This is a genomic window from Pseudomonas sp. Seg1, assembly GCF_018326005.1.
Lineage (GTDB): Bacteria > Pseudomonadota > Gammaproteobacteria > Pseudomonadales > Pseudomonadaceae > Aquipseudomonas.
Genome location: NZ_AP021903.1, coordinates 1,043,015 through 1,098,914, shown reverse-complemented (window position 1 = coordinate 1,098,914; position 55,900 = coordinate 1,043,015). Strand labels below are relative to the sequence as shown.

Here is a 55,900-nt window from a genome sequence, read left to right as displayed (position 1 = left end):
AGCCACGGTACCAATAGCGAGGAACCTGCTCATCAAGTGCAAACCGCAGGGTACGCCGGGGGATGTCTGCACTTACGGATTTTGTCAGCGAGCGTCTGCTGAAAAGGCGTTTTAGATACGACATAAAGTTTTCTGCGGTTCCTCATCGCTCCGCCGCGTCAGCATTTGATCGTTAGCAAAGCGGTCAGGACGGTATACTTTTTCGACTCGAGCATTCTCAAGGACCCCATATGCGCAGTTCCAGTGACATTTCGCAAATGCGTCGTTTCGACGTGGGCAATCTGTGTGTTCTGGCACTGCAGACGCTGGTTTGGGGTATGACCCTGACGTGGCTGTCCCACACCGATGCGGGCGGGCTCAAATGGCTGGTGCTCATTCCGTTTTGTCTGGTCATGCAAGGCGTCTTCTCGATGATGCACGAGTCCTTTCATGGACTGGCGCACAGTCGCAAAAAACTCAACTACTTTGTCATGTGGTGGGCTTCTACCCTGTTTGGTGCTTCGGCCACGCTGATCCATATCAATCACCTGGGTCATCACGTCCGCAATCGCACACGCGCAGAGCTGGCCGACTTTGCAGTTGCGGGTGAGTCGCTGTGGCGCAAACGAATCGAGTACTACTTCGCGGTGCTGGGCGGTATCTGGTTGGCGGCGTTTATCGGCAGTCTTTTATTGCCGGTGCTGCCGGCGCGCATCACGGACAAGTGGTCGCAAACCGCAGAGGTCAACACCTATGCCGCAGCCTTCAAGGACTTCTCCAGCGCCGACTTCAAACGAATCCGCTACGAAGTCATTGCCGGTGTCGCCGCGTGGTTATTGATCGGGCTGTTGCTGGGGTGGACGTGGCACGTTGTGCTCATCACCTATAGCGCTTTTGCATTTTCCTGGTCGTCGCTGCAGTGGGTGTACCACATGCGTACGCCGCTGGATGTCGTCGAGGGCGCCTATAACATGCGCGCCCCGCGACTGGTTCGCTGGGCGTTTCTGAACTTCAACTACAACCTCACTCATCATCGGCACTCGGCCATGCATTGGCAGCAAATGCATGAGGCCTCCAACCTGAAGGAAACCCGGCCACTCTGGTATGGCTGGCTGCTGGTTTTCCTGCCGCCCCAGCGGTTACCCGATGACTTGACGCAACTGGACAAGACCTACTTCTGATGAGCGCCAACATGGATGTCAAACGCGCGCTGTGGCAGACCTTCCTCGAGCACGCCAAGCCGACACTCGATCAATGGCACGCGCAACTCGAGCAACCGCAAGCAACGCAAGAACGCTTATTGCAGCGCCTGCTCGAAACCAATCGTGATTGCGCATTCGGCCGCGCCCACCACTTTGCCCGACTGCAGGACTCGTCGCAGTTTCGCGATAACGTACCGGTCCACACCTACGCACAACTGCAGCCGTGGATCGAGCGCGCTCAACATGAATCCGCAGCGATTCTGACCACCGCCACACCGCTGTTTTTCGAGCGTACGAGCGGCAACAGCGCGCTGCAAAAAGCGATTCCCTATACGCGCGCCTTCCTCGCAGAAATGCACAGCGCGCTGACCGTGTGGCTCGCCGACATGCATCGCCAGGTGCCGGGCATCAGTCATGGCTCGAGTTATTGGTCGATGTCGCCGCCCCTGCAAATGCCCGTCGCCGGGCCCAATGGCATTTGTCTCGGCTCGGCCAGTGATCTGGAGTATTTGAGCGGCAGTCATCTGGCCGGTCTGGCAGGGACGTTGCTGATTCCAGAGTTTAACGGTGCACTGTCGCAATGGCGCCGCCAGACCCTGCTGGCCTTGCTGGCCGATGCTGATTTGAGCTTTATCAGCGTATGGAGCCCGACCTTTCTGACCAGCCTGTTACAGCCACTGTTCGACGCCGAAACACCCGAACAGTTGCAGACGTTTGCATGGCTGGAGGCCGCGCTCCCCGCGCCGCGCCGCTCGGCGTTACGCCGCGCGCGCGCCCAGGGTGACTGCAGCGAGTTATGGCCACGCCTGGCCGCCGTCAGTTGCTGGATGGAAGGTCCGAGTCGCCATTACTTCACGCAACTGGCCGCGCGTTTTCCGCAGGCGCAGTGGCTGCCAAAAAGTCTGTTTGCCACCGAAGGCGTCGTGAGTGTTCCCTTCGGCGACGGACCGGGTTGCCCGTTGGCGATCGGCAGCCATTATCTGGAATTTCTTTGCGAAGACGGCAGCCTGCGCCACGCTCATTCGTTACGTCTGGGCGAAACGGCGCAGGTGCTGCTGAGCACCGGTGGCGGCTTGTACCGCTACGCTTTGGGCGATCGGGTCCGCGTCGTCGGCATGTCGGGCGCCACGCCACGGGTCGAGTTTGTGGGACGTGCCACGGGGACCAGTGATCTGGTCGGAGAAAAACTCGATGAACACGTCGTGCAGAACCTGTTCGAGCGTTGCCCGACCACCCAGGCTGGCGCATGTCTGATCCCCAATGCCTATGCTTCGCCACCGCATTACACGGCGCTGGTGGCGATGTCCCGAGACCTCGATGCCAGTGCTTTGGCGCTGACGATCGAGGCGGCACTGTCCGACGCCTTTCATTACGGCCAGGCACGCCAGCTCGGGCAACTGGGACCGGTGCAGGTGCGCCTGCTCGACGGCGGCGCTGATCAGCTCGCGCAGGTGCTGCAACAGGCGGCGGAGTCGAGCGGCATTCGTGCGGGCGACTTCAAGCCGCGTTCGCTTATCAATCGACTGGAAACAGCCGAAGCCCTTCTCGCTCTGACGGAAAGCTCATGTCGGCACCTTTGAACAACCTCCTCGAGACGCCCGACGATGGCACCCTCGAACAGTGGTATGTGGCGTGCGCACAGAAAGAACTGCGCAAAAACAAACCTTACCGGGCGAAGATTCTAGGCTTGAACCTGGTGCTTTTCCGCCAGCGTGACGGCCAGGTAGCCGCATTGCTCGACCAGTGCGTGCATCGCGGCACGCGCCTGTCGGCGGGCAAGATTGCCGACGATTGCCTGGTGTGCCCTTATCATGGCTGGCGCTACAACGCTCAGGGGCAAGTGGTGCATATCCCCAGCGTCGGCGAGACGTCGTGCTCGTCGACATCCCCCGCGTATCGCTACCGCCAGCGTCACTTTGCGGTGCAGGAACAGGACGGACTGGTCTGGGTCTACACCGGCACGGGTGACCCGCAAAGCAAAACCGTGTTCAAGCTCCCGGTCTACGGCGAAAAACCCTGGCAGTCCTATTTCATGATCAACACCTTCGAGGCCGACGTCGGCAGCCTCGTGCAGAACTTCATGGATGTGCCACACACTGTTTTTGTCCACGAGGGTATCTTCCGTTCCAGCAGCGGGCGAACGATGGAAGCCACGCTGGCGTGTAAAGCGCAGAGCATTGAAGTGACGTATCACGACGACGGCGACAAGATCGGTTTGATGGACTGGCTGAGCAACCCAGACGGCGAGCCGCTGGTGCACACCGATCGTTTTTTTGCGCCCAACGTCACCCGCTGCGACTATCGGTGGGGCGAGCGTTCGGCATTCTTCATCATCAGTCAGATCACGCCCATCGATTCGCGCCAGTCGCGCGTCTACACCTACATCGCCTACCGCTTCCGCTTACCTCGCTGGGTACTGGGCCTGTTGCGCCCTTTCATTCATCTGTACACCCACATCGTGATTCGCCAGGACGTGAAAATCATTCAGGCGCACCGCCAAGGCCTCGACAATGTCGCGGATTTCAAACCGTGCAACGTGCAGGCCGATGCCGTTCATATAGGGGTCGAGCAGCTACTGGCCGCCGTAAAACGCGGAGAAGCGTTACCACCAGCACAACGCCGTGAATCGCGGATTCGCTTCGAGCTTTGAGAGCGGACGGTAAACGATTCACTGACGAATAGCGTTCCTCTGATCTTTGTTACAGTGAATGTCGATCGCTCTGCCGTGCTTTCGCAGCTGTTGCAAAGTCGGTAAGGTCGGCGCGTTTTCCCTATGCTCGGAGCACCTTATGCCCGCCCCTGTTCTGTCCGGCCCGCAATACCTTCGCGAAGGCCTCAAACTGGTCCTCAGCCCCGGCCTGCGACTGTTCGTGTTGTTGCCGCTGGCCATCAATCTGGTGCTGTTCGTCGGATTGATCTATCTGGCCGGCCACCAGTTCAGCCTGTGGGTCGATACGTTGATGCCCTCGCTGCCCGACTGGCTGAGTTTCCTCAGCTACATCCTCTGGCCCTTGTTCGTGGTGCTGGTGGCGTTGATGGTGTTTTTCAGCTTCACCATGCTGGCCAATATCATCGCCGCGCCGTTCAACGGTTTCCTCGCGGAAAAAGTCGAAGTGGTGGTGCGCGGCACCGATGATTTCCCGGCGTTCAGCTGGGGTGAACTGATCGAAATGATCCCGCGCACCCTCGCCCGGGAAATGCGCAAACTCGGCTACTTTCTGCCACGGGCCATCGGCCTGTTCATCCTCTCGTTCATCCCGGTGGTGAACATCATCGCCGCACCGCTGTGGCTATTGTTCGGCGTCTGGATGATGGCGATCCAGTACATCGACTACCCGGCGGACAACCACAAACTGGGCTGGAACGAAATGCTCGCCTGGCTGCGCCAGAAGCGCTGGCAGAGTATGAGTTTCGGCGGGATTGTTTATCTGGTGCTGCTGATTCCGCTGGTCAACATCCTGATGATGCCGGCTGCTGTAGCCGGGGCAACGCTGTTCTGGGTGCGTGAGCGTGGTGCCGAGGCACTGGCTCAGGAAAAAGCCTGAGCCTCCAGTCTTTAATCCTGATAACTCAGGGGTAAACGCCAGCTAACAACAGCCCTACCAACACCCACACCGCAACGCCTGGCAGGATGATCAGCAAGTTCCAGGCGTTGAGGCGATTGTTACTCAGGCCTTGCGGGTCGTTCGCAGCCAAATTGATCAGTTGTTGACCTTCGCTCGCGACATAAACTCTTATCGGCAACATGATCAAGGCGACAAGACCAAGAAAACTCAGCTCAGGAATCTGCTTGGGAAGCTTTTCGAATATGTGCGCGACTACGGTCAATACGACAAAGACTGTCGCCCACTGCTCAAGATCCCAATTGGATTTACCGCCCCTGTCGAGAATTCGTTTTTTGGCGAGCCGGTAAAGCTGATGCACAAAAAACAAATAGAAAAAAGCTCGCGCCCACGGCCATAGCTCTTGTTGAGTACTGCGCTTGTGCAGGCTCCAGTTCTTGTAAATCCAGAAATAGAAATACAGGCCAAAACTGAGGATCGACAGCAGAATGAACTTCCACCGTGCGACAACATAAAACTCTGGAGTTTGTTCACCCGCAACCAACAGTTGCGCCTCAGCCGGCGCATAAGCATTCTCGGACACAGCCGTTTTCCTGGAAAAAGAGTTTAAGCCAAAGCTAACGACCGCATAGGCCAAAGGTTTAGGCAGACAGATAAGCATCTGTCATTAATCCATCATCAACTTGACACAATGGCGACATCGCCTCAGCCGACACTGAGGTCATGACGACAGCTCTGCATATCACTCTGATCAGCGAAACCTTCCCACCGGAAATCAACGGGGTGGCCAATACCCTCGGCCGCTTGTGCGATGGCTTGCGCGCGCGCGGGCATCGCGTCGAACTGGTGCGTCCGCGTCAGGCCGATGATCCGCAGCGCAGTGAAGATGATGCGCTGCTGTTGTGTCGCGGCTGGCCGTTACCCGGTTATCCGGGCTTGCAATGGGGTCAGTCGTCGATGCACAAACTGCTGCGGCGCTGGAAGCGTCAGCGCCCGGATGTGCTGTATATCGCCACTGAAGGCCCGCTCGGTTTATCGGCGTTGCGCGCGGCGCGGCGACTGGGGATTTCGGTTGTCAGCGGCTTTCACACCAATTTCCAGCAATACACCAGTCAATACGGCCTCGGTCTGCTGACCCGGATGCTGACCCATTACCTGCGCTGGTTTCACAACCGTTCGGCGCTGACACTGGTGCCGAGCGTCAGTCAGCGCCTGGAACTGGAGCGCCGGCATTTCGAGCGTCTGGCGTTGTTGTCGCGAGGTGTGGACAGCCAGCTATTTCATCCGGCGAAACGGCTGAACGCTTTACGTGAGCAATGGGGACTGGGCGAGCGTGACATTGCGGTGATTCATGTAGGACGGCTCGCACCAGAGAAAAACCTTGGTTTACTCAAACGCAGCTTTGAAAAACTGCGCAGCACTTATCCACAGCGCAATATGAAGCTCATCGTGGTCGGTGACGGGCCGCAACGCATGGCACTGGAAAAGGATCTGCCCGAGGCGATTTTCTGTGGTTCACAGCGCGGGGAAGCGTTGGCTACGCACTATGCGTCGGGGGATGTTTTTCTGTTCCCGAGCCTGACCGAAACCTTCGGCAATGTGGTGCTGGAAGCGCTGGCTTCAGGGCTGGGTGTCGTGGCTTACGATCAGGCAGCGGCGGCGCAACATATTCGCCATGGCTACAACGGCGTGCTGGCAATGCCAGGCGATGAAGACGCGTTTTGCGATGCAGCGGCGTGGTTGCTGGAGGAGGACGAAACGTTGCGTTGCGTGCGGCTCAATGCGCGGCAGCATGCAAGTCGCCAAGGCTGGCCAGCGGTGATTGAGCAGTTTGAAAGTCATTTGCGTGGGGCGTGCGTGGGGGAGCAGGTTGTGCCGAATGCACAGACACTGCCTTAGGTCTTCGCTGATTTTGAAGCCGCCATCGCTGGCAAGTCGAAAACGTCGCACCGCAGCTCCCACAAGGGGCTGTGATGAACACAATTTTTGTGAACACCCGCAAAACCTGTGGGAGCTGCGGTGCGACGTTTCGACTTGCCAGCGATAGCGTCAGTGAGAGCGACGCTTAAACCAGCGTCATCAACGCCTCACGGCTGAACGGCAGAATGTCCTGCTCACGCCCTTCACGCACTTTCAGCGCCCAGTCCGGATCGACCAGCAGCGCACGCCCCACCGCTACCAGATCGAATTCCTCTTTATTCAGGCGCTCCAGCAGTTTCTCCAGACTGGCCGGCTGCGCAACCTTGTCGGTGTTGACCATGAACTGCAGGAACTCGCCATCCAGGCCAACACTGCCAACGGTGATGGTCGGCTTGCCAGTCAGTTTGCGTGTCCAGCCGGCCAGATTCAGATCGGAGCCATCGAATTCCGGCTCCCAGAAGCGCCGCGTCGAGCAGTGGAAAATATCCACGCCAGCGTCGGACAGCGGCTTGAGGAACTCGCCCAGCGCTTCCGGGGTTTGCACCAGACGCGCGGTGTAATCCTGCTGCTTCCACTGCGAGAAGCGGAAGATGATCGGAAAGCTTTCACCGACCGCCGCACGCACGGCTTGAATCAGTTCGATGGCAAAACGCGAACGGTTGGCCAGGCTGCCGCCGTATTCGTCAGTGCGCTGGTTGCTGCCTTCCCAGAAGAACTGGTCGATCAGGTAGCCGTGAGCGCCGTGGATTTCCACGCCGTCCATGCCAATGTTTTGTGCATCTTTAGCCGCTTGAGCGAACGCGGCGATCACGTCCTGAATGTCTTGTTTGCTCATGCCGTGCACGACGACCTGACCGTCCTTGAGTTTTTCCGACGGGCCGTAACCCGGCACGCTGGCGTCCGGCTCGGTGCCGATGCGCCGCACGCTGCCCACGTGCCACAGTTGCGGAACGATCTTGCCGCCCTCGGCGTGAACCGCATCGACAACTTTCTTCCAGCCGGCCAATGGCGCGTCACCAAAAAATTGCGGCACGTTCGGATAACCATTGGAGGCAATGTGGCCGACGGTCGTGCCTTCGGTGATGATCAGGCCGACACCGGCTGCTGCGCGACGGCGGTAGTACTCGATGACTTTCGAATTAGGCACGCCGCCTGGAGAAAACGAACGGGTCATAGGCGCCATGACCACGCGGGTCGGCAGTTCGAGGGCACCGAGATGAAACGGTTTGAACAAGGCTTGAACCGGCATTGGAAGGCTCCACAGGGAATGACTTTATGACGGCGATAATATGGAGCGTTGCAAGCTTTGAACAGCACTATTGATTTGAATGATTAAGGGATAGAAACGAAAAGATCGCAGCATCGGCAATCCCTGTGGGAGCTGCCGAAAGCTGCGATCTTTTGATCTTTGGCGATTTAACCCAGCGCTTTCTCGATCGCGGCAATCACCGTCGGATCATCCGGCGCCGTGCGCGGCGAGAACCGAGCCAGCACCCGGCCGTCCTTGCCGAGCAGGAACTTCTCGAAATTCCAGGTGATGTCACCGGGGAACTCCGCACCCTCGCCCGCCAGCAAACGGTACAACTGATGACGATCGTGACCGTTGACTTCAAGCTTGCTCGACAACGGAAACGTCACGCCATAGTTGAGGCTGCAAAATTCCTGAATTTCCTGCTCGGTGCCCGGTTCCTGACCGGCAAATTGGTTGCACGGCAGGCCCAGCACACTGAAGCCTCGGCCTTTGAATTGCTGATAGAGGTTTTCCAGCGCCGCATACTGTGGGGTCAAGCCGCACTTGGAGGCGACGTTGACCACCAGCACGACTTGGCCCTTGAACGGTGCCAGCGGTAGCTCCTGACCATCCAGGGCTGTCAACTTAAGGTCGTGAAAAGCACTCATGACGGACTCCAGGATTCCCGTGTTCTACTCGAAACAGCCACTTGGCGAGGCCACCAAGGACAGCCGCGGACTAAAAAGGCGCCCGCAGGCGCCTCTCCAGTTCTCGAAAGCTTAGCGCAGAAATCAGTGGTGATGGCCACCTTCGCCATGGACGTGACCATGAGCGACTTCTTCCTGGCTGGCATCACGGATGTCAACGATCTTCACTTTGAAGTTCAGGCGCTGACCGGCCAGTGGGTGGTTGCCGTCGACAGTCACGTCGTCGCCGTCCAGGTCACGAATGGTGACGATCTGCATCTGGCCGTCCGGCGCCGAAGCGTGGAACTGCATGCCGACTTCCAGCTCGTCAACGCCTTCGAACATGCTGCGGCTCAGGGTGCTGACCAGTTCAGCGGCGTATTCGCCGTAAGCGTCTTCCGGTTCAACGGAAACTTCCAGCTCATCACCAACAGCTTTACCTTCCAGAGCTTTTTCCAGGCCCGGGATGATGTTGCCTGCGCCTTGCAGGTAAACCAGCGGAGCGCCGCCGGCGGAGCTGTCGATGACCTCACCAGCGTCGTTGGTGAGGGTATAGTCGATGGAGACAGCCTTATTGGCGGCGATCAGCATGGGGCGAGACCTTTTGCATAAGAATATAGAAAGGCCAAGTTTAGCGAAGCAATCGCGCGAAAGCGAACACAACCCGGACAAACGGGATTCGACCATTACCGGCTTTCATCAGGACGAGGAAGGTCACTGGGTGGCCGAGCTTTCCTGCGGCCACACCCAACACCTGCGTCATCAGCCGCCGTGGCAATCGCGAGCCTGGGTCCTTGACCCGGCGCAACGTATTGAAAAAATAGGCCAACCCTTTGCCTGTGGTTGGTGCGCGCAAGGCTCGGTTAGCGATAACCTTGGCGACTGAATTTCGGTAGTCAGCCAGACATAAGCTGACACCATTGCCATGCAACTTTAGAGAATTCGCATGCAAACTTTTTTTATCGCCCCCACCGATTTTGGCGTGGGTCTGACCTCCATCAGCCTCGGGCTGGTGCGTACATTGGAGCGAGCGGGCTTGAAAGTCGGCTTCTTCAAACCGATTGCCCAGCCGCATCCGGGTGACACCGGCCCCGAGCGCTCGACTGAACTGATGGCGCGCACTCACGGCCTGAAGCCGCCGCAACCGCTGGGCCTGGCCCACGTCGAGCGGATGCTCGGTGACGGTCAGCTCGATGAGTTACTCGAAGAAATCATCGCCCTGTATCAACAGGCCGCCATCGGCAAGGACGTGCTGGTGGTGGAAGGCATGGTGCCGACCCGCAGCGCCAGTTACGCCGCACGGGTCAATCTGCACCTGGCCAAAAGCCTCGATGCCGAGGTGATTCTGGTCTCGGCGCCGGAAAACGAAGTGCTGGCCGAACTCTCTGGCCGTGTCGAATTGCAGGCGCAGTTGTTCGGTGGCCCGAAAGACCCGAAAGTCCTCGGTGTGATCCTCAACAAGGTCAAGACCGAAGAAAGCATGGACGCCTTCGCCGCGCGTCTGAAAGAACATTCGCCATTGCTGCGCAGCGGTGATTTCCGCCTGCTCGGCTGCATCCCCTATCAACCGGAACTCAACGCGCCGCGCACCCGCGACGTCGCCGACCTGATGGGCGCGCAGGTGCTCAACGCCGGCGACTACGAAACCCGGCGGATGACCAAAATCATCATTTGCGCACGCACCATGCGCAACACCGTCGAGCTGCTCAAGCCCGGCGTGCTGGTGGTGACACCGGGCGATCGCGACGACATCATCCTCGCCGTCAGCCTCGCGGCGATCAACGGCGTGCCGCTGGCCGGTCTGCTGCTGACCAGCGACACCCTGCCCGATCCGCGCATCATGGATCTGTGCCGTGGCGCGTTGCAGGCCGGTTTGCCGGTGTTGTCGGTGAGCACTGGCTCCTACGACACCGCCAACTTGCTCAATGGCCTGAACAAGGAAATCCCGATCGACGACCGCGAGCGTGCGGAGATCATCACCGATTTCGTCGCCAGCCATCTCGACGCCAACTGGCTGCACCAGCGCTGCGGCACGCCACGGGAAATGCGCCTGTCACCTGCCGTATTCCGCTATCAACTGATCCAGCGCGCCCAGGCCGCCAACAAGCGCATCGTTCTGCCCGAAGGCAGCGAGCCGTTCACCGTGCAAGCGGCGGCGATCTGCCAGGAACGCGGGATTGCCCGTTGCGTCTTGCTGGCCAAACCCGAAGACGTCGAAGCGGTGGCCCGCGCCCAAGGCATCGTGCTGCCGCCGGGGCTGGAGATTCTCGATCCGGACCTGATCCGCGAGCGCTACGTCGAACCGATGGTGGCCCTGCGCAAAACCAAGAGCCTCAATGCGCCGATGGCCGAGCAACAACTGGAAGACACCGTGGTGATCGGCACCATGATGCTGGCGCTGGATGAGGTCGACGGGCTGGTGTCCGGCGTGATCAACACCACCGCCAACACCATCCGCCCGGCCCTGCAACTGATTAAAACCGCACCGGGCTGCACGCTGGTGTCGTCGGTGTTCTTCATGCTGTTTCCGGAAGAAGTGCTGGTGTATGGCGACTGCGTGATGAATCCGCATCCAAGCGCCGTGGAACTGGCCGAGATTGCCCTGCAAAGCGCCGACTCGGCTGCGGCGTTCGGCATTACCCCGCGCGTGGCAATGATCAGTTACTCCAGCGGCGAATCGGCCACCGGCGAAGAAGTCGAGAAAGTCCGCGAAGCCACCCTGCTCGCCCACGAACAACAGCACTCGCTGCTGATCGACGGCCCGCTGCAATACGACGCTGCCGCCAACGCGGAGGTTGCCCGGCAACTGGCGCCGAACAGCCAGGTGGCCGGTCGCGCCACGGTGTTCGTCTTCCCTGATCTGAACACCGGCAACACCACGCACAAAGCCGTGCAACGCAGCGCCGATTGCGTCAGCCTCGGGCCGATGCTGCAAGGCCTGCGCAAACCGGTGAATGATTTGCCGCGCGGCGCGCAAGTTGATGACATCGTCTACACCATCGCCCTCACCGCGATTCAAGCCGCCAACCGACCTATGGATGTGTAAATGCTGGATTTTCTACCTGCACCGTTGCGCGGCGTGATCGCCTCGCTGCTGTTGGCACTCAATACGATTCTGCTGTGCTCGTTTCTGTTCTGTGTGGCGCTGATCAAAGTGCTGCCATTCGACCTCGCCCGGCGTGCCTCACTCTGGTTGATGAGCCACACGCATGAAGCGTGGATCAGCAACAACAAAGGCTGGATGAATCTGGTGCGGCGCACCCGTTGGCACATCAGCGGGCTGCAAGGCCTGGACTACAAGCACTCGTACCTGATCACCAGCAACCATCAGAGCTGGGTCGATATTCTGGTGCTGCAATACGTGCTCAACCGGAAAATTCAGCCGCTGAAGTTCTTCCTTAAGCAGGAGCTGATCTGGGTGCCGGTGATCGGCCTGGCTTGGTGGGCGCTGGGCTTTCCGTTCATGAAGCGCTATTCCAAGGCGTATCTGGAAAAGCACCCGGAAAAGAAAGGCAAAGACCTGGAAACCACGCGCAAGACCTGCGCGAAGTTTCGTAATAATCCGGTGGGGATCTTCAACTTCGTTGAAGGCACGCGCTTCACCGAAGGCAAGCATGCGCAGCAGCAGTCGCCGTTCAAATACCTGCTCAAGCCCAAGGCTGGCGGCATCGCGTTTGTGCTGGATGCGATGGGCGAACAGCTGGAGTCGATCGTCAACGTGACCATTCACTATCCGGGCGGCCGTCCGGGCTTCTGGGATTTGCTGTGTGGCAATGTGCGCGATGTGGTGGTGCACTTTGAAGAGCTGAAGATCCCGCAGCAGTTCATTGGCAAGAACTACGACCAGGACGGCGAATATCGCCTGCAATTCCAGGGCTGGATCAATCAGCTGTGGCTGGACAAGGATGCGTTGCTGGAACAGATGCACCGCGAATACCCAGCGAAGTCCTCAGGCGCCTGATCCGCCCTCATCGCTGGCAAGCCAGCTCCCACAGGTTTCTCTGCGTTACACAATCTTTGTGTGCGCTGAAAATCCCTGTGGGAGCTGGCTTGCCAGCGATAGCAATCTCAAGACAACAAAAAAGCCCGCCGAAGACTACTCATCGGCGGGCTTTTTCTTGCAGCTTGAAACTAGAAGCTTGTCGCTGCTTTATTGCTTAGATCGCGCCACGCTTGCGCAGCAGATCCAGCACTTGCTTGACGCTTTCTTCCAGCGACAGCGACTGGGTGTCGATCACCAGATCGGCATTCAGCGGCACGTCGTACGGGAAGGACTCGCCCGGGATGTTGTCGCCGCCAGCCGCGTACAGGCCTTGCGGATCACGCTCGGCGCACACGGCTGGCGAGGCCTGCACGTAAACCGTCAACAGACGATCCTTGCCAATCAGATCCTTGGCCTGCTCGCGCCCTTCGGCACTTGGCGCGACGAAGGCCGCTAACGTCAGCAGACCGGCCTCGTTGAACTGACGCGCCACGTGCGCGGCACGACGCCAGTTCTCGGTGCGGCCGGCGCGATCCTGTGGCAGACCTTTGTTGAGGTCGTGACGCAGGTTCTGGCCATCCAGCACAAACACCGCGCGGCCCATGTCGAACAGCTTGCGTTCAACCGCGTAGGCCAGAGTGCTCTTGCCCGCGCCCGACAGACCGCTGAACAACACGGTGGCCGGTTGCTGACCGAAACGCTGAGCGCGCTCTTCGGTGGCAACGTGGGCCAGTTTGCCGTGGTGCGAAGCCGTGCCATGAGCCACTGGCTGCGCGACGATCATGCCGGCGCCGACGGTGCCGTTGGTCAAACGATCGATGATGATGAACGCGCCAGTGGTGCGGTTGCTCTCGTAACCGTCGAGGGCGATCGGCGCGTCGAGCGCGATCTTCACCTTGCCGATTTCGTTGAGCTGCAACGCGCTCGCCGGGCCTTCTTCAAGGGTATTCACGTCGACCTTGTTGACGATGCTGGCGATAGAGCCCGGCACGTAACTGGTGGCGCGTTTGATGTCGTATTTCTTGCCCGGCAGCATCGGCTCTTCAGCCATCCACACCAGCATCGCTTCGAAGCTGTCGGTGACCGGCGGCACGTTGTCGGCATGCACCAGCAGGTCGCCCCGGGAGATGTCGATTTCGTCTTCCATGGTCAGCGTCACAGCCTGACCAGGACCGGCGTGCTCCAGCTCACCTTCGAAAGTGACGATGGACTTCACGCGGCTGCTCTTGCCCGACGGCAGCACCACGACTTCGTCGCCCTTCTTGACGATGCCGCTGGCCAGCGTGCCGGCGAAACCGCGGAAGTTCAGGTTAGGACGGTTGACGTACTGCACCGGGAAACGCAGATCGGTGAAGTTGCGGTCGCCCGCCACTTCCACGGTCTCGAGAATTTCCATCAGCGACTGGCCTTTGTACCAAGGCGAGCGCTCGGACTTGTTCACCACGTTGTCGCCCTTGAGGGCAGACATCGGCACGAAGTGCATGCTGGTCGGCTTCATCTTCAAGCCTTCGGCGAACTTCAGGTAGTCGGCCTTGATCGACTCGAACACGCCTTCATCGAAGCCCTTCAAGTCCATCTTGTTGATGGCGACGACGATGTGCTTGATCCCCAAAAGGGAGGCGATAAAGCTGTGGCGACGGGTCTGGGTCTGCACGCCGTAACGGGCGTCGACGAGGATGATCGCCAGGTCACAGGTGGACGCACCCGTGGCCATGTTGCGGGTGTACTGCTCATGGCCGGGGGTGTCGGCGATGATGAATTTGCGTTTGGCGGTGGAGAAATAGCGGTAAGCGACATCGATGGTGATGCCCTGCTCGCGCTCGGCCTGCAAGCCGTCGACCAGCAATGCCAGGTCGATGTCATCACCGGTGGTGCCGACTTTCTTCGAATCGCGGGTGATCGCTTCCAGGTGATCTTCGTAGATCATCTTCGAGTCGTGCAGCAGGCGCCCGATCAGGGTGCTCTTGCCGTCATCGACGTTACCGCAGGTCAAAAAGCGCAGCAGCTCTTTACGTTCGTGCTGGCCCAGGTAGGCGAGGATGTCCTCGCTGATCAAATCAGAAACATGCGACATGACAGCCCCTTAGAAATAGCCTTGACGTTTTTTGTCTTCCATCGAGCCTGCGCCATCGTGGTCGATGACACGGCCCTGGCGCTCGGAAGTTCGCGTCAGGAGCATTTCCTGAATGATGTCCGTCAGGCTTTCGGCCTCGGACTCCACCGCGCCCGTCAACGGGTAGCAGCCAAGGGTACGGAAACGCACTTTCTTTTTGACGATGCGCGCTTTGTCTTCGTCGGACAGGTGCTCAAGGATGCGCTCGTCGTCGATCATGATCAGCGTGCCGTTCTTCTCGATCACTTCACGCTCGGCGGCAAAGTACAGCGGCACGATCGGGATGCCTTCGAGGTAGATGTACTGCCAGATGTCCAGCTCGGTCCAGTTCGACAACGGGAACACGCGAATGGATTCGCCCTTGTTGACCTTGCCGTTGTAGACGTTCCACAGCTCCGGACGCTGGTTTTTCGGATCCCAGCGGTGCTTGCTGTCGCGGAACGAGTACACGCGCTCTTTGGCACGGGATTTCTCTTCATCGCGACGGGCGCCGCCGAATGCTGCGTCGAAACCATGCTTGTCGAGTGCCTGCTTGAGGCCCTCGGTTTTCATGATGTCGGTGTGCTTGGCGCTACCGTGGGTGAACGGGTTGATGTTCTGCGCCACGCCGTCCGGGTTGATGTGAGTGATGAGGTCCAGGCCCAGTTCTTCGACCATCTTGTCGCGGAACTTGTACATCTCCTGGAATTTCCACCGGGTGTCGACGTGCATCACCGGAAACGGCAGTTTGCCCGGGAAGAACGCCTTGCGTGCCAGGTGCAGCATCACGGCGGAGTCTTTACCGATGGAGTACAGCATCACCGGGTTGTCGAACTCGGCGGCCACCTCGCGGATGATGTGGATGCTTTCCGCCTCCAGCTGTTTCAGATGCGTCAGTTTGTCGACCATGGCTACTCACGAAAGCTTTCTTATGAACGGCCAGCGGGCCGTGTTCGAGCGGGGAATCCTAGCACAGCGACCTCTTCTAATCAGGAAGCCAACTAGATCGAAAGGGTATATGAATATGCCCACTCGTTTGGGCACCCACCCCCTGTAGGAGTGAGCCTGCTCGCGATAGCAGTGTGTCAGTCACTGCTATGTTGAATGTGACAAAGCTATCGCGAGCAGGCTCACTCCTACCGGGGGATGCGCTGTGAATCAGATCGGATTCGGGCAGTCGATGAAGATGTGTTCGACGGCGAAACGCTTCGCCAGGTAATCACCGAGCGCCTGCACGCCATAACGTTCGGTGGCATGGTGGCCGGCGGCAATGAAGCTGATGTTGTTTTCCCGGGCACTGTGGAAGGTTTGCTCGGAGGCCTCGCCGCTGATGAACAGATCAACGCCGGCAGCGATGGCGTTATCGATGTAGCCCTGACCACCACCGGTGCACCAGCCGACCCGGCGAATCATGCCGCTGCCTTCGATCAGCAGCGGTTCGCGCCCCATGCGTTCTTGCACTCGACGGGCAAAATCACGGGCGTTCACCGGCTCGTCCAGCGACCCCACCAGCCCGACGATTTTCAGATTATCCGGGTCCAGCGGGCCTTCGACGGTGATGTCCAGTTGACGCGCCAGTTGCACGTTGTTGCCGACGTCCGGGTGCAGGTCCAGCGGCAAGTGGTAGGCGAGCAGGCTGATGTCGTGCTTGAGCAGGGTCTTGAGGCGACGCTGCTTCATGCCGGTGATGCACGGGTTCTCGCCTTTCCAGAAATAACCGTGGTGCACCAGCACCAGATCGGCCTCGGCTTCGACAGCAGCATCGAGCAACGCCTGACTGGCGGTGACGCCACTGACGATGCGCATCACCTGCGGTCGGCCCTCGACCTGCAAGCCGTTGGGGCAATAATCGGCAATTTTTGCAGCGCCAAGATAGCGGTCGGCTTCTTCGACGAGGGTGCTGAGGGCAACGGCCATGAAAGACTCCTAAATATCCCGTTCAGAGGCACGCGCGGCCTCGTATAATGCGCGACATTATGGGCGGTCTGACCCCGCCTGCAACTTTTCCAGGACGTGCTTAATGCTCAAGGCGCTGCGTTTTATGGGTTGGCCGCTGTTGGCCGGCGTGCTTATCGCTCTGTTGATTATTCAGCGTTACCCGCAGTGGGTCGGGCTGCCGAGCCTCGACGTCAACCTGCAACAGGCTCCGCAAACCACCAGCGTGCAGCAGGGGCCGGTGTCCTATGCGGACGCAGTGACCATCGCCGCGCCGTCGGTGGTTAACCTGTACACCACCAAAGTCATCAACAAACCGGCGCATCCGCTGTTTGAAGATCCGCAGTTCCGCCGCTTCTTCGGTGACAACTCGCCGAAGCAAAAGCGCATGGAATCGAGCCTCGGCTCCGGCGTGATCATGAGCCCGGAAGGCTACATCCTCACCAACAACCACGTGACCAGCGGTGCCGACCAAATCGTTGTGGCGCTGAAGGATGGCCGTGAAACCCTCGCCCGGGTGATCGGCAGTGACCCGGAAACCGACCTCGCGGTCTTGAAGATCGACCTGAAAAACCTGCCGGCCATCACCGTCGGCCGCTCCGACAACATTCGCATCGGCGACGTCGCGCTGGCCATCGGCAACCCGTTCGGCGTTGGCCAGACCGTGACCATGGGCATCATCAGTGCCACCGGGCGTAATCAGTTGGGCCTGAACAACTACGAAGATTTCATCCAGACCGACGCAGCGATCAACCCGGGCAACTCCGGCGGCGCGCTGGTCGATGCCAACGGCAACCTCACCGGCATCAACACGGCAATTTTCTCCAAGTCCGGCGGCTCGCAAGGTATCGGCTTCGCCATCCCGGTGAAACTGGCGATGGAAGTGATGAAGTCGATCATCGAGCACGGCCAGGTGATTCGTGGCTGGCTGGGGATCGAAGTGCAACCGCTGACCCAGGAATTGGCCGAGTCGTTTGGCTTGTCCGGACGTCCGGGGATTGTCGTCGCCGGGATCTTCCGCGACGGCCCGGCGCAGAAGGCCGGCCTGCAATTGGGCGACGTGATTCTGAGCATTGATGGCGAACCGGCCGGTGATGGTCGCCGTTCGATGAACCAGGTCGCGCGGATCAAACCGACTGACAAAGTGACAATTCAGGTGATGCGTAACGGCAAGGAGCTGAAACTCACCGCTGAAATCGGCCTGCGTCCACCGCCGGCGCCAGTGCAGGAAAAAGAAGAGTAAAACTTTTTTCGCGCCGACAGCGCGGATAAAAGACATTCTCAACAGGCATGTTATATTGTTTCAATTTTGATAATTGGAACAACATAACATGTCGTCTCGAACAAAGGCTTCCTTGCTGGGCCTTAGCCTCGGTTTGCTGGTCGATCCAGCCTGCGCTGAAGAACCCAAACCCCTCGAACTCGACGCCATCAGCGTCATCTCCGACTACGAATCCCCGACCGGACCGGTCAAAGGCTACCGCGCCACCCGCTCCTCCAGCGCGACCAAAACCGACACGGCGATTCGCGATATCCCGCAAGCGATCAGCGTGGTGCCCGCCAGCGTGCTCAAGGATCTGGGCAGTACCAGCGTCGAGCGCGCACTGGACTTTGCCGGTGGCGTGTCGAAGCAAAACAACTTTGGCGGCCTCACCCTCTACGAATACAGCGTGCGCGGCTTCACCACGTCGGAGTTCTACAAGGACGGCTTCAGCGCCAATCGCGGTTATCCGAGCACGCCTGACGCGGCCAACATCGAACGTATCGAAGTGCTCAAAGGCCCGGCGGCCAGCCTTTATGGTCGAGGCGATCCCGGCGGCACAGTGAACATCGTCACCAAGAAACCGCAGCCCGAAGCCTTCACCACCCTGCAAACCAGCGCCGGCAGTTGGGACCGCTACCGCACCGCCCTGGATGTCAACACGCCGCTGGATGATCAGGGCAATGTGCTCTCGCGGATCAACCTCGCGGTCGAAGACAACAACAGCTTTCGCGATCACGTCGACAGCCAGCGCCTCTTCGTCGCACCCTCGATCAGTTGGCAATTGAACCCGGACACGTCGCTGTTGATTGAGAGCGAAATCGTCCGGCACAGCTCCACCTTCGATCGTGGCATCGTTGCGCCGAACAACAAGTGGAGCGGCGTCTCGCGCTCGACTTTCCTCGGCGAACCCAACGACGGCAACATCGACAACCACAACAACTTGCTGCAGGCGACCCTCGAACATCACCTCAATGACAGCTGGAAACTGCGTCTGGCCAGCCATTACAAAGAAGGCAAACTCTGGGGCGACGCCTCCGAATCTCGCCCGTTGAATGCCGACGGTCACACCGTCAACCGCCGCTATCGCGAACGCGATACCAACTGGCACGACAGCATCACCCAACTGGAATTGCGCGGCCTCTTCGACCTCGGCCCGTGGCAACACGAACTGCTGATCGGCAGCGAATACGAAAACTTCCGCAAGAACGAGCGCGTCACCACCATTGCCGGTGGCCCTTACGCCATCGACATCTACAAACCGATCTACGGCCAGCCGAAACCCAGTGGCGCTCGCTCAGGCACGGACTTCTTCGAACACGTCGAAAGCCACGCCTTGAACCTGCAGGATCAAATCGTCTTCAGCGATAAATTACGCGGGATGATCGGTGCGCGTTTCGAGCATTTCGACCAGCGCATCGACGACCACAGCCGTAACGCCAAGAGCAGCCAGCGTCATGACGCGCTCACCCAACGCGCCGGTCTGCTCTATCAACTGACGCCGAACACCGGCCTGTTCGCCAACGCCTCGACCTCGTTCAAACCGAACAACGGCCTCGACGCCTCCGGCAAATCCTTCGCCCCCGAAGAAGGCGTCGGCTACGAAGTCGGCATCAAGAACGAACTGTTCGACGAACGCCTGAGCAGCACCCTCGCCTTCTTCCACATCGACAAGGAAAACGTCCTCGCCCTCGACCCGGCCACTGACACCAGCCGTGCGATGGGCAAGGCGCGCAGTCGCGGTTTCGATTGGCAAGTGACCGGGCAAGTGACCGATGCGCTGCGGGTGATCGGCGCCTTCGCTTACATCGACGCCGAAGTGACCAAGGGCGACGCGAAGATTCCCACCGGCAGCCGCATCCTCGGTGTGGCCAAACGCAGTGGCAGTCTGCTCGGTGTTTATGAGTTTCAGGATGGTCATTTGCGCGGCTCGGACGTCGGCGCGGCGTTCACTTATATCGGTGACCGCTCGGGGGAGTCCGGCAGCGATTTCGAATTGCCGGCCTACCGGACCGTCGACCTGCTCGCCCATTACAAGGCCAGCGACAACGTCACCGTCGGGCTGAACCTGAACAACGTCTTCGACGAGAAGTATTACGAGCGCTCCTACAGCAATTACTGGGTCAACCCCGGTGAGCCGCGCAACTTCACTGTCAGCCTGACCCTCAACCTGTAAAAGGAAGCCCCCATGCAATACGGCAAAACCCTCGTGCTTATCGCCGCGCTGTTCGCCGGCCAAGTCTCGGCCCACGGCCTGTGGACCGAACAACGACGCGGCAATATCGAAGTGATCTACGGCCATGGCGCTGAAGACAACGCGTTCAAGGCGCAGAAGATCAGTGGTGCCTGGGCATATGACGCGGGCGGCAAGATGATTCCGGTCAGCGTCGAGCGCCTGGCGGATCACGCACGGCTAAAACCATTGAAGTCGCCTGCGGTTATGGCCGTGGCATTGAATAACGGCATGTGGTCGCAAACCGCCGACAAGAAGTGGATCAACGAAGGACGCAGCAAAGTCCCCGGCGCTGTCGAGGCGACGGAGACGTTCAAATACAGCCTGGCGATTTATCAGCCGGGCGCAAAGTTGCCGAAACTGGATCAGATCAAATTGCTGATTCTGCCGGAGGTTGATCCGCTGACCGTTGGGCCGGGGAATTCATTGCCGGTGCGGGTGTTGCTCGATGGCAAACCGGCGGCGGGGGTGAAACTGATTGGCGATTATCGCAGTTCGCCGAACACCTTGAGCACCGAGACTGACAAGGATGGGCGTGCGCAAGTGCTGGTGCGTAATGAAGGGTTGAATGTGATTGCGGCGCAGGTTGAGGTACCGGTGAAGGGCAGCACTGATGTGGACAGTCGTGGGTTGTTCAGCTCACTGACGTTCCTTGGCGAGCCGCATCACGAGTAAGCGGAGTCACCCACCTATTCCGTCAAAACACCTCGATATCTCAGATCGGTGTAGATACTGAAAAGCCCCTCAATCGATCCCCTCTATATTGGGTAGAGGGTAAGGGGCTTTTTACATTTACCGTTTACCGCTCCGAATTATGAATCCAAGTAAAAAAACTCAACTCTGGCTTGATTCATTAGAAGCAAGAATCCTCCGACATATTCCAAATCATGCTAAAAACCTGTCATTTATATCAGTAGGCATGCGCCAACTCATAAAAATAAACTAACGACTGAAAAAACGAATAGAGCTCTCTGCCCTCTCAAACAGAATCATTAACGAAAAAAGGATAACGTTATGAAGTCATCTAAAACAAGCAACGGCACCGGAACGTTGGAAGCAAGATCACCTGAAGGGCTGACTATTATAGGAAAACAAATCCAGTTTACCTTCTCGATTACTGGCAACGACGAACATTCGGGTGTGACGCTGGTTTTCCCTCCTGCTCTTGAAGATGGTACTCATATCTTCGACTATCCTGCGGACTTGGATAACGGGAATGTCGCACATTTTTGGTCCTACCAACTCCCGGGACAAGATACCCGCTACCCAAGCTTTGGCACGGCATCCATCGTGATTGGAACAGTCAACGGCTTAAAATCTGTAAATGGATCTTTTTTATTTCTTGATGGTGATAAAGCTGTCATGTTAAACGGAAATTTTAATGTCAAACAAATAAGCAAATAAACCATTCAAACAGCAGTAAAAACCAACCTGTACTGATCGTTCCCACACGCAGTATGGGAACGATCAACTTACAAAGTTATAAATCACCCAACCCATCGATCAGCGCCTGATTCTGCTCCGGCGTACCAATCGAAATCCGCAGGAACTGTGCAATCCGCTCCTGCTTGAAGTGCCGCACGATCACGCCCTGCTCGCGCAGTTTCGCCGCCAGCCCTGCCGCATCGTGTTGCGGGTGACGGGCAAAGATGAAGTTGGCTGCCGACGGCAGCACTTCAAAACCTTTGGCCTGCAACTGCGCAATCACCCACTCGCGACTCTCGATGACCAATCGGCAAGTCTTGTCGAAGTACTCGCGATCCTCGAATGCCGCCGCCGCGCCGACATTCGCCAGACGATCCAGTGGATAGGAGTTGAAGCTGTTCTTGATCCGCTCCAGCGCCTCGATCAGATCCGGATGCCCAACCGCCAGACCGACCCGCAGGCCGGCCAGCGAACGCGACTTGGACAGGGTCTGCGTCACCAACAGGTTTGGATAACGATCCACCAGACTGATCGCCGTCTCTCCGCCGAAGTCGATGTAAGCCTCGTCCACGACCACCACCGAATCCGCGCTGGCCTTGAGGATTTGCTCGACCGCGTCCAGCGCCAACAGGCAACCGGTCGGGGCGTTCGGGTTAGGGAAAATGATCCCGCCGTTCGGCTTGGCGTAGTCCGCCGGGTTGATCCGGAATTGCGCATCCAGCGGCACGGCGTCGAACTTGATGCCATACAACCCGCAATAGACCGGGTAGAAGCTGTAGCTGATGTCCGGGAACAGAATCCGCTGCTCGTGCTGCAACAGACCGTGGAAGATGTGCGCAAGCACTTCGTCCGAGCCGTTGCCGAGGAATACCTGATTGCTCTGCACGCCGTAATACTTGGCGACGGCGTTTTTCAGCAGATCGCTGTTCGGATCCGGGTACAGGCGCAGGTTGTCATTGAGTTCGGTCTGCATCGCCGCCAAGGCTTTTGGCGATGGGCCATACGGGTTTTCGTTGGTGTTGAGCTTGACCAACTTGGTCAGCTTCGGCTGTTCGCCCGGCACATAAGGCACCAGATCCTTGACGAACGGGCTCCAGAATTTACTCATGCTCATTCCCCCTGCCCTTGAAGAAAGTCGTCGTCTTTTATGCGGTATTCGGCGCTGCGGGCGTGCGCGCTGAGCGATTCGCCACGGGCCAGTACCGATGCAGTTTTACCCAGCTCGGAAGCACCTGCTTCGGAGCAGAAGATGATCGACGAACGTTTCTGGAAGTCGTACACGCCCAGCGGCGAAGAGAACCGCGCAGTGCCGGAAGTCGGCAATACGTGGTTCGGGCCTGCGCAGTAATCGCCCAGCGCTTCGGAGGTGTGACGGCCCATGAAGATCGCGCCGGCGTGACGGATCTGTGGCAACCACGCTTGCGGGTCGGCGACCGACAACTCCAGGTGCTCCGGGGCGATACGGTTGGCGACTTCGATGGCTTGCGCCATGTCGCGCACGTGAATCAGCGCGCCGCGACCATTGATCGAGGTTTCGATGATGGTCGCGCGGTCCATGGTCGGCAGCAGTTTGTCGATGCTGGCGGCGACCTTGTCGAGGAACTCGGCGTCAGGGCTGACCAGAATCGCCTGGGCGTCTTCGTCGTGCTCGGCTTGCGAGAACAGATCCATGGCGATCCAGTCCGGGTCGGTCTGGCCGTCGCAGACCACAAGGATTTCCGAAGGGCCGGCGATCATGTCGATGCCGACCTGACCAAATACGTGACGTTTGGCCGTCGCGACATAAATGTTGCCCGGGCCAACGACCTTGTCCACTTGCGGCACGCTTTCGGTGCCATAAGCCAGAGCAGCAACCGCTTGCGCGCCACCGATGGTGAACACCCGGTCAACACCAGCGATGCACGCGGCCGCCAGCACCAGTTCGTTGATTTCACCGCGCGGGGTCGGCACGACCATGACCACTTCGGTCACGCCGGCAACCTTGGCCGGAATCGCGTTCATCAACACCGACGACGGGTACGACGCCTTGCCGCCCGGCACGTACAGGCCGGCGCGATCCAGTGGCGTGACCTTCTGGCCGAGCACAGTGCCGTCGGCTTCGGTGTAGCTCCACGAGTCCTGTTTCTGTTTTTCGTGATAGCTGCGCACACGGGCGGCGGCTTTTTCCAGCGCTTCGCGCTGCGCCACGGTGATGCGAGTCAGGGCCAGCTCCAGGCGCTCGCGCGGCAGGATCAGGTCGGCCATCGAGGCGACTTCGAGGCCGTCGAACTTCTGAGTGAACTCGACCAGCGCCGCGTCACCGCGCTCGCGCACAGCCTTGATGATGTCCAGCACGCGCTGATTGACCGAGTCGTCAGACACACTTTCCCAGCTCAGCAGATGATCCAGATGATGCGCGAAATCCGGGTCAGCAGCGTTGAGTCGGCGAATTGCAGTCGGTGCGGTCATAGCGAGAGCCTCATAGGAATGGCAAAAAACTCAGGCGCCCGAAACTATCATTCGATCCGCTTGGGCACCTGAGAATTCTGGCTATGAGGCGGATAGACGGCGCGACCTGGGGTCGCGCAGGTAGATCAGCCGCGGTGTCGCGATTCCACTGCGTTGCGCAGGGTATCGATCAACGCCTGGATTCGGGCGTGTTGCATTTTCATCGAAGCCTTGTTGACCACCAGGCGCGAGCTGATCGTAGCGATCAGTTCCTGAGGTTCCAGGCCGTTGGCGCGCAGGGTGTTGCCGGTGTCGACCACGTCGATGATCTTGTCCGCCAGACCGATCAGCGGCGCCAGCTCCATCGAGCCATAGAGCTTGATGATGTCGACCTGACGGCCCTGTTCGGCGTAGTAACGCTTGGCAACGTTGACGAACTTGGTCGCCACGCGCAGACGGCCCTTGGGCTCGGCGGCGCCGATCTTGCCGGCGGTCATCAGTTTGCACTGAGCGATCTGCAGATCCAGTGGCTCGTACAGGCCCTGGCCGGTGTATTCCATCAGCACATCTTTACCGGCAACGCCGAGGTCGGCCGCGCCATGCTCGACATAGGTCGGCACGTCGGTGGCGCGCACGATCAGCAGGCGTACGTCGTCCTGCGTCGTGGGGATGATCAGCTTGCGGCTCTTGTCCGGATTCTCGGTCGGCACGATGCCCGCTTCAGCGAGAAGCGGCAGCGTGTCGTCAAGGATACGGCCCTTGGACAGTGCGATGGTCAACATGGGAAACGTCAGTCCTTATCAAGGTACTCATGTCCGGTCGCAATCGGCGCCGGACACACATCGAGGTTTTCACGGATGAAAACCTCGATTCGAAACGAATTCAGTGGACACGTCCCTGTGTCCCGATGCAGCGATCAGCCCGGAACGCGACGGATCTTGGCGCCCAGCATCTGCAGTTTTTCTTCGATGCACTCGTAACCACGGTCGATGTGGTAGATGCGGTCGATCAGGGTATCGCCTTCGGCAACCAGTGCCGAGATCACCAGGCTGGCCGACGCCCGCAGGTCGGTCGCCATCACAGGCGCGCCCTTCAGCACTTCAGTACCGGTAACGATGGCGGTGTTGCCTTCGACCTGGATCTTGGCGCCCATGCGGTGCAGTTCATAAACGTGCATGAAACGGTTTTCGAAGATCGTCTCGATCACGGCACCAGTGCCTTCGGCAATGGCGTTGAGCGAGATGAACTGCGCCTGCATGTCGGTCGGGAACGCCGGGTACGGCGCGGTGCGCACGTTGACCGCTTTCGGGCGCTTGCCGTGCATGTTCAGCTCGATCCAGTCTTCACCGCAGGTGATTTCTGCGCCGGACTCACGAAGCTTTTCCAGAACCGCTTCAAGGATGGTCGGATCGGTGTCCTTGACCTTGACGCGACCACCGGTGACCGCAGCAGCCACCAGGTAGGTGCCGGTTTCGATACGGTCAGGCATGACTTTGTAGAAGCACGAACCCAGACGCTCGACGCCATCAATGGTGATGGTGTCGGTGCCAGCGCCGGAAACCTTGGCGCCCATGGCGTTGAGGAAGTTCGCCAGGTCAACCACTTCAGGCTCGCGCGCGGCGTTCTGCAGCACGCTGCGGCCCTTGGCCAGAGCAGCGGCCATCATGATGTTTTCGGTACCGGTCACGCTGACGGTATCGAAGAAGAATTGTGCACCGCGCAGGCCGCCTTCAGGCGCCTTGGCCTTGATGTAGCCGCCTTCGACGTCGATCACTGCGCCCATGGCTTCGAGACCGCGAATGTGCAGGTCGACCGGACGCGAACCGATGGCGCAACCGCCAGGCAGCGCGACTTCGGCTTCACCGAAACGGGCAACCATCGGGCCCAGTACCAGAATCGAGGCACGCATGGTTTTCACCAGTTCGTACGGCGCGATCAGGGTCTTGATGGTGCGTGGGTCGATTTCGACGCTGAGCTTCTCGTCAATCACCGGCTCAATGCCCATGCGCCCGAACAGCTCGATCATGGTGGTGATGTCGTGCAGGTGCGGCAGGTTGCCGACCGTCACCGGGCCATCGCACAGCAGGGTGGCGGCCAGGATCGGCAGGGCAGAGTTCTTTGCCCCGGAAATGCGGATCTCGCCATCAAGACGAGCGCCACCAGTAATAATCAATTTATCCATAAGAATCTCGACGCCCTTAGGCTCAGGTGCGCTCGGCCCAGGCCGCGCTGCTGAAAAATTTCATAGTGACCGCATGGATGCTGCCATCGGTGATCCATGGGTTCAAATGGGCATAGATCTGCTGCTGACGCTTCACCGGGCTCAACGCCGCCAGTTCATCGCTAATCACGTTCAGCTGGAAATTGCAGCCTTCGCCCTCAACTTCTACCAACGTTCCGGGCAGCTTTCCTTCAAGGAAGCTCTTCACTTCTACGGCCTGCATGCTCAACCTCAATCGGCGCCCTGTGCGCACGGGTCGGACATCATACAAAAAAGCCCCGCGCCTGCGAACCCCGCATTGGCAGGACTCTGACGGGGGGCTTCTTTATCGATGCGGGTTCAGGGTTGCGCCAACAGCTCGGTCAGTTCGCTGACCTGAGCGATTTCGCGCATGTCTTCGGGCATCGCCCGGATGCTGACCGCTTTGCCGGCGGCTTGTGCATCACGGATGAAGCACAGCAGCAACGACAAACCGACGCTGCTGGACTTCTTCACTGCCGAGCAATCAATGACCAGCGAAGCAGCCTTGCTCGACTTGATCAGCGCCTGACCTTCCTTGCGCAGGTCAGGGCCGGTGCGGTAGTCCAGCACTCCGCTGAGCAATAGCTCGTCGACATCACTCATACGAACTGCCGCCTCATTCATTGCGCTGGCTTCTCGGCAGCTTGCTCGGTGGTTTGCTTGGCCTTGGCCACTTCACCTGCCCAGTTGTTGATGGTCTTGTCCAGATCATTGCCGTTGCGCTGCATCGCGTCGGCGAACTGATCACGGAACAGCTTGCCGATGTTGATGCCGTTGATGATCACGTTGCGCAGTTTCCACTCGCCGTTGATCTTCTCCAGCGTGTATTGCACAGGATAGATCGCGCCGTTGCTGCCCTTGACGGTCATGCCAACGCTGGTGCGGTCACCCGACTCATCCTTGGCAGGATCGACGGTAATGCCCTGGTTGTTGTATTCGAGCAAGGCGTTGCCGTAGAACTGAAACAGGCCTTTCTTGAAGTTTTCCTCGAAGGTCCGCATCTGCGCCGGCGTAGCCTTGCGCGAATACTTGACCGTCATGATGCTTTTGGAAATACCTTCGGCATCCACCACCGGGCCGACGATGGTGTTCAACGCCGTATAGAAATCCTGCGGATCCTGCTTGTACTTCTCTTTATTGGCCTGCAGATCGGAAAGCATCCGGTTCGTGGTGTCCTGAACCAGATCGTGCGCCGACTGTGCCGCCACAGCGGTACCCATCAGTGGCAGTGTCGCGAGTAACACCAACAGGCCACGTCGCAAGGTAGAGATCATTCAAAAGCTCCTCATTTGGCGTCTTTGCTAACGGTATTGAGCAGGAATTTACCGATCAGGTCTTCCAGTACCAGAGACGACTGCGTGTCGTGGATGGTTCCACCATCCTTCAGACGGGTGTCCTCCCCTCCCACGCTGATACCGATGTATTTCTCGCCCAGCAGACCCGCAGTCAGGATAGATGCTGTGGAGTCGGTCGGCAGATTGTCGACCTTCTTGTCCACTTGCAAGGTCACCCGACCGGTGAAGCTGTCGCGATCCAGATCGATTGCGGTGACCTTGCCGATGGTCACACCGGCCATGGTCACTTTGGCTCTGACCGTCAAACCGGCGATATTGTCGAAGTAGGCATAAAGTTTATAGGTGTCGGTGGTCGAAGTCGGAGACAGGCCACTGACCCGCAAAGCAAGCAGCAACAAAGCCAGGATCCCTGCCAGCAGGAACAGGCCGACACCGATTTCCAGGGTGCGGTTTTGCATCAGAAATCTCCAAACATCAAAGCGGTCAGAATAAAGTCCAGGCCCAGCACTGCCAGCGAGGCAAACACTACGGTCTTGGTGGTGGCGCGACTGATGCCCTCGGAAGTGGGCTCACAGTCATAGCCTTGAAATACGGCGATCCAGGTCACTACGAAGGCAAACACGATACTTTTGATGACGCCGTTGAGCACGTCACTGGTGAAGTTCACGCTGTTTTGCATGTTCGCCCAGTACGAGCCTTCATACACGCCCAGCCAGTCGACAGCCACCCACGAGCCGCCCCAGATACCCACCACGCTGAAAATCATCGCCAGCACCGGCAGGGAAATGAAACCGGCCCACAGACGCGGGGCAATAATGTATTTGAGCGGGTCGACACCGATCATTTCCAGGCTGGAAAGCTGTTCGGTGGACTTCATGTTGCCGATTTCTGCGGTCAGTGCCGATCCGGCGCGCCCGGCGAACAGCAGTGCGGTCACCACCGGGCCGAGTTCACGCAACAGCGTCAGTGCAACCATCTGCCCCACTGCCTGCTCCGAACCATAGCTCGACAGAATGCTGAAGCCCTGCAGCGCCAGCACCATGCCGATGAAAATACCGGAGACCACGATGATCACCAGCGACATCACGCCGACCGAATGCAGTTGTTTGACCAGCAAACCGAAACCGCCGCTGATCCCGCCACGCCCCAACAAGGCGTGAAACAGGAATAGCGTTGCTCGACCGAACACCGCAATGGCGTCGATCGCCGCTTCGCCGAAACGGCGCACGCGTTCTATTAATGAAATTCTGCGCATCAGCGCTTCCCCAGAAGATCTGCGCGGTAATCCGTCGCTGGAAAATGGTACGGCACCGGGCCATCGGGATTGCCGGTCATGAACTGACGAATACGCGGTTCATCCGAGTTCATCAATTCATCCGGCGTGCCCTGCCCCAGCACCTGACCATCACCCACTACATAGATGTAGTCGGCGATGCTCGCGGTTTCGGCCAGATCGTGGGACACCACGATGCTGGTGATCCCCAACGCATCGTTAAGCAGACGGATCAGTCGCACCAGCACGCCCATGGCAATCGGATCCTGACCGACGAACGGTTCGTCGTACATGAGAATCTGCGGATCGAGCGCAATCGCCCGTGCCAGCGCCACGCGGCGTTTCATGCCGCCGGACAGTTCATCGGGCATCAGCTCGATAGCGCCGCGCAGACCGACCGCCTGCAATTTCAGCAGAACGATGTCGCGGATCATTTCTTCGGGCAATTGGGTATGAACGCGCAGGGGAAAAGCGACGTTCTCGAACACATCGAGATCGGTGAACAGTGCGCCGCTCTGAAACAGCACACCCATGTGCTTGCGCGCATCGAACAGATCGCTGCGCGACAGCGCAGGCAGATTCTGACCGTTGACCCAGACTTCGCCACTGGACGGACGCAACTGTGCGCCCATCAACCGTAACAGCGTGGTCTTGCCACACCCGGAAGGCCCCATGATGCCGGTGACCTTGCCGCGCGGGATGCGAATATCGACGTTATTGAAAATGCTGCGCGCACCGCGCTTGAAGGAGACTCCCTTCAGCTCGACCGCGTAGGCGTTATCGGCACTCATCTAAACTCCTTGCGATGCAACCTCTCACTCGGACGCCTGGCTTTACTTAAAAAGCACGTACATCCCGGGCAGGCCGAACTGGCGGCGAACTATATCACTGCAAAGGCCAAGCGCCCAAGGCTTGTACCGGCCCGTGTTCGGCGATATGACAGGTCTGGCGGCTGTTTCCCCGGGTTTTGGTAACGAGTAATGACAAAGCACGACGAACTTGCGTGAGGCTTTCCAACATAACCGCTATAATCGCCGCCTTTTCATCGGGCTATACGATTTCTGACATGAGCCAATCCAGCGACCTGATCCAATCGGCACAACGCACCATCCGCCTCGAAGTGGAAGCCGTACAAGGCTTGTTGCCCCATATCGACGCCGATTTCGTACGCGCTTGCGAGATGATTCTGGCCAGCAAGGGCCGTGTTGTGGTGGTCGGCATGGGCAAATCCGGGCACGTCGGTAACAAGATTGCCGCGACGCTGGCCAGCACCGGCACCCCGGCATTTTTCGTACACCCGGCCGAAGCCAGTCATGGCGACATGGGCATGATCACTCGCGATGACGTGATCCTCGCGCTGTCGAATTCCGGCTCGACCAACGAAATCGTCACCCTGCTGCCGCTGATCAAGCGACTGGGCATCCAGTTGATCAGCGTGACCGGCAACCCGGCCTCGCCGCTGGCCAAGGCCGCCGAAGTCAACCTCAACGTACACGTCGAGCATGAAGCCTGCCCGCTGAACCTGGCCCCGACCTCCTCCACCACTGCCGCACTGGTCATGGGCGATGCCCTGGCTGTGGCATTGCTGGAAGCGCGCGGTTTCACCGCCGAAGACTTCGCCTTCTCCCACCCGGGTGGCGCCCTCGGCCGTCGTCTGCTGCTGAAGGTGGAAAACGTCATGCACGCCGGGCAGGAATTGCCGCAAGTGCAGCGCGGCACGCTGCTCAAGGACGCGCTGATGGAAATGACCCGCAAGGGTCTGGGCATGACCGTAATCCTTGAAGCCGACGGCAAACTGGCCGGGATCTTCACCGACGGCGATTTGCGCCGCACCCTGGATCGCAGCATCGACATTCGCAGCGCCACCATCGACCAGGTCATGACCGCCCACGGCAAGACCGCCCGGCCGGAGATGCTCGCCGCCGAAGCCCTGAAAATCATGGAAGACCACCGAATCAACGCACTGGTCGTTGTCGATGAGGAAGATCGCCCGGTCGGCGCGTTCAACCTCTCCGATCTGCTGCGCGCAGGAGTGATGTAAATGAGCACCGATCTGCTGCAACGCGGCAAAGCCATCAAACTGGCAGTTTTCGATGTCGACGGCGTCCTCACTGACGGACGTCTGTATTTCCTTGAAGACGGCAGTGAATTCAAGACATTCAATACGCTCGACGGCCAAGGCATCAAAATGCTGATGAACGCCGGCGTACAGACCGCCATCATCAGCGGACGCAAAACCCCCGTGGTCGAGCGCCGGGCGAAAAACCTGGGCATCCCGCACCTGTTTCAGGGGCGCGAAGACAAATTGGTGGTTCTGGACGGTCTACTTGAACAACTGGGCCTAAGCTATGAACAGGTCGCCTACCTCGGTGACGATCTGCCCGACCTGCCGGTGATTCGCCGCGTGGGACTGGGCATGGCCGTTGCCAACGCTGCCGATTTCGTCCGCGAACACGCTCACGGCGTGACTCGGGCCCGTGGCGGCGAAGGTGCCGCCCGCGAATTCTGCGAATTGATCCTGCGCGCCCAGGGCCGCCTTGATGCGGCCAACGCCGCGTACCTGTGAGCCAAACCATGTTTAGCAAAAAATTTCGCAACTTCCTGCTGTTCGGCTGCATCGCGGCGATATTCGCTGCGGTAGGCTACTGGAACATCAGCCCGGAACGCTTCCTCGACAAGCCTCCGGTCACGTCCGTCGAAACCCCTATCGACTGGTATGCAACCAATACGCATACCCTGCAATACCTGCCGGACGGCAAAGTGCAATATGAAATGACCTCCGACAAGGCCGAGCACGTCAAGGCGACCGACATCACGCTGGTCACCAAGCCTGACCTGAACATGTACCGCGGGACGGAATTTCCGTGGCATGTGACCAGTGAGCGCGGCGAAGTGAATTCGGGCGGCACCCAGGTCGAATTGATCGATTCGGTACGCATCAAGCGCACCGATGAGCAAAACCGCGATTTGCTGGTTACCTCCACGCGCATGACCGTGTTCCCGCAGGAACAATATGCGCAGACCGAGCAACCCGTTAGAATCGACGGCGCTGGCGGTGTATCGACTGGCGTGGGAATGAAAGCGTATCTGAAGGAAAGCAGGATACACCTGCTATCGAACGTAAGAGGACAGTATGAGGCTCGTTAAAACCCTCCCTATTTTGCTCAGTCTGGGCGCAGCACTGGGAAGCGTGAGCGCCTGGGCTCTGCCGAACGATCAGCAACAGCCGATCCGCATCCAGGCCGACGACGCCCAACTGGACGACAAGAATGGCATTGCCACTTATAAAGGCGACGTCATCATCACTCAGGGCTCGATGAAGGTTACCGGCAACACCGTGACCATCACTCGCACGCCGACCGGTGACATCGACGTGGTGACCTCGGTGGGCAACCTCGCCTACTTCGAACAACTGCAGACCGCTGGCGACACCAAGCCTGTTCAGGGCTGGGGCGTGACGATTCAGTACCACGCCGCGCAAAACCGCGTTGTGCTGATCGACAAGGCCAAGGTTGTCGACAAGGACAACAACACGACTCAAGGCGAGAAAATCGTCTATGACACCGTGAAGAAACTCGCCAGCGCCGGTCGCGCTACCGGCAGCAAGGTCACCGAGTCGCGTCCGCGCATCGACATGGTGATCCAGCCGAAGAAGAAAACCGACGAGAAAACCCAGTAATGGCAACTCTGAAAGCTCAGCACCTGGCCAAGGCCTATAAAAGCCGCCAGGTCGTGCGTGACGTCAGCCTGTCGATCGACAGCGGCCAGATCGTCGGCCTGCTCGGCCCGAACGGCGCCGGCAAGACCACCTGCTTCTATATGATAGTCGGCCTGGTACAGGCCGATCAGGGTCGTGTGCTGATCGACGATCTGGACGTCAGCCACCAGCCAATGCATGGCCGCGCCAAGGCCGGTATCGGCTATCTGCCGCAAGAAGCATCGATCTTCCGCAAACTGTCGGTGGCCGACAACATCATGGCCATCCTCGAGACCCGTCAGGAGCTCGACAAGGCCGGCCGTCGCAAAGAGCTGGAAAGCCTGCTGCAGGAATTCCACATCAGCCACATCCGCGACAACCTCGGCATGAGCCTGTCGGGTGGTGAACGCCGCCGGGTGGAAATCGCCCGCGCTCTGGCGACTGCGCCAAAATTCATCCTGCTCGACGAACCGTTCGCCGGTGTCGACCCGATTTCGGTCGGCGACATCAAGCAGATCATCCACCATCTCAAGGCCAAGGGCATCGGTGTACTGATCACCGACCACAACGTGCGTGAGACGCTGGACATCTGCGAAACCGCCTACATCGTCAACGACGGTCAACTGATCGCCGAGGGTGACTCCGCGACCATCCTGGCCAACGATCTGGTCAAGGAAGTGTATCTGGGCCACGAATTCCGCCTGTAAGCGCAAAGTGCCCGGTGAGCCGCCCGGGTGCTGTATCGATTCAAGCAGGATTTAATACGCTTTAATTGTTACAGCGCTCTAGGCAAACACTTCAGTTTCAGGCATATAATTTGCTTAAGTTTGGCGCTCCGGCGCCCTGTAGTGGATGGCGCATAGCGCCGGCGAATAAGGTGTTAAGCCCCTGCCATGAAACCATCGCTAGTCTTGAGAATGGGCCAGCAGCTGACGATGACACCGCAGCTGCAACAGGCCATCCGCCTGCTCCAATTGTCGACCCTGGATCTGCAACAGGAAATCCAGGAGGCCCTGGAATCCAATCCGATGCTCGAACGCCAGGAAGAAGGCGACGACTTCGACAACTCCGATCCCCTGGCCGACAACGCCGAACAGAAGCCCAACACCGAGATCCAGGAACCCTCCTATCAGGAAACCGCCCCAACGGTGGATAACCTTGAGGACGGCGACTGGAGCGAGCGTATCCCCAACGAGCTTCCGGTCGATACGGCCTGGGAGGACGTTTACCAGACCAGTGCCAGCAGCCTGCCAACCAGCGATGACGACGAGTGGGATTTCACCACCCGCACCTCCGCTGGCGAAAGTCTGCAAAGTCACCTGCTGTGGCAATTGAACCTCGCACCGATGTCCGACACCGATCGACTGATCGCCGTGACCCTGATCGATTGCATCAACAATCAGGGCTACCTGGACGAAACCCTCGAGGAGATTCTTGAAGCGTTCGATCCGGAACTGGACATCGAACTGGACGAGATCGAAGCCGTCCTGCACCGCATCCAGCAATTCGAACCGGCAGGCATTGGCGCCCGCAACCTCAGTGAATGCCTGCTGCTGCAACTGCGTCAGCTCTCGGCCAAGACCCCTTGGCTGGCCGAAGCGAAGCGCCTGGTCACCGACTACATCGACTTGCTCGGCAGCCGTGATTACAGCCAATTGATGCGCCGCATGAAGCTCAAGGAAGACGAGCTGCGTCAGGTCATCGAACTGGTGCAGAGCCTCAACCCGCGTCCAGGCTCGCAGATCGAATCCACTGAAGCCGAGTATGTCGTCCCGGACGTCATCGTGCGCAAGGACAACGAGCGCTGGCTGGTCGAGCTGAATCAGGAGTCAGTGCCACGCCTGCGGGTAAACGCCCAGTACGCCGGTTTCGTGCGTCGCGCCGATACCAGTGCCGACAACACTTTCATGCGCAATCAGTTGCAGGAAGCTCGCTGGTTCATCAAAAGCCTGCAAAGCCGCAACGAAACCCTGATGAAAGTGGCCACCCAGATCGTCGAGCATCAGCGCGGCTTCCTGGAATACGGCGACGAAGCCATGAAGCCGCTGGTCCTGCATGACATCGCTGAAGCGGTCGGCATGCATGAATCGACGATTTCCCGGGTGACCACACAGAAATTCATGCATACCCCGCGTGGTATTTATGAACTGAAATACTTTTTCTCCAGCCACGTCAGCACCTCCGAAGGCGGTGAATGCTCGTCCACGGCGATCCGCGCGATCATCAAAAAACTGGTTGCGGCGGAAAATCAGAAAAAGCCGTTGAGTGACAGCAAGATCGCTGGTTTACTGGAGGCACAAGGCATTCAGGTGGCTCGCCGCACCGTCGCCAAGTACCGCGAGTCCTTAGGGATCGCGCCTTCGAGCGAACGCAAGCGGTTGATGTAAGCCACGTTACAGCGTTCCAGTGGCAGGCTATCCAGCCTGCCGCTTTATGCACTGGCAACGAAGGAGAAGCTGTATGCAAGTCAACATCAGTGGACACCAACTGGAAGTGACCCAACCTCTGCGTTCCTACATCGAGGAAAAACTCCAACGACTGGAACGACATTTCGACAAGATCACCAACGTGCAAGTCACGATGTGCGTCGAAAAGCTGAAGCAGAAAATCGAAGCCACCTTGCATATACCCGGCAGCGAAGTGGTCGCCAATGCGGAACATACCGATATGTACGCGGCGATCGACGCCTTGACCGACAAGCTGGATAAACAACTCAAAAAGCATAAGGAAAAGACCCAGAGCCTGCTACAGGGCGCCACCGGTCGATAACCCCCCATTCCATGATCCGACTTGAAAGTATCCTGACCCCCGGCCGTTCCCTGGTGAACGTGCCGGGCGGCAGTAAAAAGAAAGCCCTCGAACAAATTGCCAACCTGATCGCCCGCGAAGTGCCGGATCTGGAGATGCAAGATGTCTTCGAGGCCCTGATCGCCCGTGAGAAACTCGGCTCTACCGGTTTCGGCAACGGCATCGCCATTCCTCACTGCCGCCTCAAGGGTTGCCAGTCGCCAATCAGCGCCTTGATGCACCTTGAAGCCCCTATCGATTTCGATGCCATCGACGGCGCCCCGGTTGACCTGCTGTTCGTTCTGCTGGTCCCGGAAGCGGCTACCGATGCCCATCTGGAGTTGCTGCGCCAGATCGCCAGCATGCTCGATCGAAAGGACGTGCGCGATAAGCTGCGCAGCGCTCCGAGCAACGAAGCCTTGTACCAGGTCGTACTGGACGAGCAAAACGGGCAGTAATCATGCGCTTGATCATCGTCAGTGGCCGTTCCGGCTCGGGTAAAAGTACCGCCCTGGATGTCCTTGAGGACAACGGTTACTACTGCATCGACAATCTGCCGGCTGGCCTGCTGCCAGAACTGGCCGAACGGGCGCTGATTCACACCGAACTGGCGCAGCCGCTGGTGGCCGTGTCTATCGATGCGCGTAACCTGCCGAGCCATCTGACCCGTTTTCCGGAACTGCTGGAAGATGTCCGCAGCAAACACATCCAGTGCGATGTCTTGTATCTGGATGCCGACGAGGAGACCCTGCTCAAGCGTTTTTCCGAAACCCGCCGTCGCCATCCACTGAGCAACGCCAACCGCTCGCTGGCCGAGGCGATTCAGGATGAAACCGCCCTGCTCGGCCCTATCGCCGACCTCGCTGACCTGAAAATCAACACCACCCATCTGAACCTGTACCAGTTGCGCGACACCATCAAGCTGCGTTTGCTGAATCAGCCGGAGCCGGGCACCGCGTTCCTGGTCGAGTCATTCGGCTTCAAGCGCGGCATGCCGGTGGATGCGGACCTGGTGTTCGATGTGCGCTGCCTGCCCAATCCTTACTGGAAACCTGAGTTGCGTGCACAATCGGGTCTCGATGCGCCGGTGGCCGAGTATCTGGCAGCACAGCCCGAGGTGGAGGAAATGTTCCAGGACATCTTCACTTATCTGCACAAATGGTTGCCACGCTTCGCCGCGAGTAACCGCGCCTACGTCACCATTGCCATTGGCTGTACCGGCGGGCATCACCGCTCCGTCTACCTGACCGAACGCTTGGGTCAGGCCCTGCAGAAAACCCTGAAGAATGTCCAGGTTCGCCACCGCGACCTCACTTAAAGGATTCACACCGCGATGCCTGCTCTGGAAATCGAAATCATCAATAAACTGGGTTTGCATGCCCGAGCGTCGGCGAAGTTTGTCGGGGTTGCCGGCCAGTATCCCGATTGCACGATCCGAGTAGGCCGCACGCCGGAGACTACGGTTGATGGCAAAAGCATCATGGCGATGATGATGTTGGCGGCTGGCAAAGGCACCAAAATCTATTTGAGTACCGAAGGGCATCAGGAACAGGAAGCGCTGGATGCGCTGGTGGCGTTGATCAACAACTACTTCGACGAAGGTGGCTGATCGCCTGTGGCGAGGGAGCTTGCTCCCTCGCCACAATTCAACTCAACCCAGCGCTGTATCCATCACCATCATCAGACAAAACCCGATCAACAGGCCAAGACTGGCCAGTTTGTCGTGACCATTGCGTCGCGACTCGGGGATCACTTCGTGGGTCACCACCAGCAACATTGCACCGGCCGCCAGCGCCAGACCTAACGGCAACAGCACCTGCGCCAGGCTCACCAGCCACGCACACAGCAGGGCAAAAACCGGCTCAACCAGACCCGACGCCGCGCCGATCAAGAACGCCTTGACCCGCGACATCCCCGCCCCGGCCAGTACCAGCGCAATCACCAGACCTTCCGGCACATCCTGCAAGGCAATCCCCATGGCCAGACTATCGGCATCCGGCATGCCGCCGCCAGCGGAGACACCGACCGCCATGCCCTCCGGAATGTTATGAGCAATGATGGCGAACACGAACAGCCAGATCCGCGGCGGAATCACCGGCCGTTCGACCGTGCCCACGAGCATCTCCGGAGACGCACCAGCCAATTGCCGGTCGACCAGAAACAGCCCGAACGCACCGAGCATGATGCCGAAGCAGATCAAGCCGCTGGCGGCCCACGCTGTCAGGCCGAGGCTTTCAGCGGCGGCAATGCCCGGCACGATCAACGAAAACGCCGTCGCTGCCAACATCACGCCAGCGCCAAAACCCAGCAATGTATCGCTGAGCGCCTGGGGCATGCGCCGAATCACCAGTACCGGAACCGCGCCGAGCGCCGTGCCGAGCGCGCAGATCGCCCCGCCTTGCAACGCGCGCGACAGCCTCGGTTCCAGATCCAGCCATTCCAGCCCGTGAGCGACCAGCAAGGTCATGCCCGCCAACAGCAAGAGCGAGCCCACCGCGTAACGAAACATACGCCCACTTCCGATCGCCAGTGTTTCAGTGCCCATAGTCAGCCTTGGATTGTTTTTATAGAAGACTTAAACCAGTGCGGCTTTGTAGCGCGCAGCCACTTCAGGCCAATTGATCACGTTGTAAAAGGCGTTGATGTATTCCGGACGACGGTTCTGGTAACGCAGGTAGTAGGCGTGCTCCCAGACATCGAGACCGAGAATTGGCGTGTTGCCGTTCATCAGTGGACTGTCCTGGTTGCCGCTGCTTTCCACGATCAGTCTCTTCTGCGGGGTCACGCTGAGCCAGGCCCAACCGCTGCCGAAACGGGTCAGCGCGGCTTTGGTGAAGACCTCTTTGAAACTGTCCAGACCACCCAGTTGTTCATCAATGGCCTTGGCCAGCGCGCCATCGGGGTTGCCGCCACCGCTTGGCACCATGACTTCCCAGAACAGCGAATGATTGGCATGACCGCCGCCCTGATTGATCACCGCCGCACGGAGTTTTTCCGGCAACTGCTGCACGCTGGCGACCAGTTTTTCCACCGGCCACTCGGCGTATTCAGTGCCTTCTACGGCGGCGTTGAGGTTGTTGATGTAAGTCTGGTGATGCTTGGTGTAGTGGATCTCCATGGTCTGCGCATCGATATGCGGTTCGAGGGCGTCGTAGGCGTAAGGCAAGGCAGGCAAAGTAAAAGCCATTTCAATGGACTCCATGGTGATGTGGGGCAGGCGCGCGACGCGCATTGCCGGTATCCGGATGCAGCAGGCGCTGAGTGCGCGGGTATTCGCCGTGTTCGCTGATGAAGTTCAGTAATTCAACGTAGGTCTTGCTGCTCTGGCGCAGCGCCGCCTCACGCAGGGCCGGGCGTAGGCGCTCGTCCTGCATGGTCTGCAACAGCCGTTGGTGAATCGCGCAGAGATACTCGGCGCTCTCCTCGGGCTGATTCAGGCGCAGGTGCAGATCCGCCAGGTTGTGATGGGAGATGACGCAGGCCGCCACCGCTTCGTCGGCATCCGCCCAGCGCTCGAACAACACTTGCGCCAGGGCCAGGGCTTGCAGGTAAGCCTCGCGGGCGTCGATCAATTCGCCCAGCATGAAGCAGCGATTGGCCCGTTCGATCGTGCGTTTCCAGTGCTCCATGGTGAGCCTCCAAAGCGGTTGCGGGGTTTACACGCCGCCGGCGGTGAGCTTCTCGGGATTGAGTAGCTCTTCCAGTTGGCTGCGCGACAGGTCGGTGTGTTCCAGGGCGACATCAATTACCGGGCGGCCCTGCTTGTAGGCCTGCTTGGCGATTTCCGCGGCTTTCTGGTAACCGATGATCGGGTTGAGCGCGGTGACCAGAATCGGGTTGCGCGACAGCGCTTCCTTGAGCCGCGACTCGTTGACCTTGAATGTGGCGATGGCCTTGTCACCGAGCAGACGGCTGGAATTGGCCAGCAGTTCGATGCTGCTCAACAGGTTCTGGGCGATGATCGGCAGCATTACGTTCAACTCGAAATTGCCCGACTGACCGGCAATGGTGATCACCGAGTCGTTGCCGATCACTTGCGCAGCAACCATGGCAGTGGCTTCCGGGATCACCGGGTTGACCTTGCCCGGCATGATCGACGAGCCCGGTTGCAGGCCTTCCAATTCGATTTCACCGAGACCGGCGAGCGGGCCGGAGTTCATCCAACGCAGGTCGTTGGCGATTTTCATCAACGAAACGGCTATGGCCTTGAGCTGGCCAGAGACGGCGACGGCAGTGTCTTGTGAGCCGATCAGGGCGAACAGATCCTTGCCTTGAGTGAATTGCACGTGGGTCAATTGGCTGAGTTGACGGCTGAAACGTGCGGCGAACTCAGGATGCGCATTGATCCCGGTGCCGACGGCCGTGCCGCCCTGCGCCAGGGATTGCAGACTTGGCAGCAGGTCCTGCAAGTGGCCGATGTTGGCCTTGAGTTGCTGCGCCCAGCCGTTGAGCACCTGACTCATGCGCACCGGCATCGCGTCCATCAAGTGAGTGCGACCGGTTTTGACGTGATGATGCACCTGCTCGGCTTTGTGCTCGATGACTTGCACCAGGTGCAGCAGCGCTGGCAGCAATTGCTCGTGCAGGGCCAATGCCGCGCTGACGTGAATGGTGGTCGGGATGATGTCGTTGCTGCTTTGGCCGCAGTTGACGTGATCGTTGGCGTTGACTGGCTCGTCGAGCAGGCGACTGGCCAGGGTGGCGATCACTTCGTTGGCGTTCATGTTGGAGCTGGTGCCGGAACCGGTCTGGAAGATATCCACCGGGAAATGCTGCATGAAGTCGCCTTCGAGCAGGCCCTGGGCGGCGTCGCTGATGGCTTTGCCCTGGGCGGCGCTGATCTGGTTGAGTTCGACGTTGGCCCGGGCGGCGGCCGCTTTAGCAAGAATCAGCGCACGAATGAACTGGGTCGGCATCGGCTTGCCGCTGATCGGGAAGTTATACACTGCGCGCTGGGTTTGCGCGCCGTAGAGAGCGTCCACCGGCACCTGCAGTTCGCCCATGCTGTCGCGCTCAATACGTGTCTTGGTCATCTGAAAATCCTTGCACCAGTTCAATAAGAGGAATCGAGGGAAGCAACTCGCAGGTCGCCAGTTGCCAGGTGTAGCGCTGCCAGCGCTTGAGCCGGCACTTGCACAGGGACAGACGCTCCATTTCACGCAATGGGCGCCAGGCTTGGTCGAGACAGAAGCTGCGCCAGTGCCACGGCAAGGCGATGTCGGTGGCGGTGTCGAGCAGCAGACGGAAAGAGGTTTCAGCGATGGTCCACGGGGAAGTTGCCGTACAGCAGGCCAGATACCGCCCTTCGGCGAGGTAATGCTCGATCAGGCGCGGCTCGTCAGGATCCATCGCGCAACGGATCTGGCGACTCATCCAGCGCCAGTTTTCGAGGTACGGCTGCTCGTGCAAGGCAGAACTCATGATCCGGACTCATTCGGTAATGAGATTTATTATTAGATGATAATGAGAACCAAAACAAGAGTGCCGAGCCATGCAGATTTCATTGTGGGAGCGAGCCTGCTCGCGAAGGCGTCGTGTCAGTCACCATGGAGATTGGCAGTTAAATCGCCTTCGCGAGCAGGCTCGCTCCCACAGGGTTTTGTGTGACACCAACGAAAAAGGCGCGCCATCCGATGAGATGGCGCGCCTTTTTGCTGAACGAAATCCGAAGCTTAGCTGCCCGCGACGGTCATCCGCTCGATCAACACCGAACCGGTGCGAATGTTGCTGCGCAGCTCAAGATCGTTACCCACGGCGACGATCTGTTTGAACATGTCGCGCATGTTGCCGGCGATGGTCACTTCCTGCACCGCGAACTGGATTTCACCGTTCTCGACCCAGAACCCCGCCGCCCCGCGCGAATAATCGCCGGTAACCATGTTCAAGCCATGGCCCATCAATTCGGTGACCAACAAGCCACGGCCCATACGCTTCAACAGTGCAGTCTGATCTTCGTCGCCATGGGTGACGAACAGGTTGTGCACGCCACCGGCGTTGGCAGTGCTCGGCATACCGAGCTTACGGCCGGAGTAAGTGCCGAGAATGTATGAAACCAACTCGCCCTTTTCGACGAACGGTTTGGCATAAGTCGCCAAGCCGTCACCGTCATACGAAGCGCTGCCCATTGCACGCATCAAGTGTGGGCGCTCGTCGATGGTCAGCCATTCCGGGAACAGCTTCTGCCCCAGCGTGCCTTCCAGGAACGACGATTTGCGATACAGACTGCCTCCGGAAACTGCCGAAAGGAAACTGCCAAACAATCCGCCCGCCAGCTCAGCGGAAAACAGCACCGGCACCTCGCATGTCGGCACCGGGCGCGCGCCCAAGCGGCTCGCCGCTCGTTGCGCGGCCTTCTGGCCAATGCTTACCGGATCGGCGAGCAATGTGCCCTGACGACTCACGTCATACCAGTAATCACGCTGCATCTGGCCATCGGCCTCGGCGATCATCACGCAGCTCAGGCTGTGCCGGGTCGACGCATACCCACCAATGAAACCGTGGCTGTTGCCATACACGCGGCAACCCTGATGGGTGCTGAGGGTAGTGCCATCGGCGTTCTTGATCCGCGCATCGGCGTCGAATGCCGCCGCTTCACAGAGCAATGCCTTCTCGATGGCTTGCTCCGGGGTGATGTCCCATTCGTGGAATAGATCGAAATCCTGCAGGTCCCTGGCCATTAGCGCTGCATCGGCCAGGCCTGAGGCTTCGTCTTCAGACGTGTGTTTGGCGATCGCCAGTGCGGCGGCGACTGTTTCGCGAATGGCATCCGGGCCAGTAGCCGAGGTGCTCGCAGAACCCTTTCGCTGACCGACATACAGCGTGATGCCAAAACCCTGATCACGGTTGAATTCGACCGTTTCGACTTCGCGCTGGCGCACCGAAGTCGACAGGCCCTGCTCTAGCGACACCGCGACTTCGCAGGCACTGGCGCCCTGACGCTTGGCTTCGGCGATGATCTGCTCGACCTGTTCCTGCAGTGCCGGCAATGCCTGCGGGCCGACGCTTTCAACTGCACTCATGCTCATCTCCACTCAAATTCTGCTTTCGGCTGGGGTCATCGAGCGACCGGGCCGGACAAGCGGCCCCCGACTGGTTATCATGGCGGCGTTTCTTTGCGGACTGCCACCCATGGTTGATTCTTACGACGACTCCCTCGATACGGGAGAAAAAAGCAAATCTCAGGTCAAACGCGAGCTGCATGCTCTGGTTGACCTCGGCGAGCGCCTGACCACACTCAAGCCCGACTTGATCGCAAAACTGCCGTTGACCGACGCCATGCGCCGGGCCTTGGCCGATGCGCCCAAGCACACCGCGAACATTGCGCGTAAACGGCACTTGCAGTTCATCGGCAAACTGATGCGCGATCAGGACACTGACGCGATTCTCACGCTGCTCGATCAACTCGATGCCTCGACTCGTCAGTACAACGAGCGTTTCCACAATCTCGAACGCTGGCGTGATCGCCTGATCGCAGGCGACGATGCCGTGCTGGAAAAATTCGTCGTCGAGTACCCGGACGCCGATCGCCAGCAACTGCGTTCCCTGATCCGTCAGGCTCAGCATGAGGTTGCGCAAAACAAACCTCCTGCTTCCAGCCGCAAGATCTTCAAGTACATCCGTGAACTGGACGAGACTCAACGCGGACTGCGTTGATATTCGTCACCGGGTGGTCGCCCTGTGCGCCACCCGCAGTTTCACCTTTCCTTATGCGCCCGTGCCACCCACGGTGATCGCATCGATTTTCAGCGTCGGCTGGCCAACACCCACCGGTACCGACTGCCCATCCTTGCCACACGTGCCCACGCCGCTGTCCAGTGCCAGATCGTTACCAACCATCGACACCCGGCTCATCGCCTCGGGCCCATTGCCGATCAACGTCGCGCCTTTGACCGGCGCAGTGATCTTGCCGTCTTCGATCAGGTACGCCTCGCTGGTGGAGAACACGAACTTGCCGCTGGTGATGTCGACCTGACCGCCGCCGAGGTTGGCGCAGTAGATGCCCTTCTTCACCGAAGCGATGATTTCCGCCGGATCGCTTTCGCCACCGAGCATGTAAGTGTTGGTCATGCGCGGCATCGGCAGATGCGCGTAGGATTCACGGCGACCGTTACCGGTACGGGCCACGCCCATCAGGCGCGCGTTGAGCTTGTCCTGCATGTAACCCTTGAGGACGCCGTTTTCAATCAGCGTGGTGCACTCGGTCGGCGTGCCTTCGTCGTCGACACTCAGCGAGCCGCGACGACCACTAAGGGTGCCGTCATCGACGATGGTGCAAAGCTTCGAGGCAACCATTTCGCCCATGCGCCCGCTGTAGGCCGAACTGCCCTTGCGGTTGAAGTCGCCTTCCAGACCATGACCGACCGCTTCGTGCAGCAGCACGCCCGACCAGCCTGAACCCAACACCACCGGCAAGGTACCGGCCGGCGCCGGAATCGCTTCGAGGTTCACCAGCGCCTGACGCAACGCTTCACGGGCGTAGCCCATGGCACGGTCTTCGGCGAGGAAATAACGGTAATCGGTACGCCCGCCGCCGCCATGCCCGCCGCGCTCGCGACGGCCATTCTGTTCAACGATGACGCTGACATTGAAGCGCACCAGCGGTCGCACGTCCGCCGCCAGGCCGCCGTCGGTGGACGCCACCAGAATTCGCTCCCAGACGCCGGCCATGCTCACGCTAACCTGCTGAATACGCGGATCAAGTGCGCGAGTGGCGACGTCGATGCGCTTGAGCAGTTCGACTTTCTCGGCACGGCTCAGCACTTCCAGCGGGTTGTCCGGCGCGTACAACTGCGCGACGTCCTGAGTGGTGAACGCCTGCACGGTGCCGTTCTGCCCGGCACGGGAGATCGAGCGCGCCGCACGCGCCGCGGCGCCCAAGGCTTCGAGGGTGATCGCATTACTGTAGGCAAAACCGGTTTTTTCACCGGACTGAGCACGCACACCGACACCCTGGTCGAGGTTGAAGCTGCCTTCCTTGACGATGCCGTCTTCCAACGCCCAGGACTCGGAGATCTGGCCCTGGAAATACAAGTCGGCGGCATCGATGCCCGGGCCCGCCAGATCGCCGAGCACGCCTTGCAGGCTCTCGATCGTCACGCCGCCGGGCGCCAAAAGGTGATCACTGACTGAGGACAACAACTCGCTCATGGTTTAGGCCTTAAATTCATGTTCTGAGGCAGGTCGCTGTGCGCCCTGCGAGAAAAACCGCCGATGACTCGTCACCGGCATCCGCGCCCTGATGGACGCTTGTTCATCGCTATCGCGTTCGGCCAACAACACCGCTTCGCCTTGATCCTGATGCGCCAGCACGCGCCCCCACGGGTCGACGATCGCCGCATGCCCGAAGGTTTCTCGCGGTCCCGGATGGGTGCCGCCCTGTGCTGCCGCCAACACATAACACTGAGTCTCGATGGCCCGCGCGCGGATCAGTACGTCCCAATGCGCCGCGCCCGTTACCGCGGTAAACGCCGACGGAGCGGTAATCAACTCGGCACCGGCAGCGCGCAATTCGCTATACAGCTCCGGAAAGCGCAGGTCATAACACACGGTCAGACCGACTTTGCCCACCGGGGTGTCCGCCACGACCACACCACTGCCATAAGCATAGTCATCGGATTCGCGGTAACGGCCGCGATTGTCCGCTACATCGACATCGAACAAGTGCAACTTGTCATATCGCGCAACGGTTTCGCCCTGATCGTTGACCAGCAGCGAACAGGCGTGCGACTTGGCGTCGGGTTGATCGACCGGCGGCAACGGCAATGTGCCGGCGACTATCCATATCCTGAGGTCGCGGGCGGTCTGTTTCAACCATGGCAGGATCGGGCCTTCGCCAAGGGCCTCGGCACGGCCGATGGCGGCGATGTCGCGACGACCCATGGCGGCGAAGTTTTCCGGCAACACGGCCAGCTTCGCGCCGCTCGCTGCCGCTTGTTCAAGCAGGCGCCGGGCCTGAGCCAGATTGGCCAGCACATCGCTCTGGCTGACCATTTGAATCACCGCTAAAGACATAGCGAACTCCGCAAGAGATATGCGGCCATGCTACTCCATCGGTTCAGGGGCTGGCTGTTCAAAAAGGCTTGTCGAAGGTGATTTTCGGCTCTTTCCATGGGCCTTTGACGGTGTATTTCACACTGGCGAAGCGCGCCACACGGTCACCGATCAGCTTGTCGATCAGGAACAACGCGCCGCCTACCGCCGGAGCGCCAACAATCAGCGCAGCAATCGGCAGGTTGTTGGTCACCGGCAATGTCACCAGCAATTTGGCGTCGACCTGATCGCCGACCAGGTCCAGTGTGCCGTCCAGCTCCAGATTGCTCGACGGCCCGGTCAGGCGGATTGGTTCGCGCGTGACGTAAACGCCGTTGTTGGCCACCAGCAAACCTTTGACCCGGTCGTAGCTCAAGCCTTTGCCAAACAGATCGGAGAAGTCCAGGCGCAACCGGCGGCCGATGGAGTTGAAGTTGAGCAGACCAAACACCCGCAACGCCTGCGCTCCACCTTCCACCTCAACAAACTGGCCTTTGCTCAGCGAGGCATCGAGGGTCCCGGAGAAGCGCTTGGTCGCCAGCCATGCCGGCGAGCCCGGCCAGCGGCCATCGACGTCCATATGGAATTCTTCGCTGGTCACGCTCGGCGCAAAGCCCCAACCCTTGAGCACATCGGCGAGGTTCTTGCCGCCAATCCGCCCTTTGAACCAGCTATTGGTCGCACCCGGCGCGCCTTCCCAGCCGCCGTTGCCCTGCAACAGGATGCCTTTGAGGCCCATATCGAGGTTGTTCAGGGCAATGCCTTTGGCGGTCGGCCGGACCTTGAGTGACCAGCCACCGACCAGATCCTGCCCCAGGAACAACTGGTTGATGGTGATATCCAGCGCCGGGATTTTTGTCGGATCGACCGACACCAACGGGTCAGGCGAATTCTCGTCGGCCTGCACCGTCGGATCCGGCGCCGGCAGTCGCACGGATTGCAGATTCACCACAATCGGCGCGTTCTTCGCGTCCGGCAGGCTGGCCGTACCTTTGGCCTGCTGGCTATCGAGCGCCAGATTCCACGCCCCCGGTTTGCGATTCAACTGGACCGAAGCCTGATCCAGCGTGGTGCCGAATGCGGTGAGCTTGCCGACCTTGAAGTCGGCACTGCTCAACAGTTGCTTGGCACTGCCGCCCGGGTCCTGTCCGGCATATTTGTTGACCAGAGCCTGCCACGGCGCGACGTCCAGTTCCGACAACACACCACGAATGCGCAAGCCTTTGTTGCCAGGCAACACGGCTTCACCGGCACCGAGGAACAACTCACCACGACCGTCGGCGAAATTGCTTGGCGGCGCCGCGAAGGTGAAATTTGCCAGTTGATCGTAATTGACCCAGTAACGCCGCTCCTGTCCCTGCAGGGTCATGCGAAATATCGTGTCGCGCCCGACATCCGCCGCCATGCCGAACGGCGCCGGCAGATCGACAGCCACCCCTTTCATGCTGGAACTGACCATCAACTGACTGTCGGCGCCGTCCAGGTTCAACTGCAACTGGTAGGGAATCGTCCCGGACACCGGCAGCGGCTGGGTCACGCCGAGCCAGTCGGTGAGTTTCTTCACTTCGACCTGGCCCGATGCCGCCACTCGGGTCTTGAGTTTGTTAGCGCTGCCGTCAGCGAAGATTTGCGCGGTGACCGGTTTGTCGAATGCTCGGGCAGCGATGTTCTGCCCGCTCAGGCCCTTGGCACTGTCGAAGCGGAAATCACCTTTGAGCTGGGTCAATTCCAGTTTCGGCTCGGCCAGTTTCAGCCGCGCATTGGCGGTCTTGAAGTCGACAACGATCTTCGGCTGGTCACCGCCCTTGTCCAGCGGGATGTCCAGTTTCAGTTTGCCTTGCAGATCACCCGCGCCTTCCCAGCCGGCAAAGGTTTCGCCCGTGCCGATCGGTGCATCCTGAAGAATTTTCAGGCCATCACCGAGACCGCCGGCAAACCCGCCGTCGAGATACATATGCGTATGTTGCCCGGCCGGCACATGGGGAATGTTGACGAAAACATCGCTGACCTGGGTATCGAGCAATTGGCCCTTGCTGGCCAGAATCCGTACGCCGCTGTCCTCGATGAACACATCGCCGCTGACCTTGCTCACGTGCGGCCAGCCTGGCTGGAAGGCCAGTTCGGCGTCATGCACCTTGAAGAACAGACTGATACTGCGATCCGCTTCCCCGGCGTTTTTGCTCAGCGAACCCTGATATTGGAAGAAGCCCTGATCCACGGCCCCCTGAAGGATCGCGGTGCGCAACCATTCGTCCAGCGCCGGGCTCAACACCTGGGGCAAGTACTTGGCGGTGTAGCGTCCGTCGCCATCGACCAGGCCGACGCGCAGGTCCATGTAGTCTTCCTGGCTGTGGTCGAAATGCAGGCGGATCAGGAAGTCACCGGCAATCTTGCCCTCCTCGCCCAGCACTTTCAGATACGGCGCGATCAGGGTGAAGCCGTCTTTATCGAGTTTCCAGGTCAACCGGGCGTTGGCCTGAATGTACTGCCATGGCTTGGCGAAGATCGGATCGAGGTGCAGGACAAAGTCCTTGCTGTCCATGCGTAACTCGCCGCCGTCGAGATTGCCTGTCAGGCTACCGCTGACATTTCGTGCCGCCGGGGCGCCGTGGTAGGCATCGAAACCGACATTGTCGAGGTTGGCCGCGAAGCCGAATTTGCTGCCATCCGTGGCGCTCGGACGGAAGTCCAGCAACACGTTGCGCAAACCGCCAGTGACCTTCAGACGCTCGACCGCTGTGGCAAACCCCTGCGGCAACGGCCCCAATGCATTGAGCAGCGGCGTAATCGGCGTCAGATCGAGACGATCCGCCTGCAAATGCCAGAGTTCGTCGGCCTTGTCGGTGGCGAGGGTCTGCTGCACCTGGACTCGCGACTCCCAGCGGGTGTCGCCAAAGTTCATCGCCAGCGAATCAAGGGTGACTTTCACGCCATTGGCGCTGTTCTCGTAGTAGGCGTTGAGCGCCAGATTGTTGATCTGGATCGGCTTGCGCTCGCCGTAGGCGCCGGTCAGTTGCGGTGCATTCAGGCGCAGCGCCGCGCTTTGCAGCGCACCGTCAGACCAGTTCACCCACAGCTCGCCGCCGGCCTTGATCTCGGAGAAATTCCATTGTTGGGTCAGGCGTTCCGGCAGCCACTTTGACCAGTCACTTTGCGGCAGGCTGGCGTAGCCCTCCACTGAGCTGTCCTGCCACTGCTTGGGGCGAATTCGCGTGCGCAGATTCAGCGCAACGGGTTGGCCGTCGGGCAGGGTCAAACGCGCGTCGAGACGTTGACGACTTGCACCGGTTTTCAGATTGAGGCCGACATAAGTGAGCGTCATCGCCGGGTGATCCAGCGGCTGCAAAGTCACCTGACTGTCGAGCACCGACAGTTGCTGAATCATTTGCGAGCGATTGAACAGCTGCTCCGGATCGAGCGGCTGGTCCTTCTGCACCGGCAGCCCCTCCAGCGCCCAACTGCCATCCTCGGCTTCCTTGAGGCTGATTTTCAGGCCATTGAGTTCCAGATGGGCAATGCGTACTTCACGAGCCAACAGGCTGGACCACAGATCCGGCACGACACGCACCCGATCCAGACGCAAGGCATTGGCCCCATCACCGACCATGACGTCATGGGCCAGCAGGATCGGTGCAAAACCGCTCCAGTTGCCTTCCAGCTCACCGATCTCCAACGGCATGCCGAGGGCGGCACTGGCCTTGTCTTCAATTTCGGCGCGGTATTCGGCCACCAGCGGGGTCAGCTCGCGCCCCAGACTGACGTACAACGCCATCAACACCAGAACCAACGCGCACAGGCCCAGCCCCCAGCGGGTGAGTGCGGCCAAAATGCGTGTCAGACGGTCCATGTCAGTTGGCTCCCATGGCATGAATACTGCGAAAAGCTGAGGCCAGCCGCGGTGGAAAAAGGATGACGCAGGGGATCAGAGCAACACCACGTCATATTGTTCCTGGGAATACATGGTTTCCACCTGGAAGCGTATGGTGCGCCCGATAAACCCTTCAAGCTCGGCAACGTTACCGGACTCTTCATCCAGCAAACGGTCGACAACTTTCTGGTTCGCCAACACGCGATAACCCTCGGCCTGATAGGCCCGGGCCTCGCGAAGGATCTCGCGGAAAATCTCGTAACAGATGGTTTCTGCGGTTTTCAGCTTGCCGCGCCCCTGGCAACTGCTGCACGGCTCGCACAGCACTTGTTCAAGGCTTTCGCGGGTACGCTTGCGAGTCATCTGCACCAGGCCCAACTCGGTGATGCCGATGATGTTGGTCTTGGCGTGATCGCGTTCCAGCTGTTTCTCCAGCGTACGCAGCACCTGGCGCTGGTGCTCCTCATCTTCCATGTCGATGAAGTCGATGATGATGATCCCGCCCAGATTGCGCAGGCGCATCTGCCGGGCAATCGCGGTTGCCGCCTCGAGATTGGTCTTGAAAATGGTTTCTTCAAGATTGCGATGACCGACGAACGCCCCGGTATTGACGTCGATGGTGGTCATGGCTTCTGCCGGATCGACCACCAGGTAGCCACCGGATTTCAGCGGCACCTTGCGTTCCAGGGCTTTCTGGATTTCGTCTTCGACACCATACAGATCAAAAATCGGTCGCTCGCCGGGGTAGTGCTCCAGACGATCGGCGATTTCCGGCATCAGTTCGGCGACGAACTGCGTGGTTTTCTGGAAGGTTTCCCGGGAATCGATGCGGATCTTCTCGATTTTCGGATTGACCAGGTCGCGCAATGTGCGCAGGGCCAGACCGAGGTCTTCATAGATCACGCTCGGCGCCGAAATGGTCTTGATCTGTTCGTTGATCTGATCCCACAGGCGCCGCAGGTAGCGGATGTCCATGAGGATTTCATCGGCTCCCGCGCCCTCGGCAGCGGTACGCAGAATAAAGCCGCCGGCCTCTTTGATGCCTTCTTTGGCCACGCAATCGCTGACGACCTGCTTGAGGCGTTCGCGCTCGGCTTCGTCTTCGATTTTCAGGGAAATGCCGACGTGGGCGGTGCGCGGCATGTACACCAGATAACGCGACGGGATCGACAACTGCGTGGTCAGCCGTGCGCCTTTGGAACCGATCGGATCCTTGGTGACTTGCACTACCAGACTCTGACCTTCGTGCACCAGCGCGCTGATGCTTTCCACCGCCGGGCCTTCGCGCAGAGATATTTCGGCAGCGTGAATGAACGCCGCACGATCAAGGCCGATGTCGACAAACGCCGCCTGCATACCCGGCAGCACCCGGACAATCTTGCCTTTATAGATGTTGCCGACGATCCCGCGTTTTTGCGTGCGCTCGACATGGACTTCTTGCAGCACACCGTTTTCGACCACCGCCACGCGCGACTCCATCGGCGTGATGTTGATCAGAATCTCTTCACTCATGGCAGGATCTCGTTCAGGCATGTTCACGATAATGGCCGCATCTTGTTCGTACGACGCTTATTGCGCGTTCAGGTTTTGCCAACAGGGTATGCCGAAATGGCCCAACAGTTCTGCGGTTTCGCAAACAGGCAAGCCGACCACCGCCGAATAGCTGCCATTGAGGCCCGCGACAAACACCGCGCCGAGTCCCTGAATGCCATAGCCACCGGCCTTGTCCCGGGGTTCGCCACTGGCCCAATAGGCTGCCGCTTCTTCACGGCTGATCGGGCGGAACCGCACCAGACTGCGCACTACCCGTGATTCGCAGCGCTCGCCTTCGAGCACGGCAATCGCGGTCAGCACTTCATGCTCCTTGCCGGACAACATCATCAGCATGGCGCATGCATCGGCTTCGTCCACCGGTTTGCCAAGAATTTTGCCTTCGAGCACCACCGCCGTGTCGGCGCCCAGCACACAGAATGCCTGGTCGGACACGATCGTGCGTCGCCCGGCCTCGGCCTTGCCGCGCGCGAGGCGTTCGACATAGGCCGATGGCGATTCTTCAGGAAGTGGGGTTTCATCGATGTCCGCGCTGATGGCGGAAAAAGCCACACCAATCTGCGTGAGCAACTCACGGCGACGCGGCGATCCAGAGGCGAGGTAAAGCGGCTTCATCAAAACATCTCCCTGTTCAGTGCCCTGCTTCACCGGATCAATTGATTTTGTAGCGGCGGCGCAATCCACGCAAAGCGAAGCTGACCCAAGGCCAGAGCAAGGCGCTGACCAGTGCCGGCAGCACCAGCGCCAGGGTCGGCTGGCGATTGCCGGTCAAGGCACTGAGCCACAACTGCACCAGTTGCGCGAGTCCGAAGATCACCAGGATCACCAGACATTGCTGCCAGATCGGAAACATGCGCAGACGCTGTTGCAACGACAGGACCAGGAAGGTGATCAGTGTCAGGATCAGTGCGTTCTGCCCAAGCAGCGTGCCGTACAGCACGTCTTCCGCCAGGCCCAGGCAAAACGCCGTCACCATGCCAACCGTCTGCGGCATGTACAGCGCCCAGAAAGTCAGCAGCAAGGCGAGCCACAGCGGGCGCAGTATTTCCATGAATTGCGGCAGCGGCGAGACGCTGAGCAGCATGCCGATGGCAAACGTCAGCCAGACGATCCAGCCGTTTCGCGATGCGGTAGCCCCGACCATTATTCTTGTCTCCCAGTGGTAGCAGGCGCGGTGACCGGCGGTTTCGCCGCAGGTCGTGCAGCAGGCTGGGCAGCCGGAGGCTTGGCGGCCGCCGGAGTGGTTGCCGGTGGTTTTGCAGCGGCGGCTGGCTTGCTTGCAACGGGTTTGGCCGGTGTGGCGCTAGCGGCAGGTGCAGCCGGAGTGGCTGCGGCGGCAGGCGTAGCGGCAGCCGGTGGCGTCACAACTTTAGGCACGGTGGTCGGAATCACCGGACCGCCACCAAAGGCATCAAGATTTTCCTGAGCTTGCGCGGCAGCGTTGGCGCGCTCTTCGGCGGTGCGATTGTCGCTGAACACCAGCAGCAGATAACGGCTGCGGTTCAACGCGGCGGTCGGCACGGCGCGAACGATCGCGAAGGGCTGGCCGGAATCGTGGATGACTTCCTTGACTGTCGCCACCGGGTAACCGGCCGGGAAGCGCTGGCCGAGACCGGAGCTGACCAGCAGATCGCCTTCCTTGATGTCTGCGGTATCGGCGACGTGACGCAACTCCAGACGTTCCGGGTTGCCGGTGCCGCTGGCAATCGCCCGCAGACCGTTACGGTTCACCTGTACCGGAATGCTGTGAGTGGTGTCGGTCAACAGCAACACCCGGGAGGTGTACGGCATCAACTCGACCACCTGGCCCATCAGGCCGCGCGCATCAAGCACCGGCTGGCCGAGGACCACACCGTCGCGCTCACCTTTATTGATGATGATGCGATGGGTGAAGGGGTTGGGGTCCATGCCGATCAATTCGGCCACTTCGACCTTCTCGTTGACTAGCGCGGAGGAATTGAGCAACTCGCGCAGCCGGACGTTCTGCTCGGTGAGGGCGGCAAGCTTCTGCATGCGGCCCTGCAACAGCAGGTTCTCGGTCTTGAGTTTTTCGTTTTCGGCGACCAGCTCGGTGCGACTGCCGAACTGACTGGCAACGCCTTCCCACAAACGACCGGGCAGGTCGGTGATCCAGTAGGCGTCCATCAGCACCAGCGACATCTGGCTGCGTGCAGGCTTGAGCAGACTGAAGCGGGCATCGACCACCATCAGCGCAACCGACAACACGGCCAGCACTAACAGGCGGACGCCCAACGAAGGGCCCTTGGCGAAAAGCGGTTTAATAAGCCGCTCCTCCCAGGCAAATGTTCTGTTTATTCATACGGCATCAAACCGGCCTGGATGAAGACTGACAGAAGATAAACGCCAACAGGCAGCACTGCAAAGTGCTGCCTGCGCGCGCTCACCCACGTATTGCAACCCAGCACTTATTCGCTGGAGAGCAGATCCATGGTGTGCTTATCCATCATTTCCAATGCACGGCCACCGCCGCGAGCAACGCAAGTCAGCGGATCTTCGGCAACGATCACCGGCAGACCGGTTTCCTGAGCCAGCAACTTGTCGAGGTCACGCAGCAGCGCGCCACCACCGGTCAGCACCAGGCCACGCTCGGCGATGTCGGAAGCCAGTTCCGGCGGCGATTGCTCCAGGGCGCTTTTCACAGCCTGAACGATGGTAGCCAGAGACTCTTGCAGAGCTTCCAGCACTTCGTTGGAGTTCAGGGTGAATGCGCGTGGAACGCCTTCGGCCAGGTTGCGACCGCGAACGTCGACTTCGCGAACTTCGCCGCCCGGGTAGGCCGTGCCGATTTCCTGTTTGATGCGCTCGGCGGTCGATTCACCGATCAGGCTGCCGTAGTTACGGCGCACGTAGGTGATGATCGCTTCGTCGAAACGGTCGCCGCCAACGCGTACGGATTCGGCGTAGACCACACCGTTCAGGGAGATCAGCGCGATTTCGGTAGTACCACCACCGATATCCACGACCATCGAGCCGCGCGCTTCTTCTACCGGCAGGCCGGCACCGATCGCAGCCGCCATTGGCTCTTCGATCAGGAACACTTCACGGGCACCGGCACCCAGGGCCGATTCACGGATGGCACGACGCTCAACCTGGGTGGATTTGCATGGAACGCAGATCAGCACACGAGGGCTAGGCTGCAGAAAGCTGTTTTCGTGAACCTTGTTAATAAAGTATTGCAGCATCTTTTCGCAGACGCTGAAGTCGGCGATCACGCCGTCCTTCATCGGACGAATGGCAGCAATGTTGCCCGGCGTACGGCCGAGCATGCGCTTGGCCTCGGTGCCGACAGCGACGACACTTTTCTGGTTACCGTGTGTCCGAATGGCCACAACCGATGGCTCATTCAGGACGATACCGCGCTCGCGCACGTAAATAAGGGTGTTGGCAGTGCCCAGGTCAATGGAAAGATCGCTGGAAAACATGCCACGCAGTTTCTTGAACATGGGAAAGGGACCCTAGGCAACGCGTGGGTAAAAAAGTGCGGCAAACTCTAACAACGACAGGGATTTTGGGCAAGGCGCCAATATGTTAAATTGGCCGCTTTTCTGTGCACCAAGCCCCACAATCGCGGCCTTATGACCGTAGAAGTGCGGTAGTGTTCCGACAATCTAACACACGGACGCCGTCCGTTCTGTTTTCCACTGGAGAATCCCGATGGCGCTAGAACGCTCCGACGTGGAAAAAATCGCTCATCTGGCCTGCCTTGGCCTTAATGATGCCGATCTTCCGCACATTACTTCCGCCCTCAACAGCATTCTCGGGCTGGTCGACGAAATGCAGGCCGTCAATACCGACGGTATCGAGCCTTTGGCCCACCCGCTGGAAGCCAGTCAGCGCCTGCGCGCCGACGTCGTGACCGAAAGCAATCATCGCGAGGCCTATCAGTCCATCGCACCAGCGGTCGAAAACGGCCTGTATCTGGTTCCGAAAGTCATCGACTAAAGGGAAAGAGCCTGCAATGCATCAAATGACTCTGGCCGAGATCGCCCGCGGTCTCGCCGATAAAAAGTTTTCCTCCGAAGAGCTGACCAAAGTCCTGCTGGCGCGTATTACCCAGCTCGACCCGCAGCTCAACAGTTTCATCAGCCTCACCGAAGAGCTGGCCCTCGAGCAGGCGAAAGCCGCCGACGTGCGCCGGGCCAACGGTGAGAGCGGCGCGCTGCTCGGCGCGCCGATCGCTCACAAAGACTTGTTCTGCACCCAGGGCATTCGCACCAGCTGCGGCTCGAAGATGCTCGACAACTTCAAAGCCCCGTACGACGCCACCGTGGTCGCGAAGCTGGCTGCGGCCGGTGCCGTGACTTTGGGCAAGACCAACATGGACGAATTCGCCATGGGTTCGGCCAACGAGTCGAGCTGGTACGGCGCGGTGAAAAACCCGTGGAACCTGGAACACGTACCGGGCGGTTCGTCCGGCGGTTCGGCGGCGGCCGTTGCCGCTCGTCTGTTGCCTGCAGCGACGGCCACCGACACTGGTGGCTCGATCCGTCAGCCAGCGGCATTCACCAACCTGACTGGCCTGAAACCGACCTACGGTCGTGTTTCGCGCTGGGGCATGATCGCTTACGCCTCCAGCCTCGATCAGGGCGGTCCATTGGCGCGCACGGCCGAAGACTGCGCAATTTTGTTGCAAGGTATGGCTGGCTTCGACCAGAACGACTCCACCAGCATTGATGAGCCGGTTCCGGATTACTCCGCCAGCCTCCACGAATCGCTGCAGGGCCTGCGCATCGGCGTGCCGAAGGAATACTTCAGCGCCGGTCTCGTCCCGCGCATCGCCGAGCTGATCCAGAACAGCATTAAAGAGCTGCAGAAGCTCGGTGCCGTGATCAAGGAAATCAGCCTGCCGAACATGCAGCACGCGATCCCTGCGTACTACGTGATCGCCCCGGCAGAAGCCTCCTCGAACCTGTCGCGTTTCGACGGCGTGCGTTTCGGCCATCGCTGCGAGAACCCGGAAAACCTCATCGACCTGTACAAGCGCTCCCGTGGCGAAGGCTTCGGCCCGGAAGTACAGCGCCGGATCATGGTTGGTGCCTATGCGCTGTCCGCCGGTTACTACGACGCCTACTACCTGAAAGCGCAGAAGATCCGTCGCCTGGTGAAGAACGACTTCATGGCTGCCTTTAATGAAGTCGACATCATCCTCGGCCCAACCACGCCGAACCCGGCCTGGAAGCTCGGCGCCAAGAACAGCGACC

At 59.4% G+C, this 55,900-nt stretch carries 57 protein-coding genes (2 of these 57 cut by a window edge); 25 read left to right on the top strand and 32 right to left on the bottom strand.

Translation table 11 applies throughout. The features are described 5' to 3' along the window. Positions 1 to 124, bottom strand: the 5' portion of a protein-coding gene (locus KI231_RS04705; RefSeq protein WP_213027571.1) for a metal-dependent hydrolase. 755 nt of this gene lie to the left of the window's left edge; the window shows 124 of its 879 coding nt (coding positions 1-124); it begins with the start codon at positions 122 to 124; the stop codon falls past the left edge of the window. A gap of 106 nt (positions 125 to 230) precedes the next feature. Here KI231_RS04705 and KI231_RS04700 point away from each other — a divergent pair, with 106 nt between their 5' ends. From KI231_RS04700 to cysZ, 4 genes are all read left to right on the top strand, one after another. After that, positions 231 to 1,160, top strand: a complete 930-nt coding sequence (locus KI231_RS04700; RefSeq protein ID WP_213027570.1) for a fatty acid desaturase — start codon at positions 231 to 233, stop codon at positions 1,158 to 1,160. Beyond that, a complete protein-coding gene (locus KI231_RS04695; protein ID WP_213027569.1) occupies positions 1,160 to 2,761 on the top strand; it encodes a GH3 family acyl-acid amido synthetase in 1,602 nt (533 codons plus the stop codon). The genes KI231_RS04700 and KI231_RS04695 overlap by 1 nt, the downstream gene beginning before the upstream one ends. Next, positions 2,746 to 3,831 carry a Rieske 2Fe-2S domain-containing protein gene (locus tag KI231_RS04690; RefSeq protein WP_213027568.1) on the top strand — a complete coding sequence of 362 codons (1,086 nt, stop codon included), beginning with the start codon at positions 2,746 to 2,748 and terminating at the stop codon, positions 3,829 to 3,831. The genes KI231_RS04695 and KI231_RS04690 overlap by 16 nt, the downstream gene beginning before the upstream one ends. A gap of 139 nt (positions 3,832 to 3,970) precedes the next feature. Next, positions 3,971 to 4,726: a sulfate transporter CysZ gene (gene cysZ, locus KI231_RS04685; protein WP_103303096.1), complete on the top strand. Its 756-nt coding sequence runs from the start codon at positions 3,971 to 3,973 to the stop codon at positions 4,724 to 4,726. Positions 4,727 to 4,751: 25 nt separating this feature from the next. Here the strand turns inward: cysZ and KI231_RS04680 are convergent, their stop codons facing one another. After that, entirely contained in the window at positions 4,752 to 5,405 is a 654-nt protein-coding gene (locus KI231_RS04680; protein ID WP_103303097.1) for a hypothetical protein, read from the bottom strand. A gap of 38 nt (positions 5,406 to 5,443) precedes the next feature. On the opposite strand from KI231_RS04680, the gene KI231_RS04675 reads away from it, so the two are divergent. Next, positions 5,444 to 6,643 carry a glycosyltransferase family 4 protein gene (locus tag KI231_RS04675; RefSeq protein WP_213028741.1) on the top strand — a complete coding sequence of 400 codons (1,200 nt, stop codon included), beginning with the start codon at positions 5,444 to 5,446 and terminating at the stop codon, positions 6,641 to 6,643. A gap of 166 nt (positions 6,644 to 6,809) precedes the next feature. Here the strand turns inward: KI231_RS04675 and KI231_RS04670 are convergent, their stop codons facing one another. The 3 genes from KI231_RS04670 to KI231_RS04660 form a co-directional block, all read right to left on the bottom strand. After that, on the bottom strand, positions 6,810 to 7,913 hold the full coding sequence (locus KI231_RS04670) for an NADH:flavin oxidoreductase (RefSeq protein WP_213027567.1): 1,104 nt from the start codon (positions 7,911 to 7,913) through the stop codon (positions 6,810 to 6,812). A gap of 167 nt (positions 7,914 to 8,080) precedes the next feature. Continuing rightward, positions 8,081 to 8,563, bottom strand: coding sequence for a glutathione peroxidase (locus KI231_RS04665; RefSeq protein WP_213027566.1), 483 nt, complete (start codon positions 8,561 to 8,563; stop codon positions 8,081 to 8,083). Between the two features lie 123 nt (positions 8,564 to 8,686). Continuing rightward, positions 8,687 to 9,172, bottom strand: a complete 486-nt coding sequence (locus tag KI231_RS04660) for an FKBP-type peptidyl-prolyl cis-trans isomerase (RefSeq protein ID WP_095119463.1) — start codon at positions 9,170 to 9,172, stop codon at positions 8,687 to 8,689. Between KI231_RS04660 and KI231_RS04655 the strand changes: the two genes are divergently transcribed. The 3 genes from KI231_RS04655 to yihG are packed head-to-tail and all read left to right on the top strand — an operon-like array spanning position 9,141 to position 12,542. Further along, a complete protein-coding gene (locus KI231_RS04655) occupies positions 9,141 to 9,467 on the top strand; it encodes a DUF3565 domain-containing protein (protein ID WP_103303285.1) in 327 nt (108 codons plus the stop codon). The genes KI231_RS04660 and KI231_RS04655 overlap by 32 nt on opposite strands. Before the next feature lie 60 nt (positions 9,468 to 9,527). Continuing rightward, positions 9,528 to 11,627: a phosphate acetyltransferase gene (pta, locus tag KI231_RS04650; protein ID WP_103303101.1), complete on the top strand. Its 2,100-nt coding sequence runs from the start codon at positions 9,528 to 9,530 to the stop codon at positions 11,625 to 11,627. Further along, complete coding sequence (gene yihG, locus KI231_RS04645; RefSeq protein WP_103303102.1) at positions 11,628 to 12,542, top strand: 1-acylglycerol-3-phosphate O-acyltransferase, YihG family; 915 nt, start codon at positions 11,628 to 11,630, stop codon at positions 12,540 to 12,542. It abuts the gene before it with no gap. Between the two features lie 196 nt (positions 12,543 to 12,738). Here yihG and cysN read toward each other — a convergent pair whose 3' ends face one another. From cysN to KI231_RS04630, 3 genes are all read right to left on the bottom strand, one after another. Next, on the bottom strand, positions 12,739 to 14,637 hold the full coding sequence (cysN, locus tag KI231_RS04640) for a sulfate adenylyltransferase subunit CysN (protein ID WP_213027565.1): 1,899 nt from the start codon (positions 14,635 to 14,637) through the stop codon (positions 12,739 to 12,741). A gap of 9 nt (positions 14,638 to 14,646) precedes the next feature. Then, on the bottom strand, positions 14,647 to 15,564 hold the full coding sequence (gene cysD / locus KI231_RS04635; RefSeq protein WP_007912374.1) for a sulfate adenylyltransferase subunit CysD: 918 nt from the start codon (positions 15,562 to 15,564) through the stop codon (positions 14,647 to 14,649). Between the two features lie 249 nt (positions 15,565 to 15,813). Then, positions 15,814 to 16,572, bottom strand: coding sequence for a Nif3-like dinuclear metal center hexameric protein (locus KI231_RS04630; RefSeq protein ID WP_213027564.1), 759 nt, complete (start codon positions 16,570 to 16,572; stop codon positions 15,814 to 15,816). A 103-nt stretch (positions 16,573 to 16,675) separates the two neighbouring features. Between KI231_RS04630 and algW the strand changes: the two genes are divergently transcribed. From algW to KI231_RS04610, 4 genes are all read left to right on the top strand, one after another. Then, positions 16,676 to 17,833, top strand: coding sequence for a Do family serine endopeptidase AlgW (gene algW, locus KI231_RS04625; RefSeq protein ID WP_103303105.1), 1,158 nt, complete (start codon positions 16,676 to 16,678; stop codon positions 17,831 to 17,833). Between the two features lie 88 nt (positions 17,834 to 17,921). Beyond that, on the top strand, positions 17,922 to 20,027 hold the full coding sequence (locus KI231_RS04620; RefSeq protein WP_213027563.1) for a TonB-dependent siderophore receptor: 2,106 nt from the start codon (positions 17,922 to 17,924) through the stop codon (positions 20,025 to 20,027). Between the two features lie 12 nt (positions 20,028 to 20,039). Next, on the top strand, positions 20,040 to 20,759 hold the full coding sequence (locus KI231_RS04615; protein ID WP_213027562.1) for a DUF4198 domain-containing protein: 720 nt from the start codon (positions 20,040 to 20,042) through the stop codon (positions 20,757 to 20,759). Between the two features lie 339 nt (positions 20,760 to 21,098). Beyond that, a complete protein-coding gene (locus KI231_RS04610; RefSeq protein ID WP_213027561.1) occupies positions 21,099 to 21,488 on the top strand; it encodes a hypothetical protein in 390 nt (129 codons plus the stop codon). 76 nt (positions 21,489 to 21,564) lie between these two features. Here KI231_RS04610 and hisC read toward each other — a convergent pair whose 3' ends face one another. From hisC to KI231_RS04560, 10 genes are all read right to left on the bottom strand, one after another. After that, complete coding sequence (gene hisC, locus KI231_RS04605; RefSeq protein ID WP_213027560.1) at positions 21,565 to 22,617, bottom strand: histidinol-phosphate transaminase; 1,053 nt, start codon at positions 22,615 to 22,617, stop codon at positions 21,565 to 21,567. 2 nt (positions 22,618 to 22,619) lie between these two features. Next, the gene (hisD, locus tag KI231_RS04600; protein ID WP_103303109.1) at positions 22,620 to 23,957 is read right to left on the bottom strand and encodes a histidinol dehydrogenase; all 1,338 of its coding nucleotides are present in this window, start codon (positions 23,955 to 23,957) and stop codon (positions 22,620 to 22,622) included. Between the two features lie 125 nt (positions 23,958 to 24,082). After that, a complete protein-coding gene (hisG, locus tag KI231_RS04595; RefSeq protein ID WP_007967226.1) occupies positions 24,083 to 24,718 on the bottom strand; it encodes an ATP phosphoribosyltransferase in 636 nt (211 codons plus the stop codon). Between the two features lie 134 nt (positions 24,719 to 24,852). After that, a complete protein-coding gene (gene murA, locus KI231_RS04590; protein WP_103303110.1) occupies positions 24,853 to 26,118 on the bottom strand; it encodes a UDP-N-acetylglucosamine 1-carboxyvinyltransferase in 1,266 nt (421 codons plus the stop codon). A gap of 22 nt (positions 26,119 to 26,140) precedes the next feature. Then, positions 26,141 to 26,380 carry a BolA family protein gene (locus tag KI231_RS04585; RefSeq protein WP_007912386.1) on the bottom strand — a complete coding sequence of 80 codons (240 nt, stop codon included), beginning with the start codon at positions 26,378 to 26,380 and terminating at the stop codon, positions 26,141 to 26,143. Positions 26,381 to 26,496: 116 nt separating this feature from the next. Further along, positions 26,497 to 26,802, bottom strand: coding sequence for an STAS domain-containing protein (locus KI231_RS04580; protein WP_103303111.1), 306 nt, complete (start codon positions 26,800 to 26,802; stop codon positions 26,497 to 26,499). Then, entirely contained in the window at positions 26,799 to 27,452 is a 654-nt protein-coding gene (locus tag KI231_RS04575) for an MlaC/ttg2D family ABC transporter substrate-binding protein (RefSeq protein WP_103303112.1), read from the bottom strand. Before KI231_RS04575 ends, KI231_RS04580 begins: the two co-directional genes overlap by 4 nt. A gap of 11 nt (positions 27,453 to 27,463) precedes the next feature. Beyond that, complete coding sequence (mlaD, locus tag KI231_RS04570; protein ID WP_007967220.1) at positions 27,464 to 27,931, bottom strand: outer membrane lipid asymmetry maintenance protein MlaD; 468 nt, start codon at positions 27,929 to 27,931, stop codon at positions 27,464 to 27,466. Next, a complete protein-coding gene (mlaE, locus tag KI231_RS04565; protein ID WP_103303113.1) occupies positions 27,931 to 28,728 on the bottom strand; it encodes a lipid asymmetry maintenance ABC transporter permease subunit MlaE in 798 nt (265 codons plus the stop codon). Before mlaE ends, mlaD begins: the two co-directional genes overlap by 1 nt. Next, positions 28,728 to 29,537 carry an ATP-binding cassette domain-containing protein gene (locus tag KI231_RS04560; protein WP_103303114.1) on the bottom strand — a complete coding sequence of 270 codons (810 nt, stop codon included), beginning with the start codon at positions 29,535 to 29,537 and terminating at the stop codon, positions 28,728 to 28,730. Before KI231_RS04560 ends, mlaE begins: the two co-directional genes overlap by 1 nt. Before the next feature lie 275 nt (positions 29,538 to 29,812). Between KI231_RS04560 and KI231_RS04555 the strand changes: the two genes are divergently transcribed. The 10 genes from KI231_RS04555 to KI231_RS04510 all read left to right on the top strand — a co-directional run bounded on the left by KI231_RS04555 (position 29,813) and on the right by KI231_RS04510 (position 36,839). Further along, positions 29,813 to 30,787, top strand: coding sequence for a KpsF/GutQ family sugar-phosphate isomerase (locus tag KI231_RS04555; RefSeq protein WP_047299779.1), 975 nt, complete (start codon positions 29,813 to 29,815; stop codon positions 30,785 to 30,787). Further along, on the top strand, positions 30,788 to 31,312 hold the full coding sequence (locus KI231_RS04550; RefSeq protein WP_042557670.1) for a KdsC family phosphatase: 525 nt from the start codon (positions 30,788 to 30,790) through the stop codon (positions 31,310 to 31,312). It abuts the gene before it with no gap. An 8-nt stretch (positions 31,313 to 31,320) separates the two neighbouring features. Beyond that, entirely contained in the window at positions 31,321 to 31,893 is a 573-nt protein-coding gene (gene lptC, locus KI231_RS04545) for an LPS export ABC transporter periplasmic protein LptC (RefSeq protein ID WP_103303116.1), read from the top strand. Then, positions 31,880 to 32,425: a lipopolysaccharide transport periplasmic protein LptA gene (lptA, locus tag KI231_RS04540; RefSeq protein ID WP_103303117.1), complete on the top strand. Its 546-nt coding sequence runs from the start codon at positions 31,880 to 31,882 to the stop codon at positions 32,423 to 32,425. The genes lptC and lptA overlap by 14 nt, the downstream gene beginning before the upstream one ends. Beyond that, complete coding sequence (gene lptB, locus KI231_RS04535) at positions 32,425 to 33,150, top strand: LPS export ABC transporter ATP-binding protein (RefSeq protein WP_007953572.1); 726 nt, start codon at positions 32,425 to 32,427, stop codon at positions 33,148 to 33,150. Before lptA ends, lptB begins: the two co-directional genes overlap by 1 nt. 186 nt (positions 33,151 to 33,336) lie before the next feature. Further along, a complete protein-coding gene (locus tag KI231_RS04530) occupies positions 33,337 to 34,830 on the top strand; it encodes an RNA polymerase factor sigma-54 (RefSeq protein ID WP_103303118.1) in 1,494 nt (497 codons plus the stop codon). 73 nt (positions 34,831 to 34,903) lie between these two features. After that, positions 34,904 to 35,212 carry a ribosome hibernation-promoting factor, HPF/YfiA family gene (gene hpf, locus KI231_RS04525; RefSeq protein WP_008085073.1) on the top strand — a complete coding sequence of 103 codons (309 nt, stop codon included), beginning with the start codon at positions 34,904 to 34,906 and terminating at the stop codon, positions 35,210 to 35,212. 11 nt (positions 35,213 to 35,223) lie between these two features. Next, a complete protein-coding gene (gene ptsN, locus KI231_RS04520; protein ID WP_103303119.1) occupies positions 35,224 to 35,688 on the top strand; it encodes a PTS IIA-like nitrogen regulatory protein PtsN in 465 nt (154 codons plus the stop codon). A 2-nt stretch (positions 35,689 to 35,690) separates the two neighbouring features. Then, on the top strand, positions 35,691 to 36,548 hold the full coding sequence (gene rapZ, locus KI231_RS04515) for an RNase adapter RapZ (protein ID WP_103303120.1): 858 nt from the start codon (positions 35,691 to 35,693) through the stop codon (positions 36,546 to 36,548). Between the two features lie 15 nt (positions 36,549 to 36,563). After that, positions 36,564 to 36,839, top strand: a complete 276-nt coding sequence (locus KI231_RS04510; RefSeq protein ID WP_008085079.1) for an HPr family phosphocarrier protein — start codon at positions 36,564 to 36,566, stop codon at positions 36,837 to 36,839. A 42-nt stretch (positions 36,840 to 36,881) separates the two neighbouring features. On the opposite strand, the gene KI231_RS04505 is transcribed toward KI231_RS04510, so the two are convergent. The 6 genes from KI231_RS04505 to pmbA form a co-directional block, all read right to left on the bottom strand. Next, the gene (locus tag KI231_RS04505) at positions 36,882 to 37,775 is read right to left on the bottom strand and encodes a ZIP family metal transporter (RefSeq protein ID WP_213027559.1); all 894 of its coding nucleotides are present in this window, start codon (positions 37,773 to 37,775) and stop codon (positions 36,882 to 36,884) included. A gap of 30 nt (positions 37,776 to 37,805) precedes the next feature. Further along, entirely contained in the window at positions 37,806 to 38,417 is a 612-nt protein-coding gene (locus tag KI231_RS04500; protein ID WP_213027558.1) for a superoxide dismutase, read from the bottom strand. Position 38,418: 1 nt separating this feature from the next. Continuing rightward, complete coding sequence (locus tag KI231_RS04495) at positions 38,419 to 38,859, bottom strand: DUF2753 family protein (RefSeq protein ID WP_007953590.1); 441 nt, start codon at positions 38,857 to 38,859, stop codon at positions 38,419 to 38,421. A 27-nt stretch (positions 38,860 to 38,886) separates the two neighbouring features. Beyond that, on the bottom strand, positions 38,887 to 40,263 hold the full coding sequence (locus KI231_RS04490) for a class II fumarate hydratase (RefSeq protein WP_213027557.1): 1,377 nt from the start codon (positions 40,261 to 40,263) through the stop codon (positions 38,887 to 38,889). Next, a complete protein-coding gene (locus KI231_RS04485; protein ID WP_103303124.1) occupies positions 40,244 to 40,651 on the bottom strand; it encodes a FagA protein in 408 nt (135 codons plus the stop codon). The genes KI231_RS04490 and KI231_RS04485 overlap by 20 nt, the downstream gene beginning before the upstream one ends. 251 nt (positions 40,652 to 40,902) lie before the next feature. Beyond that, on the bottom strand, positions 40,903 to 42,249 hold the full coding sequence (gene pmbA / locus KI231_RS04480) for a metalloprotease PmbA (protein WP_103303125.1): 1,347 nt from the start codon (positions 42,247 to 42,249) through the stop codon (positions 40,903 to 40,905). A gap of 109 nt (positions 42,250 to 42,358) precedes the next feature. Between pmbA and yjgA the strand changes: the two genes are divergently transcribed. Beyond that, entirely contained in the window at positions 42,359 to 42,883 is a 525-nt protein-coding gene (gene yjgA / locus KI231_RS04475; RefSeq protein ID WP_007915377.1) for a ribosome biogenesis factor YjgA, read from the top strand. Between the two features lie 51 nt (positions 42,884 to 42,934). On the opposite strand, the gene tldD is transcribed toward yjgA, so the two are convergent. The 8 genes from tldD to mreB all read right to left on the bottom strand — a co-directional run bounded on the left by tldD (position 42,935) and on the right by mreB (position 54,142). Next, entirely contained in the window at positions 42,935 to 44,377 is a 1,443-nt protein-coding gene (gene tldD / locus KI231_RS04470; protein WP_034154473.1) for a metalloprotease TldD, read from the bottom strand. Positions 44,378 to 44,380: 3 nt separating this feature from the next. Continuing rightward, complete coding sequence (locus KI231_RS04465) at positions 44,381 to 45,241, bottom strand: carbon-nitrogen hydrolase family protein (RefSeq protein WP_213027556.1); 861 nt, start codon at positions 45,239 to 45,241, stop codon at positions 44,381 to 44,383. A gap of 58 nt (positions 45,242 to 45,299) precedes the next feature. Then, positions 45,300 to 49,106, bottom strand: coding sequence for a YhdP family protein (locus KI231_RS04460; RefSeq protein ID WP_213027555.1), 3,807 nt, complete (start codon positions 49,104 to 49,106; stop codon positions 45,300 to 45,302). Positions 49,107 to 49,181: 75 nt separating this feature from the next. Continuing rightward, entirely contained in the window at positions 49,182 to 50,639 is a 1,458-nt protein-coding gene (gene rng, locus KI231_RS04455) for a ribonuclease G (RefSeq protein WP_034154470.1), read from the bottom strand. A gap of 57 nt (positions 50,640 to 50,696) precedes the next feature. After that, positions 50,697 to 51,293 carry a Maf family protein gene (locus tag KI231_RS04450; RefSeq protein ID WP_103303128.1) on the bottom strand — a complete coding sequence of 199 codons (597 nt, stop codon included), beginning with the start codon at positions 51,291 to 51,293 and terminating at the stop codon, positions 50,697 to 50,699. Positions 51,294 to 51,330: 37 nt separating this feature from the next. After that, positions 51,331 to 51,822: a rod shape-determining protein MreD gene (gene mreD, locus KI231_RS04445; protein WP_103303129.1), complete on the bottom strand. Its 492-nt coding sequence runs from the start codon at positions 51,820 to 51,822 to the stop codon at positions 51,331 to 51,333. Next, positions 51,822 to 52,961 carry a rod shape-determining protein MreC gene (mreC, locus tag KI231_RS04440; RefSeq protein ID WP_103303130.1) on the bottom strand — a complete coding sequence of 380 codons (1,140 nt, stop codon included), beginning with the start codon at positions 52,959 to 52,961 and terminating at the stop codon, positions 51,822 to 51,824. The genes mreD and mreC overlap by 1 nt, the downstream gene beginning before the upstream one ends. A 143-nt stretch (positions 52,962 to 53,104) precedes the next feature. After that, positions 53,105 to 54,142: a rod shape-determining protein MreB gene (gene mreB / locus KI231_RS04435; protein ID WP_002555108.1), complete on the bottom strand. Its 1,038-nt coding sequence runs from the start codon at positions 54,140 to 54,142 to the stop codon at positions 53,105 to 53,107. Positions 54,143 to 54,353: 211 nt separating this feature from the next. Here mreB and gatC point away from each other — a divergent pair, with 211 nt between their 5' ends. Both gatC and gatA read left to right on the top strand, forming a co-directional pair. Next, positions 54,354 to 54,641, top strand: a complete 288-nt coding sequence (gene gatC / locus KI231_RS04430; protein ID WP_007915356.1) for an Asp-tRNA(Asn)/Glu-tRNA(Gln) amidotransferase subunit GatC — start codon at positions 54,354 to 54,356, stop codon at positions 54,639 to 54,641. A gap of 16 nt (positions 54,642 to 54,657) precedes the next feature. Then, positions 54,658 to 55,900, top strand: the 5' portion of a protein-coding gene (gene gatA / locus KI231_RS04425; protein WP_213027554.1) for an Asp-tRNA(Asn)/Glu-tRNA(Gln) amidotransferase subunit GatA. Its footprint extends 209 nt past the window's final position; 1,243 of the gene's 1,452 nt are visible here — the first part of the coding sequence; it begins with the start codon at positions 54,658 to 54,660; its stop codon lies off the right edge, out of view.

What these genes read in the sequence shown, in the direction of transcription:
- lptA (WP_103303117.1), top strand. Translation starts at nt 31,880, where the DNA reads ATGAGGCTCGTTAAAACCCTCCCTATTTTGCTCAGTCTGGGCGCAGCA.
- KI231_RS04620 (WP_213027563.1), top strand. Translation starts at nt 17,922, where the DNA reads ATGTCGTCTCGAACAAAGGCTTCCTTGCTGGGCCTTAGCCTCGGTTTG.
- KI231_RS04680 (WP_103303097.1), bottom strand. Translation starts at nt 5,405, where the DNA reads ATGCTTATCTGTCTGCCTAAACCTTTGGCCTATGCGGTCGTTAGCTTT.
- rapZ (WP_103303120.1), top strand. Translation starts at nt 35,691, where the DNA reads ATGCGCTTGATCATCGTCAGTGGCCGTTCCGGCTCGGGTAAAAGTACC.
- KI231_RS04450 (WP_103303128.1), bottom strand. Translation starts at nt 51,293, where the DNA reads ATGAAGCCGCTTTACCTCGCCTCTGGATCGCCGCGTCGCCGTGAGTTG.
- cysZ (WP_103303096.1), top strand. Translation starts at nt 3,971, where the DNA reads ATGCCCGCCCCTGTTCTGTCCGGCCCGCAATACCTTCGCGAAGGCCTC.
- KI231_RS04530 (WP_103303118.1), top strand. Translation starts at nt 33,337, where the DNA reads ATGAAACCATCGCTAGTCTTGAGAATGGGCCAGCAGCTGACGATGACA.
- mlaE (WP_103303113.1), bottom strand. Translation starts at nt 28,728, where the DNA reads ATGCGCAGAATTTCATTAATAGAACGCGTGCGCCGTTTCGGCGAAGCG.
- gatC (WP_007915356.1), top strand. Translation starts at nt 54,354, where the DNA reads ATGGCGCTAGAACGCTCCGACGTGGAAAAAATCGCTCATCTGGCCTGC.
- rng (WP_034154470.1), bottom strand. Translation starts at nt 50,639, where the DNA reads ATGAGTGAAGAGATTCTGATCAACATCACGCCGATGGAGTCGCGCGTG.
- KI231_RS04655 (WP_103303285.1), top strand. Translation starts at nt 9,141, where the DNA reads ATGGAGACAGCCTTATTGGCGGCGATCAGCATGGGGCGAGACCTTTTG.
- lptB (WP_007953572.1), top strand. Translation starts at nt 32,425, where the DNA reads ATGGCAACTCTGAAAGCTCAGCACCTGGCCAAGGCCTATAAAAGCCGC.
- KI231_RS04585 (WP_007912386.1), bottom strand. Translation starts at nt 26,380, where the DNA reads ATGCAGGCCGTAGAAGTGAAGAGCTTCCTTGAAGGAAAGCTGCCCGGA.
- mreB (WP_002555108.1), bottom strand. Translation starts at nt 54,142, where the DNA reads ATGTTCAAGAAACTGCGTGGCATGTTTTCCAGCGATCTTTCCATTGAC.
- cysD (WP_007912374.1), bottom strand. Translation starts at nt 15,564, where the DNA reads ATGGTCGACAAACTGACGCATCTGAAACAGCTGGAGGCGGAAAGCATC.
- KI231_RS04700 (WP_213027570.1), top strand. Translation starts at nt 231, where the DNA reads ATGCGCAGTTCCAGTGACATTTCGCAAATGCGTCGTTTCGACGTGGGC.
- KI231_RS04555 (WP_047299779.1), top strand. Translation starts at nt 29,813, where the DNA reads ATGAGCCAATCCAGCGACCTGATCCAATCGGCACAACGCACCATCCGC.
- hisG (WP_007967226.1), bottom strand. Translation starts at nt 24,718, where the DNA reads ATGTTGACCATCGCACTGTCCAAGGGCCGTATCCTTGACGACACGCTG.
- KI231_RS04505 (WP_213027559.1), bottom strand. Translation starts at nt 37,775, where the DNA reads ATGGGCACTGAAACACTGGCGATCGGAAGTGGGCGTATGTTTCGTTAC.
- KI231_RS04495 (WP_007953590.1), bottom strand. Translation starts at nt 38,859, where the DNA reads ATGGAGCACTGGAAACGCACGATCGAACGGGCCAATCGCTGCTTCATG.
- cysN (WP_213027565.1), bottom strand. Translation starts at nt 14,637, where the DNA reads ATGTCGCATGTTTCTGATTTGATCAGCGAGGACATCCTCGCCTACCTG.
- KI231_RS04695 (WP_213027569.1), top strand. Translation starts at nt 1,160, where the DNA reads ATGAGCGCCAACATGGATGTCAAACGCGCGCTGTGGCAGACCTTCCTC.
- KI231_RS04610 (WP_213027561.1), top strand. Translation starts at nt 21,099, where the DNA reads ATGAAGTCATCTAAAACAAGCAACGGCACCGGAACGTTGGAAGCAAGA.
- hisD (WP_103303109.1), bottom strand. Translation starts at nt 23,957, where the DNA reads ATGACCGCACCGACTGCAATTCGCCGACTCAACGCTGCTGACCCGGAT.
- KI231_RS04615 (WP_213027562.1), top strand. Translation starts at nt 20,040, where the DNA reads ATGCAATACGGCAAAACCCTCGTGCTTATCGCCGCGCTGTTCGCCGGC.
- tldD (WP_034154473.1), bottom strand. Translation starts at nt 44,377, where the DNA reads ATGAGCGAGTTGTTGTCCTCAGTCAGTGATCACCTTTTGGCGCCCGGC.
- KI231_RS04500 (WP_213027558.1), bottom strand. Translation starts at nt 38,417, where the DNA reads ATGGCTTTTACTTTGCCTGCCTTGCCTTACGCCTACGACGCCCTCGAA.
- KI231_RS04465 (WP_213027556.1), bottom strand. Translation starts at nt 45,241, where the DNA reads ATGTCTTTAGCGGTGATTCAAATGGTCAGCCAGAGCGATGTGCTGGCC.
- KI231_RS04575 (WP_103303112.1), bottom strand. Translation starts at nt 27,452, where the DNA reads ATGATCTCTACCTTGCGACGTGGCCTGTTGGTGTTACTCGCGACACTG.
- KI231_RS04510 (WP_008085079.1), top strand. Translation starts at nt 36,564, where the DNA reads ATGCCTGCTCTGGAAATCGAAATCATCAATAAACTGGGTTTGCATGCC.
- yjgA (WP_007915377.1), top strand. Translation starts at nt 42,359, where the DNA reads ATGGTTGATTCTTACGACGACTCCCTCGATACGGGAGAAAAAAGCAAA.
- pmbA (WP_103303125.1), bottom strand. Translation starts at nt 42,249, where the DNA reads ATGAGTGCAGTTGAAAGCGTCGGCCCGCAGGCATTGCCGGCACTGCAG.
- KI231_RS04630 (WP_213027564.1), bottom strand. Translation starts at nt 16,572, where the DNA reads ATGGCCGTTGCCCTCAGCACCCTCGTCGAAGAAGCCGACCGCTATCTT.
- murA (WP_103303110.1), bottom strand. Translation starts at nt 26,118, where the DNA reads ATGGATAAATTGATTATTACTGGTGGCGCTCGTCTTGATGGCGAGATC.
- KI231_RS04560 (WP_103303114.1), bottom strand. Translation starts at nt 29,537, where the DNA reads ATGAGTGCCGATAACGCCTACGCGGTCGAGCTGAAGGGAGTCTCCTTC.
- KI231_RS04580 (WP_103303111.1), bottom strand. Translation starts at nt 26,802, where the DNA reads ATGAATGAGGCGGCAGTTCGTATGAGTGATGTCGACGAGCTATTGCTC.
- KI231_RS04660 (WP_095119463.1), bottom strand. Translation starts at nt 9,172, where the DNA reads ATGCTGATCGCCGCCAATAAGGCTGTCTCCATCGACTATACCCTCACC.
- KI231_RS04550 (WP_042557670.1), top strand. Translation starts at nt 30,788, where the DNA reads ATGAGCACCGATCTGCTGCAACGCGGCAAAGCCATCAAACTGGCAGTT.
- KI231_RS04690 (WP_213027568.1), top strand. Translation starts at nt 2,746, where the DNA reads ATGTCGGCACCTTTGAACAACCTCCTCGAGACGCCCGACGATGGCACC.
- hpf (WP_008085073.1), top strand. Translation starts at nt 34,904, where the DNA reads ATGCAAGTCAACATCAGTGGACACCAACTGGAAGTGACCCAACCTCTG.
- KI231_RS04670 (WP_213027567.1), bottom strand. Translation starts at nt 7,913, where the DNA reads ATGCCGGTTCAAGCCTTGTTCAAACCGTTTCATCTCGGTGCCCTCGAA.
- pta (WP_103303101.1), top strand. Translation starts at nt 9,528, where the DNA reads ATGCAAACTTTTTTTATCGCCCCCACCGATTTTGGCGTGGGTCTGACC.
- mlaD (WP_007967220.1), bottom strand. Translation starts at nt 27,931, where the DNA reads ATGCAAAACCGCACCCTGGAAATCGGTGTCGGCCTGTTCCTGCTGGCA.
- mreD (WP_103303129.1), bottom strand. Translation starts at nt 51,822, where the DNA reads ATGGTCGGGGCTACCGCATCGCGAAACGGCTGGATCGTCTGGCTGACG.
- KI231_RS04460 (WP_213027555.1), bottom strand. Translation starts at nt 49,106, where the DNA reads ATGGACCGTCTGACACGCATTTTGGCCGCACTCACCCGCTGGGGGCTG.
- algW (WP_103303105.1), top strand. Translation starts at nt 16,676, where the DNA reads ATGCTCAAGGCGCTGCGTTTTATGGGTTGGCCGCTGTTGGCCGGCGTG.
- yihG (WP_103303102.1), top strand. Translation starts at nt 11,628, where the DNA reads ATGCTGGATTTTCTACCTGCACCGTTGCGCGGCGTGATCGCCTCGCTG.
- ptsN (WP_103303119.1), top strand. Translation starts at nt 35,224, where the DNA reads ATGATCCGACTTGAAAGTATCCTGACCCCCGGCCGTTCCCTGGTGAAC.
- KI231_RS04490 (WP_213027557.1), bottom strand. Translation starts at nt 40,263, where the DNA reads ATGACCAAGACACGTATTGAGCGCGACAGCATGGGCGAACTGCAGGTG.
- lptC (WP_103303116.1), top strand. Translation starts at nt 31,321, where the DNA reads ATGTTTAGCAAAAAATTTCGCAACTTCCTGCTGTTCGGCTGCATCGCG.
- KI231_RS04665 (WP_213027566.1), bottom strand. Translation starts at nt 8,563, where the DNA reads ATGAGTGCTTTTCACGACCTTAAGTTGACAGCCCTGGATGGTCAGGAG.
- KI231_RS04485 (WP_103303124.1), bottom strand. Translation starts at nt 40,651, where the DNA reads ATGAGTTCTGCCTTGCACGAGCAGCCGTACCTCGAAAACTGGCGCTGG.
- hisC (WP_213027560.1), bottom strand. Translation starts at nt 22,617, where the DNA reads ATGAGTAAATTCTGGAGCCCGTTCGTCAAGGATCTGGTGCCTTATGTG.